General features: G+C 73.0%; 47 protein-coding genes and 4 pseudogenes (2 of these 51 only partly in view). 35 read left to right on the top strand and 16 right to left on the bottom strand.

What is annotated here, in order from left to right; genetic code table 11:
* On the top strand, positions 1-1,034 hold the 3' portion of the coding sequence (locus ACQP0U_RS23905) for a class II 3-deoxy-7-phosphoheptulonate synthase (RefSeq protein WP_433310982.1). It extends 373 nt beyond the left edge of the window; the window shows 1,034 of its 1,407 coding nt (coding positions 374-1,407); the start codon falls outside the window, past its left edge; the stop codon is at positions 1,032-1,034.
* Positions 1,035-1,133: 99 nt separating this feature from the next.
* The gene (locus ACQP0U_RS23900) at positions 1,134-2,111 is read left to right on the top strand and encodes a threonine aldolase family protein (protein WP_433321076.1); all 978 of its coding nucleotides are present in this window, start codon (positions 1,134-1,136) and stop codon (positions 2,109-2,111) included.
* 99 nt (positions 2,112-2,210) lie between these two features.
* Here the strand turns inward: ACQP0U_RS23900 and ACQP0U_RS23895 are convergent, their stop codons facing one another.
* Positions 2,211-3,080: a deoxyribonuclease IV gene (locus tag ACQP0U_RS23895; protein WP_433310979.1), complete on the bottom strand. Its 870-nt coding sequence runs from the start codon at positions 3,078-3,080 to the stop codon at positions 2,211-2,213.
* Positions 3,080-5,068 carry a Stk1 family PASTA domain-containing Ser/Thr kinase gene (pknB, locus tag ACQP0U_RS23890; RefSeq protein ID WP_433310976.1) on the bottom strand — a complete coding sequence of 663 codons (1,989 nt, stop codon included), beginning with the start codon at positions 5,066-5,068 and terminating at the stop codon, positions 3,080-3,082. The genes ACQP0U_RS23895 and pknB overlap by 1 nt, the downstream gene beginning before the upstream one ends.
* Positions 5,069-5,256: 188 nt before the next feature.
* Between pknB and ACQP0U_RS23885 the strand changes: the two genes are divergently transcribed.
* A complete protein-coding gene (locus ACQP0U_RS23885) occupies positions 5,257-5,646 on the top strand; it encodes an Rv2175c family DNA-binding protein (RefSeq protein ID WP_433310972.1) in 390 nt (129 codons plus the stop codon).
* A gap of 172 nt (positions 5,647-5,818) precedes the next feature.
* Here the strand turns inward: ACQP0U_RS23885 and ACQP0U_RS23880 are convergent, their stop codons facing one another.
* Both ACQP0U_RS23880 and ACQP0U_RS23875 read right to left on the bottom strand, forming a co-directional pair.
* Complete coding sequence (locus tag ACQP0U_RS23880) at positions 5,819-6,901, bottom strand: polyprenyl synthetase family protein (protein WP_433310969.1); 1,083 nt, start codon at positions 6,899-6,901, stop codon at positions 5,819-5,821.
* A gap of 9 nt (positions 6,902-6,910) precedes the next feature.
* Positions 6,911-7,300 (bottom strand): helix-turn-helix domain-containing protein, encoded by a 390-nt coding sequence (locus ACQP0U_RS23875; protein ID WP_433310966.1) that lies wholly within the window; start codon positions 7,298-7,300, stop codon positions 6,911-6,913.
* Between the two features lie 376 nt (positions 7,301-7,676).
* Here ACQP0U_RS23875 and metF point away from each other — a divergent pair, with 376 nt between their 5' ends.
* Together metF and ACQP0U_RS23865 are read left to right on the top strand one after the other, a co-directional pair.
* A complete protein-coding gene (metF, locus tag ACQP0U_RS23870; RefSeq protein ID WP_433310963.1) occupies positions 7,677-8,594 on the top strand; it encodes a methylenetetrahydrofolate reductase [NAD(P)H] in 918 nt (305 codons plus the stop codon).
* A 44-nt stretch (positions 8,595-8,638) separates the two neighbouring features.
* Positions 8,639-9,328, top strand: coding sequence for a CDP-alcohol phosphatidyltransferase family protein (locus ACQP0U_RS23865; RefSeq protein ID WP_112582773.1), 690 nt, complete (start codon positions 8,639-8,641; stop codon positions 9,326-9,328).
* Positions 9,329-9,432: 104 nt separating this feature from the next.
* On the opposite strand, the gene ACQP0U_RS23860 is transcribed toward ACQP0U_RS23865, so the two are convergent.
* The 6 genes and pseudogenes from ACQP0U_RS23860 to ACQP0U_RS23835 all read right to left on the bottom strand — a co-directional run bounded on the left by ACQP0U_RS23860 (position 9,433) and on the right by ACQP0U_RS23835 (position 14,802).
* Positions 9,433-10,920: a phytoene desaturase family protein gene (locus ACQP0U_RS23860; RefSeq protein ID WP_433310960.1), complete on the bottom strand. Its 1,488-nt coding sequence runs from the start codon at positions 10,918-10,920 to the stop codon at positions 9,433-9,435.
* Positions 10,921-10,931: 11 nt separating this feature from the next.
* A pseudogene (locus tag ACQP0U_RS23855) lies at positions 10,932-12,058 on the bottom strand (glycosyltransferase).
* A complete protein-coding gene (locus tag ACQP0U_RS23850; protein ID WP_433310957.1) occupies positions 12,055-12,933 on the bottom strand; it encodes a carotenoid biosynthesis protein in 879 nt (292 codons plus the stop codon). Before ACQP0U_RS23850 ends, ACQP0U_RS23855 begins: the two are co-directional and overlap by 4 nt.
* Positions 12,930-13,481: a GNAT family N-acetyltransferase gene (locus ACQP0U_RS23845; RefSeq protein WP_334499290.1), complete on the bottom strand. Its 552-nt coding sequence runs from the start codon at positions 13,479-13,481 to the stop codon at positions 12,930-12,932. The genes ACQP0U_RS23850 and ACQP0U_RS23845 overlap by 4 nt, the downstream gene beginning before the upstream one ends.
* On the bottom strand, positions 13,478-14,248 hold the full coding sequence (locus ACQP0U_RS23840) for a monooxygenase (RefSeq protein ID WP_433310953.1): 771 nt from the start codon (positions 14,246-14,248) through the stop codon (positions 13,478-13,480). The genes ACQP0U_RS23845 and ACQP0U_RS23840 overlap by 4 nt, the downstream gene beginning before the upstream one ends.
* Positions 14,249-14,313: 65 nt before the next feature.
* Positions 14,314-14,802: a YbaK/EbsC family protein gene (locus ACQP0U_RS23835; protein ID WP_433310951.1), complete on the bottom strand. Its 489-nt coding sequence runs from the start codon at positions 14,800-14,802 to the stop codon at positions 14,314-14,316.
* 445 nt (positions 14,803-15,247) lie between these two features.
* Between ACQP0U_RS23835 and ACQP0U_RS23830 the strand changes: the two genes are divergently transcribed.
* The 10 genes and pseudogenes from ACQP0U_RS23830 to ACQP0U_RS23785 form a co-directional block, all read left to right on the top strand.
* On the top strand, positions 15,248-15,697 hold the full coding sequence (locus ACQP0U_RS23830; protein ID WP_007463070.1) for an SAV_6107 family HEPN domain-containing protein: 450 nt from the start codon (positions 15,248-15,250) through the stop codon (positions 15,695-15,697).
* A gap of 100 nt (positions 15,698-15,797) precedes the next feature.
* Complete coding sequence (locus ACQP0U_RS23825; protein ID WP_433310948.1) at positions 15,798-16,523, top strand: hypothetical protein; 726 nt, start codon at positions 15,798-15,800, stop codon at positions 16,521-16,523.
* Positions 16,520-18,165, top strand: a pseudogene (locus tag ACQP0U_RS23820) (DNA polymerase Y family protein). Before ACQP0U_RS23825 ends, ACQP0U_RS23820 begins: the two are co-directional and overlap by 4 nt.
* A gap of 90 nt (positions 18,166-18,255) precedes the next feature.
* Positions 18,256-21,642: an error-prone DNA polymerase gene (locus ACQP0U_RS23815; protein ID WP_433310945.1), complete on the top strand. Its 3,387-nt coding sequence runs from the start codon at positions 18,256-18,258 to the stop codon at positions 21,640-21,642.
* 93 nt (positions 21,643-21,735) lie between these two features.
* On the top strand, positions 21,736-21,912 hold the full coding sequence (locus ACQP0U_RS23810) for a hypothetical protein (RefSeq protein WP_167492956.1): 177 nt from the start codon (positions 21,736-21,738) through the stop codon (positions 21,910-21,912).
* Between the two features lie 75 nt (positions 21,913-21,987).
* Positions 21,988-22,755 carry a methyltransferase domain-containing protein gene (locus ACQP0U_RS23805; RefSeq protein ID WP_433310942.1) on the top strand — a complete coding sequence of 256 codons (768 nt, stop codon included), beginning with the start codon at positions 21,988-21,990 and terminating at the stop codon, positions 22,753-22,755.
* On the top strand, positions 22,752-23,924 hold the full coding sequence (locus ACQP0U_RS23800; protein ID WP_433310940.1) for an alkaline phosphatase family protein: 1,173 nt from the start codon (positions 22,752-22,754) through the stop codon (positions 23,922-23,924). The genes ACQP0U_RS23805 and ACQP0U_RS23800 overlap by 4 nt, the downstream gene beginning before the upstream one ends.
* A gap of 61 nt (positions 23,925-23,985) precedes the next feature.
* Entirely contained in the window at positions 23,986-25,245 is a 1,260-nt protein-coding gene (locus ACQP0U_RS23795) for a DNA polymerase IV (RefSeq protein ID WP_433310937.1), read from the top strand.
* Between the two features lie 116 nt (positions 25,246-25,361).
* Positions 25,362-25,760, top strand: coding sequence for a DUF3040 domain-containing protein (locus ACQP0U_RS23790; protein WP_030334542.1), 399 nt, complete (start codon positions 25,362-25,364; stop codon positions 25,758-25,760).
* An 87-nt stretch (positions 25,761-25,847) separates the two neighbouring features.
* Positions 25,848-25,919: pseudogene (locus ACQP0U_RS23785) on the top strand (hypothetical protein); the annotation flags it as partial.
* A gap of 245 nt (positions 25,920-26,164) precedes the next feature.
* Here ACQP0U_RS23785 and ACQP0U_RS23780 read toward each other — a convergent pair.
* From ACQP0U_RS23780 to ACQP0U_RS23770, 3 genes are read right to left on the bottom strand one after another with little or no spacing between them, the layout of a single operon-like run.
* Positions 26,165-28,636, bottom strand: a complete 2,472-nt coding sequence (locus tag ACQP0U_RS23780) for a transglutaminase TgpA family protein (protein WP_433310934.1) — start codon at positions 28,634-28,636, stop codon at positions 26,165-26,167.
* A 16-nt stretch (positions 28,637-28,652) separates the two neighbouring features.
* Positions 28,653-29,951, bottom strand: coding sequence for a DUF58 domain-containing protein (locus ACQP0U_RS23775; protein ID WP_210785716.1), 1,299 nt, complete (start codon positions 29,949-29,951; stop codon positions 28,653-28,655).
* A 1-nt stretch (position 29,952) separates the two neighbouring features.
* Entirely contained in the window at positions 29,953-31,005 is a 1,053-nt protein-coding gene (locus ACQP0U_RS23770; protein WP_030334536.1) for an AAA family ATPase, read from the bottom strand.
* Between the two features lie 403 nt (positions 31,006-31,408).
* On the opposite strand from ACQP0U_RS23770, the gene leuS reads away from it, so the two are divergent.
* On the top strand, positions 31,409-34,249 hold the full coding sequence (gene leuS / locus ACQP0U_RS23765; protein WP_433310929.1) for a leucine--tRNA ligase: 2,841 nt from the start codon (positions 31,409-31,411) through the stop codon (positions 34,247-34,249).
* Positions 34,250-34,363: 114 nt separating this feature from the next.
* On the opposite strand, the gene ACQP0U_RS23760 is transcribed toward leuS, so the two are convergent.
* Genes ACQP0U_RS23760 through ACQP0U_RS23750 form a run of 3 tightly spaced genes read right to left on the bottom strand, consistent with a single transcriptional unit; the run spans position 34,364 to position 37,003 of the window.
* Positions 34,364-35,050 (bottom strand): TVP38/TMEM64 family protein, encoded by a 687-nt coding sequence (locus tag ACQP0U_RS23760; RefSeq protein WP_433310926.1) that lies wholly within the window; start codon positions 35,048-35,050, stop codon positions 34,364-34,366.
* A complete protein-coding gene (locus ACQP0U_RS23755; protein WP_433310923.1) occupies positions 35,047-35,766 on the bottom strand; it encodes a type 1 glutamine amidotransferase in 720 nt (239 codons plus the stop codon). Before ACQP0U_RS23755 ends, ACQP0U_RS23760 begins: the two co-directional genes overlap by 4 nt.
* Entirely contained in the window at positions 35,756-37,003 is a 1,248-nt protein-coding gene (locus tag ACQP0U_RS23750; protein WP_433321073.1) for a MurT ligase domain-containing protein, read from the bottom strand. The genes ACQP0U_RS23755 and ACQP0U_RS23750 overlap by 11 nt, the downstream gene beginning before the upstream one ends.
* 355 nt (positions 37,004-37,358) lie before the next feature.
* Between ACQP0U_RS23750 and mraZ the strand changes: the two genes are divergently transcribed.
* From mraZ to ACQP0U_RS23655, 19 genes and pseudogenes are all read left to right on the top strand, one after another.
* Positions 37,359-37,790: a division/cell wall cluster transcriptional repressor MraZ gene (gene mraZ, locus ACQP0U_RS23745; RefSeq protein WP_030488958.1), complete on the top strand. Its 432-nt coding sequence runs from the start codon at positions 37,359-37,361 to the stop codon at positions 37,788-37,790.
* A gap of 206 nt (positions 37,791-37,996) precedes the next feature.
* Positions 37,997-39,108, top strand: a pseudogene (gene rsmH, locus ACQP0U_RS23740) (16S rRNA (cytosine(1402)-N(4))-methyltransferase RsmH).
* Entirely contained in the window at positions 39,098-39,703 is a 606-nt protein-coding gene (locus tag ACQP0U_RS23735; protein ID WP_433310920.1) for a hypothetical protein, read from the top strand. Before rsmH ends, ACQP0U_RS23735 begins: the two are co-directional and overlap by 11 nt.
* A gap of 512 nt (positions 39,704-40,215) precedes the next feature.
* Entirely contained in the window at positions 40,216-41,913 is a 1,698-nt protein-coding gene (locus ACQP0U_RS23730; protein WP_433310917.1) for a peptidoglycan D,D-transpeptidase FtsI family protein, read from the top strand.
* Positions 41,914-41,965: 52 nt separating this feature from the next.
* A complete protein-coding gene (locus tag ACQP0U_RS23725; RefSeq protein WP_433310914.1) occupies positions 41,966-43,528 on the top strand; it encodes a UDP-N-acetylmuramoyl-L-alanyl-D-glutamate--2,6-diaminopimelate ligase in 1,563 nt (520 codons plus the stop codon).
* Positions 43,525-44,922 (top strand): UDP-N-acetylmuramoyl-tripeptide--D-alanyl-D-alanine ligase, encoded by a 1,398-nt coding sequence (locus ACQP0U_RS23720; RefSeq protein ID WP_433310911.1) that lies wholly within the window; start codon positions 43,525-43,527, stop codon positions 44,920-44,922. Before ACQP0U_RS23725 ends, ACQP0U_RS23720 begins: the two co-directional genes overlap by 4 nt.
* Complete coding sequence (mraY, locus tag ACQP0U_RS23715) at positions 44,919-46,043, top strand: phospho-N-acetylmuramoyl-pentapeptide-transferase (RefSeq protein ID WP_433310908.1); 1,125 nt, start codon at positions 44,919-44,921, stop codon at positions 46,041-46,043. Before ACQP0U_RS23720 ends, mraY begins: the two co-directional genes overlap by 4 nt.
* A gap of 311 nt (positions 46,044-46,354) precedes the next feature.
* Positions 46,355-47,794 (top strand): FtsW/RodA/SpoVE family cell cycle protein, encoded by a 1,440-nt coding sequence (locus ACQP0U_RS23710; protein WP_433321070.1) that lies wholly within the window; start codon positions 46,355-46,357, stop codon positions 47,792-47,794.
* Entirely contained in the window at positions 47,794-48,900 is a 1,107-nt protein-coding gene (murG, locus tag ACQP0U_RS23705; protein ID WP_433310905.1) for an undecaprenyldiphospho-muramoylpentapeptide beta-N-acetylglucosaminyltransferase, read from the top strand. Before ACQP0U_RS23710 ends, murG begins: the two co-directional genes overlap by 1 nt.
* Entirely contained in the window at positions 48,897-50,462 is a 1,566-nt protein-coding gene (murC, locus tag ACQP0U_RS23700) for a UDP-N-acetylmuramate--L-alanine ligase (RefSeq protein WP_433310902.1), read from the top strand. The genes murG and murC overlap by 4 nt, the downstream gene beginning before the upstream one ends.
* A complete protein-coding gene (locus tag ACQP0U_RS23695) occupies positions 50,459-51,277 on the top strand; it encodes a cell division protein FtsQ/DivIB (RefSeq protein ID WP_433310899.1) in 819 nt (272 codons plus the stop codon). The genes murC and ACQP0U_RS23695 overlap by 4 nt, the downstream gene beginning before the upstream one ends.
* Before the next feature lie 244 nt (positions 51,278-51,521).
* A complete protein-coding gene (gene ftsZ, locus ACQP0U_RS23690) occupies positions 51,522-52,637 on the top strand; it encodes a cell division protein FtsZ (RefSeq protein ID WP_433310896.1) in 1,116 nt (371 codons plus the stop codon).
* A 9-nt stretch (positions 52,638-52,646) separates the two neighbouring features.
* Entirely contained in the window at positions 52,647-53,390 is a 744-nt protein-coding gene (locus ACQP0U_RS23685; RefSeq protein ID WP_433310893.1) for a YggS family pyridoxal phosphate-dependent enzyme, read from the top strand.
* 191 nt (positions 53,391-53,581) lie between these two features.
* The gene (locus tag ACQP0U_RS23680; protein WP_433310890.1) at positions 53,582-54,274 is read left to right on the top strand and encodes a cell division protein SepF; all 693 of its coding nucleotides are present in this window, start codon (positions 53,582-53,584) and stop codon (positions 54,272-54,274) included.
* A 30-nt stretch (positions 54,275-54,304) separates the two neighbouring features.
* Positions 54,305-54,610: a YggT family protein gene (locus tag ACQP0U_RS23675; protein WP_030334503.1), complete on the top strand. Its 306-nt coding sequence runs from the start codon at positions 54,305-54,307 to the stop codon at positions 54,608-54,610.
* A gap of 44 nt (positions 54,611-54,654) precedes the next feature.
* Positions 54,655-55,464 (top strand): DivIVA domain-containing protein, encoded by an 810-nt coding sequence (locus ACQP0U_RS23670; RefSeq protein ID WP_036411965.1) that lies wholly within the window; start codon positions 54,655-54,657, stop codon positions 55,462-55,464.
* Positions 55,465-55,544: 80 nt separating this feature from the next.
* Positions 55,545-56,288, top strand: coding sequence for a hypothetical protein (locus tag ACQP0U_RS23665; RefSeq protein WP_433310887.1), 744 nt, complete (start codon positions 55,545-55,547; stop codon positions 56,286-56,288).
* Positions 56,289-56,299: 11 nt separating this feature from the next.
* Positions 56,300-56,605: a DUF167 domain-containing protein gene (locus tag ACQP0U_RS23660; RefSeq protein ID WP_433310884.1), complete on the top strand. Its 306-nt coding sequence runs from the start codon at positions 56,300-56,302 to the stop codon at positions 56,603-56,605.
* Between the two features lie 22 nt (positions 56,606-56,627).
* On the top strand, positions 56,628-57,671 hold the 5' portion of the coding sequence (locus ACQP0U_RS23655; protein ID WP_433310881.1) for a potassium/proton antiporter. 456 nt of this gene lie beyond the right edge of the window; only the first 1,044 of its 1,500 coding nucleotides appear in the window; the start codon lies at positions 56,628-56,630; its stop codon lies beyond the right edge, outside the window.

The following is a 57,671-nucleotide window of genomic DNA, read 5'->3' as shown; positions in this document are numbered from 1 at the left end:
ACGGCGCGTCGCTGCCGGTGGTCAAGGTCGCCCGTGTCGCCGGGCAGTACACGAAGCCCCGCTCGCTGCCGACCGACGCGCGCGGCCTGCCCGCGTACCGCGGCGACATGATCAACTCGCTGGAGGCCGACCCGGCCGCCCGGGTCGCCGACCCGCAGCGCATGATCCGCGCGTACGCCAACTCGGCGGCGGCGATGAACATGCTCCGGGCGTACCTCGCCGGTGGGCTCGCCGACCTGCACGCGGTGCACGACTGGAACAAGGGCTTCGTGAAGAACTCCCCGGCTGGGGAGCGTTACGAGGCGATCGCCCGGGAGATCGACAGGGCGCTGGCCTTCATCAGGGCCTGCGGCATGACCGACGACGAGGCGTTGCGCACCGTCACGCTCTACTGCTCCCACGAGGCCCTCGCCCTGGAGTACGACCGGGCGCTCACCCGGGTCTCCGACAGTCGGGCGTACGGGCTCTCCGGGCACTTCCTCTGGATCGGCGAGCGCACCCGGCAGATCAGCGGCGCCCACATCGACTTCATCTCCCGGATCGCCAACCCGATCGGGGTCAAGCTCGGCCCGACCACCTCCCCGGACGAGGCGATCGAGCTGTGCGAGAAGCTCAACCCGGACAATGTCCCCGGCCGGCTCACCCTGATCAGCCGGATGGGCAACCACCGGGTCCGCGACGCGCTGCCGCCGATCGTCGCCAAGGTCACCGCCGCCGGGGCCAAGGTGGTCTGGCAGTGCGACCCGATGCACGGCAACACGCACGAGTCGTCAAACGGCTACAAGACCCGGCACTTCGACCGCATCGTCGACGAGGTGCTCGGCTACTTCGAGGTGCACCGGGGGCTGGACACCCACCCCGGTGGCCTGCACGTCGAGTTGACCGGCGAGGACGTCACCGAGTGCCTCGGCGGTGCCCAGGGCATCGAGGATCTCGACCTGCCCGACCGGTACGAGACCGCCTGCGACCCGCGACTGAACACCCAGCAGTCGTTGGAGTTGGCGTTCCTCGTAGCGGAGATGCTCCGTGGCTGAGCCTGCGCGCCCCGCAGCCGGCAGCCGGAAGGATGGATGACAGTGCCTGATCTGTTCGTGGACCTGCGGTCCGACACGGTGACCCGACCCACCGCCGGGATGCGGGAGGCGATGGCCACCGCCGAGGTCGGTGACGACGTCTACGGCGAGGACCCGAGCGTCAACGCGCTGGAGGCCGAGGTCGCCGCGTTGTTCGGGCACGAGGCGGCGCTGTTCGCCCCGAGTGGGTCGATGGCGAACCAGATCGCCCTGCAACTGTTGGTGTCGCCCGGCGACGAGTTGCTCTGCGACGCCGACGCGCACGTGGTCACGTACGAGATCGGTGCCGCCGCCGCGTACGGCGGGATCTCCTCGCGGACCTGGCCTTCGGTCGGTGCCGACATCGACCCGGAGGTGGTGGCCGGGATGATCCGGCCGGACGGTTACTTCGCCGTCCCCACCCGTGCGATCGCCGTCGAGCAGACGCACAATCGCGGCGGTGGCGGGGTGATTCCGCTGGCGACCCTGCGGGACCTGCGCGGGGTCGCCGACCAGGCGGGCGTCGCGCTGCACTGTGACGGCGCCCGGATCTGGCACGCGCACGTCGCCGACCGGGTGCCGCTGATCGAGTACGGCCGGCTCTTCGACACGCTGTCGGTGTGCCTCTCCAAGGGGCTCGGTGCTCCGGTCGGTTCGCTGGTGGTGGGCAGTGCGGAGAAGATCGAGCGTGCCCGGCTGATCCGCAAGCGGATGGGCGGTGGCATGCGCCAGGCCGGCATTCTCGCCGCTGCCGGTCGGTACGCGCTCGCGCAGCACATCGACCGGCTGGCCGACGATCACGCGAAGGCGGCCCGGCTCGCCGAGGCGGTCGCGCCGTTCGGTGTGCTGGCCACCACGGTCCGTACCAACCTGGTCGCGCTGGACCTCACCAAGCACACCCTGGACGCGCGGGCCCTGGCCGCCGCGGCGCGGGCCGAGGGCGTCCTGATCTCGGTGCTCGGCCCGCGTACCGCCCGCCTGGTCACCCACCTGGGCCTCAGCGACGCGGACATCGACCGCGCCGTCGCCGCCCTACCCCGCATCCTCGCCACCCCCTAACCCCACCCACCCCCGGACCACCCTGGTGATCATGAAGTTATTGCCACTCGCGTCGGCGTGTCAGGGCAATAACTTCATGATCACCAGGGTGAGGTGGGGTCAGGGGTGGGACAGGCGGGTGAGGGTGCTGATGTCGGCGGCGTGGCCTACGTGCTTCTCGCTGGGGGTCTCCACGACGATCGGGACGCCAGCGGTTGCCGGGTGGGCCATCAGCTCGGCGAAGGCGGGCTCACCGATGGTGCCCTTGCCGATGTTCTCGTGCCGATCCCGGGTGGAGCCGCACAGATCCTTCGAGTCGTTGGCGTGGACCAGCCGCAGCCGGTCCGCACCCACGGTGGCCACCAGGGTGTCCAGGGTCGCCGTCATGCCGCCCTCGGCCGCCAGGTCGTGGCCGGCCGCCCAGGCGTGGCAGGTGTCGAAGCAGACCCCGAGCATGGGGTGCCCGTCCACCGCGTCCAGGTACGGCCCGAGCTGCTCCACCCGGGAGGCCAGTGACCGGCCTCCACCCGCGCTCGGCTCGACCAGCAACATCGGCCCGCCGGACTCGGCGGCCCAGTCGAGCAGCGGCAGCAACACCTCGCGGACCTGTCGCATCGCCGCCTCGGCGTGCCCCTCGTCCACCGAACTGCCCGCGTGGAACACCACCCCCCGCGCGCCGATCGCCACGCCCCGACGCAACGCGTGCGCCAGCGTCTGGCCCGACTTCTCAACGGTGGCCGGGGTGGGCGAGCCGAGGTTGACCAGCAGCGCGGCGTGGATGAACGCGGGAATGCCCCGCTCGGCGCAACCGTCGCGGAACAGGGCGTCCTGCACGGGGTCGCCGTTGGGCAGGGCCCAGCCTCGCGAGTTGGAGACGTAGACCTGCACCACCTGCGCCTCTGTCGCGTCGGCGTACGGCAGGGCAGCCTTCGCCAGCCCACCCGAGGTCGGAGTGTGCGCGCCCACCGGCCGCGCGGAGATCGCCGGCATCAGAAGCACGTCAGGGTGACCGGGGTGCCCGGCGCCACCTGCGAATTCTCGCCAGGGAGCTGGATCCGGACCACGGCGTTCGGGTTGATCGCCATCGTCACCGGGAAGCCCTGGCCCTCCAACGCCTGCTTGGCCTGCTGGCACGGCAGATCGATCACCCGCGGCATGACGACCAGCGGTGGCCCCTTGCTGACGTCCAGCTTGACCTGGGCGCCCTTCTCCACGCCGGTGCCATCGGCCGGGCTCTGACCAAGGATCTCGTCCTTCGGCTTGTCGGAGTCCTTGTAGGTCTCCACCAGCACCAGGTTGAGCTGGGCCAGGGCCGTCCGGGCGTCGGTCAGGCTCTTGCCGACCAGGTTCGGCACCGTCACCGGCGCCCTGCCCCGGCTCAGAATGAGAGTGACCTTCGCACCTGGTTTCACCTCGGCGCCCACCTTGGGGGAGCTGTCCACCACGACCCCGGCCGGCAGGCTGTCGTCGTAGCGGGCGGTGCCCTTGGCCACCACCAGTTTCGCGTTGACCAGGTCCGCCTCGGCGAGCTCGAACTCCTTGCCGATCACGTCCGGGACGGGGAAACGCTCCGGGCCGAGGGAGAGGGTCAGGGTGATCGTGCCACCCTTGACGATCTTGGCAGCGGACGCCGGGCTCTGCTCCAGCACGCTGTCCTTCGGGGCTTTCTCGTCGAAGCGCGGCTCCGCGTACTTGAGGACGAGCCCGGCGTTGTCGGCCTGCGCCTGCGCCTGCGCCTTGCTCAGGCTCACCAACTGCGGGGCGTCCGTGTAGCGGCCGACGCCGAACCACCAACCCCCGATCGCGGCCACCAGGCCCAGCGTCACCACCACGGCCGCCACGGCCAGCCGGCCACGGGGGTTGCCCAGCACCGTGCTGCGCAGTGCGGCGAGCCGGGCGCCCAGGCCCTCCGCGGGCTCCGGGGCGGCCCGACGTCGTCCCGGCCCCTGGGTGCTGGCACCCTCGGGCAGCCGTGCCCACGACGGGCGGTTGGGCGGCTGGACCGTCGCGACCATCATGGTCGGCTGGGCGAGCGACGGCGCGTCGCTGATCGGGCGGAGTACGGCGGTGTGGCTGTTGGCGTCGCCCAGACGATCCCGGGCAACCTGCACCTCGGCCAACAACGCGCCGGCGTCCGCGGGCCGCGCGCCGGGATCACGCCGGGTGGCCCGCTGCACCAGGTCGTCGAGGATCGACGGCAGGCCCGGCACCAGCGTCGAGGGCGCCGGCACGTCCCGGTCGACGTGCTGCCAGGCGACGTCCACCGGGCGGTCCCCGTCGTACGGCACGCGGCCGGTGAGCATCTCGAACAGCACGATGCCTGCCGAGTAGACGTCGGTGCGCGGATCGGCGCGGCCCTCGGTGACAAGCTCCGGAGCGACGTACGCCACGGTGGCCATCAACTGGTTGCCCTGCTCCTCGTCGGCGCTCGCCTCGACCGCCCGGGCCAGCCCGAAGTCGGCGACCTTCACGACGCTGTCGACCAGGTTGGCGACGCCGCCTGTGGGCGCCTCCGCGACCAGCACGTTCTCCGGTTTGACGTCGCGGTGCACGAGGCCGGCCCGGTGCGCCGCGGCGATCGCGGCGAGCATCTGCTCGGCGATGGCCAGCGTCTCGTCCGGGTTGAGTCGGCGTCGCTCGGCCAGCACGTCACGCAGCGTGCGGCCACGGACATACTCCATCACCAGGTACGGCAGACCGGCGTGCGTGCCCTGGTCGTAGACCGCCACCACGTTCGGGTGGGTGAGCCGGGCGATGGTCTTCGCCTCGTCGGTGAACCGGGCCACGAAGTTGGCGATCCGGGCCCGTGCCTCGCTCGCCTGGGTCGGGTGAATGATCTTGACAGCGACGGTGCGCTCAAGGCGCTCGTCGGTGGCGGTGTACACGGTCGCCATGCCACCACGGGCCACGCGACCGCGAATGCGGTAGCGCCCGTCGATCAGCGAGCCCAGCAACGTGTCGGCGACCTGAGTGTCCATCGGCAGGCAGTCTATGTGTCCAGGGAGGGAAGGATGAACAGGATGCTACAGCCGTCCGCCGAACTGGTCCGTCCCGCCGCGCTCGGCGTCCCTTATTCGCTGGTCAGCGACGATCAAGAGAGTGGGCGTCGACGGGTCGCCCGGGGTGCCGGTGGCTCGTCGCGGCGGTGGCGTGGCAGGGTGGTCGGGTGACCGAACCCGTACCCGACCAGGCCGCGCCCGGCCTGGAACTCGCCGGCCCCACCGACCCGGCCGGCTGGTTGACCCTGCCCGACGTCGCCGAACGCCTCGACGTGTCGATCAGCAAGGTGCACCAGATGATCCGTGACCGGGAGCTGCTGGCGGTCCGCCGCGACGGCGTCCGCCGGATCCCAGCGGACCTGGTTGCCAACCAGACCGTGCTCAAGCACCTGCCCGGCGTGCTCAATCTGCTCTCCGACAACGGCTACGACGACGAGGCCGCCCTGCGCTGGCTCTACGAGCCGGACGACACCCTCCCCGGCGCCACCCCAGCCGCCGCCCTCTCCGGCGACCAGGCCCGCGAGGTGAAACGCCGAGCCCAAGCCCAAGCCTTCTAACCCCCCCGACCCCGCCCCGGGCGTCCCCGCACCCCTTCCCGGACCCCCCGTCCCCGTCGATCATGAAGTTATTGCCAGCCCGCTCGGCGTGTCATGGCAATAACTTCATGATCAACGTTGGAGGGCGGGGTGGGTGGGGGTGGGGGGAGGCCAGGGGGTGGGCGGGGCGCGGTTAGTCGGCTCGGCGGGTTGCGGCTATGGCCAGGTCGACCAGGGCTTGGCGGGCCTCGGTGTCGAGGTCGACGGCGGTCAGCGCGGCCAGAGCGGTGTCGGTGAGTGTGACGATCCGCTGTTCGGTACGGGCCAGCGCCCCGCTCCCCGAGATCACCTCGCGGAGTTGGGCCACCCCCCGCTCTTCCAGCTCCGGGTCGCCGAGCCGGCCGAGCAGCAGCTCGCGGCCCGCGTCGTCGGTGGCCTCCACGGCCGCCGCCACCAGGTAGGTGCGCTTGCCCTCGCGCAGGTCGTCCCCGGCCGGTTTGCCGGTCAGCGCCGGGTCACCGAAGACCCCCAGCACGTCGTCGCGGAGCTGGAACGCCTCGCCCAGCGGCAGCCCGTACGCCGAGTAGGCGATCCGCACGTCCTCCGGCGCGTCGGCCAGCGCCGCGCCGAGCAGCATCGGACGCTCGACGGTGTACTTCGCGGACTTGTACCGGGCGACCTTGCTGGCCCGTTCCACCGAGGTGTCCCCGGTGACCTGCGTCAGCACGTCGAGGTACTGCCCGACGGTGACCTCGGTGCGCATCTCGTCGAAGACCGGCCGGGCCCGCGCCAACGACCACAGGTCCAGGCCGGCGGAGTGCAGCAGCTCGTCGGACCAGACCAGGCAGAGGTCACCGAGCAGGATGGCCGCGGCGTCGCCGAAGCCGTCCGGGTCGCCGCCCCAGCCGGCCTCCCGGTGCCGGGTGGCGAACCGCCGGTGTACCGCGGGCTCGCCCCGACGCGTGTCGGAACGGTCCATCAGGTCGTCGTGGATCAGGGCGCTGGCCTGGACGAACTCCAGCGCGGCCAGGGCGGTGAGCACCTGGTCGCCGTCCACCCCGCCGGCCCCCCGGAACCCCCAGTACGCGAATGCCGGACGCAGCCGCTTGCCGCCACCGAGCACGAACGCCTCGATCGCCTCGGCCACCGGGCCCAGCGCGTCGTCCACCGCTGCGAGTCGGACCCGTTGGCCGGCCAGGAACTCGGTGAGAGCCTTGTCGACCCGCTGACGCAGGCCGGCGCGGTCGACGGGGGACACGGGAGCAGCGTGGGTCACGCCCCGACGCTAGCCGGTCGTGATGGCTCGTGCTCCACCGCCACGCGTAGTCCCGCCGGTGCGGCCGGGGCCCGTTCGCCCACCCGGTCGCGCGCCGGCCACCGTGGCGCGGCCCGGCCCGGTGGCCCGCGTCGAGCCGGCCCGACGGGTGGCCGCGGCGGCCTCGGCGAGCACCACCAGCGGCACGTCCAGGACGACGGCGAGCCAGCCGAGCCAGAACCCGCCCGGCACGCGACGCTGCCGCTCCCACCGGGAAATCTCGTGCCGACTCAGCGTCGGCGCCCCGGCTGCGGCACACAACTCGGCGGCTGCTCGCTGCTGGCTCCAGCCCCGGGCCAGTCGGCGCCGGGCCAGCAGCGGCCCGAGCTGCGCGGGGCGCGGCGATGCGGGCGGGATCATGGGTCCTCCTGGCGGGCGTCGGCGCGGTGGCGACCCACCCGCCCGACCGGACGGGACCGGCGTCACCGCTCGGTTGCTGACCCCCGCACGGAACCTGGGGCCACCCCCGCCGCCCCTCCCGCACCGTCCCTTTCTACCTCGGAGGTACGACGCCTTCCCGCCCGCCGGGTCGGACACCCGGTGCGACACCGCCCCCCGCGCCTCAGGACACCCGGTGCGGCACCGCCCCCCCGCTTCAGGGCACGCGGTGCGGCACCGCCCCCCGCTTCAGGGCACCCGGTGCGGCACCGCACACCGGGTCGGGCCGACCGGTTGGCGTCTGCCGCTGGGTGGGAAGGGCCTGGGTCCTGGTGGCATCGACCGCTAGAGTCGGGTCGTGGCGCTCGGTCTTCCCTCGACACTCCCCAATCCGCAGCCGGCGATCGGGGAGCTCATCCGTGAGCACCAGCCGACCTTCTCGTTCGAGTTCTTCCCGCCCAAGACCGAGGCGGGGGAGCAGCTGCTCTGGCAGGCCATCCGCGAGTTGGAGTCGCTGCGCCCGTCGTTCGTGTCGATCACGTACGGCGCCGGTGGCTCGACCCGGGACACCACAGTGGCGGTGACCGAGCGGATCGCCACCGAGACCACCCTGCTGCCGATGGCCCACCTGACCGCGGTCAACCACTCCGTCGCCGAGCTGCGGCACGTGGTCGGCCGGCTCGCCGGGGTGGGCGTGCGCAACGTGCTGGCCGTCCGTGGCGACCCCCCGGGCAACCCGGGCGGTGAGTGGGTCCGCCACCCCGAGGGCGTGGACTACGCCGAGGACCTGGTGCGTCTGGTGCGCGACGCCGGTGACTTCAGTGTCGGCGTGGCCGCCTTCCCGTACAAGCACCCCCGCTCGCCCGACGTGGCGAGCGACACCGCCCAGTTCGTTCGCAAATGTCGGGCCGGCGCGGCGTTCGCGGTCACGCAGATGTTCTTCGACGCCGACGACTACCTGCGGCTACGTGACCGGGTGGCGGCTGCCGGCTGTGACACCCCGATCCTGGCCGGGGTGATGCCGGTGACCCAGATCGGCACCATCGAGCGGTCCGTGCAGCTGTCCGGTGCGCCGTTCCCACCGGCGTTGGCGGCCCGCTTCGAACGCGTCGCCGACGATCCGGACGCCGTCCGCCGGCTCGGCATCGAGCAGGCCAGTGAGATGTGCCGCCGACTGCTCGACGAGGGCGTGCCGGGAATCCACTTCATCACCCTCAACCGGTCCACGGCGACCCGCGAGGTCTGGCAGAACCTGAAGGCCGGCGCGCGCGTGTGAACGCTGCGCCTGCGACACCTGTTGCCCGGCACGACGGTTGATCCGTGGTGGGCACACAGCTGAACTGGGATCAGTACGCCACGGCGTGGGCGCGGTTGCACGGCGGCTTCGACCCTCGGGTCGCGGCGCCGGTGGTGCGCGCCTGGCTGCGATTCGCGTACCACGTCGGATATGTGCTGGGTCGGCTGCGGGTCAGCCCCACCGCGGTCACCGTGGCCGGGGTGCTGCTCTGCTTCTGCGTACCGTTGCTGGTGGGCCGCCCGGGAGACGGGCCGTTCCTCGGCGCGCTGTTCGTGCTGCTGGCCGCCGTGGCGGACAGCGTGGACGGCGCGGTGGCGGTGGCCACCGGCCGCACCACCCGGCTCGGCTACGTCTACGACTCGGTCGCCGACCGGCTCGGTGAGGTGGCGTGGCTGCTGGCGTTCTGGCTGGTGGGCGCGCCGGGTGGGCTGGTCGTCGCGGGCGGGGCGCTGTCCTGGTTGCACGAGTACGTCCGGGCGCGGGCGGTCGCCGCCGGCATGCGGGAGATCGGCGCGGTGACAGTGGGCGAACGCCCCACCCGGGTCTCGGTGGCGCTGGCCGGCTTGCTGGTCGCCGGGCTGGCCGGGCTGATCGAGCCGGACCTGGCCGCCGGCACCATCACCATGGCGACTGCGGTCTGGGTGCTGCTTGCCGGGTTCGGCCTGGGGCAACTGCTCTCCAGCATCCGCCGCGCCCTGCTCGACGCCGACTGAGCCGCCGGGCCAGGCCTGATCGAGGCCGACTGAGCCGCCGCGCCCTGCTCGACGCCGACTGAGCCGCCGGGCCAGGCCTGATCGGGGCTTGCTGGAGAGGCGCTCTACCAGGCCGGGCCGATCTCGTCGGCGACGATCTGCGCGGAGAGGGTCACCATCGGCAATCCGCCACCCGGGTGGGTGGAGCCACCCACCAGCCACAGCCCGTTCGCCGGGCCCCGGTTGGCCGGGCGGAGCAACCCACCCGCGGTGCCGTAGATCGAGCCACCTGGCGCGCCGGTCGCCACGTCCAGGTCGGCGGGGGTCCGCACCTCGCGGAACAGCAGCCGGTCGCGCACGTCCACGCCACGTCGCGCCAGCACGTCCAGGATCCGGTCGGCGTACGCGTCGGCCAGCCCTGGGCGTCGCCAGTCGACAGCGCCCGCAGCGGTGCCCTGCCGGGGGGCGTTGACCAGCACGAACCACGCCTCGTGTCCGGCCGGGCGGACCATCGGGTCGTCAGCCACGGTCACGAACACCGCCGGGTCGGCCGCCGGCCGGGCCCGTACGCCGCGCCCGGGGTCACCGAAGACCGCGTCGAACTCGGCGTCGTAGTCGTCCGGGAAGAAGACGTTGTGGTGGGCCAGCCCGGTGCTGCCGGAGACGCCGAGCAGCAGCACGAAGCCGGCGAGGCTGCGGTCGGTCAGCCCGGCCAGCCGACGCGGGTGCGGCAGCAGGTCACGGTAGACGGTGAGCGCGTCCACGTTGGCCACCACCACGTCGGCGGGCACCGGGGCGGTGACGCCGGCGAGGCGTACCCCGTGCACCCGGCCGCCGGTGGCGTCGATCCGGGTGACAGTGGCGTCGGTCTGCACGACCACGCCGAGGTCCAGGCAGCGGGTCAGCAGCGCGTCGGCGAGCGTGCCCAGCCCACCGCGCAGGTACCAGCCGCCGAAGGCCAGCTCGGCGTAGGGGACCGCGACCAGCGCCGCCGGTGCCCGACGTGGGTCGGCGCCGGTGTAGGTGGCGTAGCGGTCCAGCAGCATCCGCAGCCGCGGGTCGGACAGGTGGCGGCGGCCCAGGCCGCGCAGACTGCGGCCCGGGGCGATGGCGGCCAGGTCGCCGACGCGCCACGCCAACGACGCGAGGTCGCGGGGAGAGTCGACGGTACGGTGCAGGATGTCCCGCGAGGAGGCCTCCCACACGCGCGCCGCCCGGCGCCACAGCCGCTGCCAGTCGGCAGCCGCCCGGTCACCGAAGGCGGCCCCGATCCGGGCGGTGAACTCCACCGGGTCGGCGCACGAGTCAAGGGTCGGGCCACCGTCGGCAAAGACGTGCCGGACGATCGGGTCCAGTCCGACCAGGTCCAGGTATTCGTCGAGCTTCGCCCCGGTCGCCTCGAACAGGTCGTGGAAGACCTCGGGCAGGGTGAGCAGGCTCGGCCCGGTGTCGAAGTGGAACGACCCGGCCGGGGTGTCGTGCGCGTACCGGCCGAGCTTGCCGCCGACCGTGTCGGCCCGCTCGAAGACGGTCACCTGGTGCCCGGTGGCGGCCAGCCGGGCGGCAGTGGCGAGGCCACCCACCCCGGCGCCGACGACCACGATCCGCGCCATGCCGCGTCCTCCTAGCTGACCGGGCGGCCCCGCCAGGTCAGGCGGCGTCGCTTTCGCAGATGGTACGACCGCAGGGTCAGCCAACCGAGGACCACGACCGACACGGGGTGTGCGAGCGCGTCGGGCCACCACCGGCCGCCTGTCGCGCGGGCGGTGAGCACCCGTCCGGCCACCCCCAGCAGGTAGCCGGCCAGGCCCACGGCGGCCACCCCGGGTGCGCCGGCCGCCGCACCCGTCAGCGCGACCAGCGGTGGGGCGGTGTAGAGCAGCAGCAGCGTCGCCACCACGGCCGCCGCCGCGCCCGGGTGCCCGAACGACGCCCAGAGCGACTTCGAGTACCCGTCGCGCAGTTGCGGCCAGTCGTCGTACATCCGGCAGGTGGCCAGCCGGGAGCCGTCGGCCAGTGCGATCCGCCCGCCGGCCCGCTTGACCGCCCGGGCCAGCTCGACGTCCTCCAGGATCTTGTCGGCGACTGCGGCGTGCCCGCCGGCGGCGGTGTAGCCGGCCCGGTCCACCACCAGGAACTGCCCGCCCGCCGCGGCCAGCGACGGCCGCCGCGAGCGCTCCATCGCGCGCAGCGGCAGGAAGGTCAGCCAGAGCCACTGCAACAGCGGCTGCACCAGCCGGTCGGCCGCCGTCGTCACCACGATCCGGGGGTACGGCGACAGCAGCGTCACCCGGGCGGCGCGCAACTCGGTGACGGCCGCGGCCACGGCGTGCGGGGCGAGCACCACGTCGGCGTCGACGAAGACCAGCGCGGTGGCGCCCGGGTCGGCCCGGGTGGCCAGCTGCCAGCAGGCGTGCGGCTTGCCCAGCCAGCCCGGCGGCGGGGCGACCCCGGTGAGCAGCGTGACCCGGGGTCGTCGCCGGCCACCGCGCGCACCACGTCGGCGGTGCCGTCGGTGGACCCGTCGTCGAGGACCACGACGCGCAGCTCGGGTACGCCACGCTGGGCGAGCAGGGCGCGCAGGCAGGGCGTGACCCGGGCGGCCTCGTCGCGCAGCGGCAGCAGCACGGTGACCGGCTCGTCGACGTCGTCGGGCCGGTCGGTGGGCCGGCGTAGCCACCTGGCGGTGTTCAGCCAGGTGTGGCCGGTCAACGCGGCGACGGCGATCAGCAGGGCGAGCAGGACGGTCATCGGGTCGCGTCGACGCCGGGGCGGTGTGGCTGGTGGTCTTCCGGCCGGAGGCGACGGTCGCGCTGGGCACGGAGCACTGTCACCGCCAGGGGTACGGCGGTCACCGACATGCCGGCGGCGCCCCAGAGCGCCGAGGCGGGCAGGTCGAGGAAGACGGCGTGGGCCAGGATGCTGGAGAAGTACGTCCACAGGTAGAGCGCGACCATCGGGTGGTCCCGCCGGTCGGTGTGCTCGACGGCCGGCCCGGCCAGCGGGCGCAGCGCGCTCATCATCAGCACCGCGAAGAGCAGCCAGCCCAGGTAGTTGCTGACCGGGATGCCGGCCAGGCCGGGCAGGGCCGGGGTGGCGTCGCGCCAGACCCAGTAGCCCTCGGCCACCATCTGCGGGTCGAGGAAGAGGTCCCAGGCGGCCAGCCCCACAGTGGCCAGCGCGATCCGCCCCACCCATCGGCCCACCGTCGACCCGCTGCCGCCGGCTGTCGACCCGCTCCCGCCGGCCGTTGCGGCGCCGCCGCCGGTCAGTCGGACCGCTGCCAGCCAGGCCGGCCAGGCCATCCAGGTCCAGGCCAGCGGAATGATCAGCGGCACACCGGCCAGTTTGGGGCCCAACTCGCCGGAGTAGTCGTAGCTGCCGAACGGCACACCGGTGGCCACCCCGATCGCCTCGATCGCGAACCCGCCGCCGGTGGCCACCGCGACCAGCGCCGCAGCCACCCGCAGGCCCCGGCTGAGCAGCGCGTGGCCGACCGAGAGCAGCCACCCGAGGACGACGGTGGCCACTGTGAGCCCGGCCCGGGTGGCGCCGGTGGTGAGCGGGTAGCAGATCTGGGCGAACACCAGGACGGCGAGCAGCGTCCAGGAGATCCGCCGGGTCATGACGCCGGTGGCTCGAGCGGCAGATCCCGACCGAGTACGCCGAACGGCCGCTCGTCGCCGGGGAAGTGGAAGTCGCGCAGCACGTCGACGAAGCCGAACCGCCGGTACAACCGCCAGGCCCGCGAGGTCTGCTCGTCGGCCTCCGGGGTGGACAGCAGCGTGGTGTCGCCCTCCGCCATGCCGAGCAGCGCGCGCAGCTGACCGGTGCCCAGGCCGTGCCCCTGCGCCGGGGGCCGGACGTGCAGCTCGACCACCTCGAAGCAGTGGGTGAGCCAGCGCGTGCGGGTCGGGGCGTCCAGCGCGCGGTGCACCTGGTCGTGCCACCACTGACCGGAGGCGCCCAGGTAGCCGTAGCCGAAGCCGGCGAGGTGACCCTCGCTGGTCAGGCTGGCGACCGCCCGGAAACCCGGCCGGCGAACGTGGGTGGCGATGTAACCGCGCCGGGCCTCCAGCAGGTCGGTGCGGTATCCCATCGCCTCGCCGTAGACGGCCACCACGTCGTCCAGCCGCCGGACGAGATCGTCCGGCGTCCAGCGCACCAACCTCATGCCCGTCCACCCTTCACCGTTTCCGGACCGCCGTCGGCGACCCACCCGAGCACCGACCGGTCGCCGACCACGTCGCGTACCTCGAACCGGGCGAACAGCTCCTCGGCGTACCAGCCCGCGGTGGGGGTTCGCATGATCGCCGCCCGATGCTCCGGGTGACGGTACGCGAACGCCACCAGGTCCGTCGGGTCGCGCCACACGCTCACCGTGCCCTGCCAGCCCAACGGTGCCTCGCCGACCCCGAACCGGGCCAGCAGCCCGGGCGCGTCGCGCAGGGCGGCGGCCACCGGCGGGATCGCCCGCCAGAAGGTGGCAGCCCGGCGGGCCCGCAGCCGGGCCCGGGTCAGTGCCAGCACCGGGCCGGTGACCCGGCCGCCCGACGGGTCGCCGAACGGCCGCTGGCCGGACCACTCGCCCCGGCTGGTCAGCGGGCGCAGGTCGATCCGGACCTGGGCCTGGGCGATGCGCGCCCAGGCCCGCCCGACCGACGAGTCGTCGAAGCCGGCGGCCGCGGCGGGGGAGTCCCAGACGGTCAGCGCCGCCCACCGGGTCAGGTCGGCGTCCCTCGGCCCGAAGTCGGTGCCGGTCCCGGTGCCCAGCAGCTTGCCGAACCGAACGCCCGGGAGGGCGCGCAACCGGCGTGGATCCAGCGCCATCCGGGTCAGCGCCCGGGGCAGCGCGCCGCGGGAGGTCCGCCACACGTGCAGCGTGACCAGCTCCGGAGTCGCGCTGTTGTGCCTGCTGGTTCGCTCGCTACGCTCGCTCACGCCTCCGCTTCGCGGCGGCGCGAGCGCATCGCTGCTGTGCCTGCTGGTTCGCTCGCTGCGCTCGCTCACGCCACCTCGGCCGCGGTGCCGGCGGTGACCCGCAGCAGCTCGGCGTAGGTGGTCGGGAAGACCGCCTGGGGTACGCCACCCGCGGCCCAGATCTCCGGGTACGCCGCCAGCGCCGTGTCCACCAGGGTGCGCAGCGGGTGCGGGTGCCCGAGTGGGGAGACCCCACCGATCGGCTGTCCGGTGTGGGCTCGGACGAACTCCGGGGTGGCCCGGCGCAGCCGGGTGACGCCGATCGATGCCGCCAGGCCGGCGGTGTCGACCCGGTGCGCGCCGGAGGTGAGGACGAGCCGCGGCGTGTCGTCCGCGTCGAAGATCAGTGAGTTGGCGATCTGACCGACCTCGACGTCGAGCGCCTCGGCGGCCGCTGCGGCGGTGTGCACCGCGTCGGGCAGCAGACGGACCATGCTGGGTTCACCGGCGCCGTCGAGCGTGTCGGCGGCGGTGAGCGCGTCCTGCACCGCCCGTACGTTCGGGTGTGGCTGCATCCCGCCATTCTTCCCGGTCCGCTGATGGCCGGTTCAGCCGGCCGGCACGCTCGGCGCGTCACACGTTGCATTTTCGTCGGAGGGGAGGTGTACTGTCAGCAGCAGTTAGAACGAGTGTTCGATTGCCTCGAACGCCCGTTCCAACCAGCCGGAGCGCGGCGTTTCGCGGCGCCACCTCCGGGCGGTGCGGCTCCGCGGGCCGCACCTGGGTTTCCGGGCAGTCGCGAGCCTGGTCCCAACAGGCAGGAGCGTCGTCCGCCGCCCACGACCCCCGGGCAGCGGGCGACGCACCCGCCGGTCCGCCGGCCGGGTGTGGTGTGGGGAAGCATCCACACCCGGCCGGCCACACCCGGTGCGTCTTCCTCCGCACCACCCCGACCTCGGCGTCCCGTCGGCGGCATCAGCCGCCGGAGTGACGTCTCGGCCACGTGGAGGAGAGACATCCATGCCGACCAACCCGGCTCAGGCACCGACGGTGCCGGCGCACGTGCTGCCGCATCGCACCCCCGCCCAACTCCTCACGTTGGCCCGCCGTGGGCTGGTCGAGGCCGGCCAGACCCGACCTGACGGCCTGCGCTACGCGGCTGCCCACCTGGCGGCCCTGCGCGCGGCGGCGGCGCTGCTCGCCGCCCGGGCCCGACCCGCACCGAGTCGGCGCAACCGGATCACCAGCGTCTGGGTCCTCCTCTGCGCTGTCGCTCCGGAGCTCGACGAGTGGTCCCGGTTCTTCGCCGCGGGGGCCAGCAAGCGCGCCGCCGCCGAGGCCGGCATCCCCCGGGTGGTCAGCGCCCGGGAGGCCGACGATCTGCTCCGCGCTGCCGAACAGTTCGTCACGGTGGTGGAAACCGCGCTCGGCGTGGCCCACCAACCGGCCCTGGACGGCCTCGCCGCCTGATCCCGCCGTGCCACCGGCCGCCCCGCGGGGGAGCCGGGCGGCCGGTGGCACGGCGTGCCGGTCCTGATCTGATCCGCAGCAACGACGGGGAGTTGGTCCAATGGCGGGCCGCATGGTGGTCGGTTCCGCCGCGCTGGCCGATCTGGTGCGCCCGGCGAGCGCACCCGACCCGGTCGGGGGCCACCGGGTGCTGCCGGTGGCGCCCGAGCTGACCGGTCTGCTGCCCAACCGGGGCCTGCGCCGGGGCAGCACCATCGCGGTCGCCGCCGGTCAGCCCCGCCGCAGTGGCGGCACCTCACTGATGCTGGCCCTGCTCGCCGAGGCGTCCCGGGCCGGTTCGTGGTGCGCCGTGGTCGGGGTGCCGACGTTCGGCGCGGGCGCGGCCGCTGAGCTGGGCATCGCCCTGGACCGGCTGGCCCTGGTGCCGAACCCTGGCCCCGAGTGGGCCACCGTGGTCGCCGCGCTGATCGACGGGGTGGACGTCGTGGTCACCACCGTGCCGGCCTCGGTCTCCGCCTCGGTCGCCACCCGGTTGGCCGCCCGGGCCCGGCAGCGCGGCAGCGTGCTGGTCCCGTACGGCCGGTGGGACGGCGCGGACGTGACGTTGCAGGTGGTCCGTGGTGTCTGGGAGGGGCTCGGGCTGGGCCGGGGGCGGTTGCGCCGCCGGGAGATCACCATCTCGGCGCGCGGGCGTGGGGCGGCCGCCCGACCCAAGGAGATCAAGGTCTGGCTCCCGGGTGACGAGCTGACCCGGGTGATCCCTCGTACGCCGCCGTCGCCGGCGGGCCGATCGGCCGCGCCACTCGCCCTGGTCGGTCGGGGGTGACCGGCGCGCCGGCACGCACTCTGCTGCTGTGGTGCCCGGACTGGCCGGTGCTCGCCGCCGAGATCGTCGACGGGGTGCCGGCGACCGGCCCGGTCGCCGTGCTGCACGCCAACCGGGTGGTCGCCTGCTCCGAGCAGGCCCGCGCCGAGGGGGTGCGTCGAGGGCTGCGCAAGCGGGAGGCGCAGGGTCGCTGCCCGCAGCTCACCGTCGTGGAGTACGACCCGGGCCGGGACGCCCGGGCGTTCGAGCCGGTGGTCGCCGCGGTGGAGGAGTTGGTCGCCGGCGTCGAGGTGGTCCGTCCGGGCGCCTGTGCGGTGGCCGCCCGGGGGCCGGCCCGTTACCTCGGCGGTGAGGAGGCGGCAGCCGAGCGGATCATCGAGCACGTGGCCCAGTCGTGCCTGGTGGAGAGCCAGGTCGGCATCGCCGACGGGGTGTTCGCGGCCGGGTTGGCCGCTCGCGCCGGCCGGGTGGTGGCACCGGGCGGGACACCGGAGTTCCTGGCCGGGTTGCCGGTCGAGGCGCTCGGCCGCTCGGCGCTGGCCGACCTGCTGCGCCGGCTGGGGTACGCACCCTCGGCGACTTCGCCGCTCTGCCGGCCGGCGACGTGCTGGCCCGGTTCGGGTTCGACGGTGCGCTGGCCCATCGACTGGCCGCCGGGCGGGACCACCGCCCGCTCGCCGTCCGGCAGCCGCCGGCCGACCTGACGGTGACCGCCGAGCACGACGAGCCGATCGACCGGGTCGACGCGGCGGCGTTCGTGGCCCGGGCGCTGGCCGAGCAGCTGCACGAGCGGCTGGCCGGGCACGGGCTGGCCTGCACCCGGCTCGGCATCGAGGCGGTCACCGAGCACGGGCAGGAGCTGCACCGGGTGTGGCGGCACGACGGCCTGCTCACCGCCTCGGCCATCGCCGACCGGGTGCGTTGGCAGCTCGACGGGTGGCTCTCCGGCAGCAACGGCCGCGCCGGTGCCCGGCCGGCCCGACCGACGGCCGGCATCATCCGGCTGCGACTGATCCCGGACGGGGTGATCGCCCAGGCCGGTCTGCAGGCCGGCCTCTGGGGAGAGACCGGCGAGGAGCGGGAACGCGCGCACCGGGCGTTGAGCCGGGTGCAGGGCATCCTCGGCCCGGAGGCGGTGGTCACCGCGGTGCTCGGTGGTGGCCGCTCCCCGGCCGACCAGGTGCGACTGGTGCCGTGGGGCGACGAACGCGTCCCCGCCCGTCCCGGCCCGGCACCACTGCCCGGCGAGCCGATGACCAGCGGCGGCGACCGGGCCGACAGTGCCGGTCGGCCTGCGGAGCGCAGTGGGGGCGTTCCGCCGTGGCCGGGCCGGCTGCCGGCGCCCGCGCCGGCGGTGGTGCTGCCCAGCCCGCTCGCGGCGACCGTGCACGACGCCGCCGGCGAGCCGGTGGTGATCAGCGCGCGGTTGGTGGTGAGCGCCCCACCGGCCCGGCTGGTGGTCGGCACCGGCCAGCCGGCCGAGATCGTGGGCTGGGCCGGCCCGTGGCCGGTGGACGAGCGCTGGTGGGCGCCGGTCGAGGCCCGCCGCCGGGCCCGGTTCCAGGTCAGCCTGGCCGACGGTGCCGCCCTGCTGCTGGCCGTCGAGGCCGGGCAGTGGCTGGTGGAGGCGATCTATGACTGAGCCGGTGCTCCCGCGGCCGGAGGCGGGCTCACCGACCCTCCCGCCGGCGGATCCGGCCGTCGGGGTCCGGCCACCCGTGAGGGCGGCTCGATGAGTTTCCACAACCCGAAGATGCCCTGGTCGGAGCTGGAGCGGGTGCTCTCCGGGCGGGCCGGCGGCGGCTCCGGCCGGTCGGGCGGCGGGCGGTCGCGCGAGGAGCGGCACCTGCACGTGGTGGACCCGCTCGCCGTGGACGCCGACGGCGGCGACTCCCCGGCCTGGAGCCGCCGACGCGAGCAGTACCAGCCGCCGGAGCTGACCCGTCCCGACGGCGTGGTGCCCTACGCGGAGCTGCACGCGCACACCAACTTCAGCTTCCTCGACGGCGCCAGTCACCCGGAGGAGATGGCCGAGGAGGCGGCCCGGCTGGGGCTCACCGCGCTCGCCGTCACCGACCACGACGGCTTCTACGGGGTGGTCCGCTTCGCCGAGGCGGCTCGTACGCTGGGCCTGCCGACCATCTTCGGCGCGGAGCTGTCCCTCGGCCTGCCCGGCCCGCAGAACGGCGAGCCCGACCCGCACGGCGCGCACCTGCTGGTGCTCGCGCACGGCCACGAGGGGTACGCCCGGCTGGCCACCACCATCGCCCGCGCCCAGCTGCGCGGCGGGGAGAAGGGCCGCCCGGTCTACGGCGACCTGGAGGAGGTCGCCGCCGAGCTGCGTGACCACGTGCTGGTGCTGACCGGCTGCCGCAAGGGGCACGTGCCGGGGGCGCTGCTCACCGAGGGGGTGGACGCGGCGGCCCGCGAGCTGGACCGGCTGACCGCGCTGTTCGGCGCGGAGACGGTGGCCGTGGAGCTGACCGACCACGGCCATCCCGTCGACGCCGACCGCAACGACGCGCTCGCCGATCTGGCCGCCGCGGCCGGGCTGCCGACGGTGGCCAGCAACAACGTGCACTACGCCAGCCCCGGCCGGCGTCGGCTGGCCACCACCGTCGCCGCGGTCCGGGCCCGACGCAGCCTGGACGAGATCGACGGCTGGTTGCCCGCGGCGGCCACCGCCCACCTGCGCAGCGGCGCGGAGATGGCGGCCCGGTTCGCGGCGTACCCGGGTACGGTGGCGCGGGCCGCCGAGTTCGGCGCCGAGTTGGCCTTCGACCTCCAACTCGTCGCGCCGCAGTTACCGGCGTACCCGGTGCCGCCGGGGCACACCGAGATGAGCTGGCTGCGGAAGCTGACCGCCGACGGGGCGCACGAGCGCTACGGGCCGCCGCAGGCGCACCCGACGGCGTACGCGCAACTCGACCACGAGTTGAACATGATCGAGGAGCTGGGTTTCCCCGGCTACTTCCTGGTGGTCTACGACATCGTCACGTTCTGCCGGGACCAGGACATCTACTGCCAGGGTCGGGGTTCGGCGGCCAACTCGGCGGTCTGCTACGCGTTGCGGATCACCAACGTGGACGCGGTCCGGCACCAACTGCTCTTCGAGCGGTTCCTCGCCCCGGAACGCGACGGCCCACCGGACATCGACGTGGACATCGAGTCCGACCGCCGGGAGGAGGTGATCCAGCACGTCTACACCCGCTACGGCCGGGAGCACGCCGCCCAGGTCGCCAACGTCATCTCCTACCGGCCCCGGTCGGCCGTGCGGGACGTGGCCAAGGCCTTCGGCTACTCGCCGGGGCAGCAGGACGCCTGGAGCAAGCAGATCGACAGGTGGGGCTCGGTCGCCACTGTCGATGTCGAGAACATCCCCGAGCAGGTGGTGGAGTACGCCAACGAGTTGCAGACGTTCCCTCGGCACCTGGGCATCCACTCCGGTGGCATGGTGATCTGCGACCGGCCGGTGATCGAGGTCTGCCCGGTGGAGTGGGGGCGGATGCCCGGGCGCAGCGTCCTGCAGTGGGACAAGGACGACTGCGCCGCAGTGGGCCTGGTCAAGTTCGACCTGCTCGGCCTGGGCATGCTCTCCGCCCTGCACTACGGCTACGACATGATCGGGTCCCGGCTCGACCTGGGTGACATGACCCTGGACGACCCGGAGGTCTACGACATGCTCTGCCGGGCCGACTCGGTCGGGGTGTTCCAGGTGGAGAGCCGCGCGCAGATGGCCACCCTGCCCCGGCTCAAGCCCCGCGAGTTCTACGACCTGGTGGTCGAGGTGGCGTTGATCCGTCCCGGCCCGATCCAGGGCGGTTCGGTGCACCCGTTCATCAGGCGCAAGAACGGCCAGGAGCCGGTGACCTTTGCGCACCCGCTGATGCGCAACGCCCTGGAGAAGACCCTGGGTGTGCCGTTGTTCCAGGAGCAGTTGATGCAGCTCGCCATCGACCTGGCCGGCTTCGACGCGGCCGAGGCCGACCAGTTGCGCCGGGCGATGGGCGCCAAACGGTCGGTCGAGCGGATGACCCGGATCGCCGACCGGCTCTACGCCGGGATGGCCGAGCGGGGCATCACCGGTGAGCTGGCCGACGACGTCTACCGCAAACTCACCGCGTTCGCCAGCTACGGCTTCCCGGAGAGCCACGCGATGAGCTTCGCCTACCTGGTCTACGCCAGCTCCTGGCTCAAGCGCTACCACCCGGCGCCGTTCCTGGCCGCGCTGCTCAACGCCCAGCCGATGGGTTTCTACTCGCCGCAGACCCTTGTCGACGACGCCCGTCGGCACGGGGTGGAGGTCCGTCGTCCGGATATCAACGCCAGTGGGGCGCTGGCGGTGCTGGAGTCCACCCCGGAGACCCGGTGGGGCAGCGGGCCGGGGGAGCCGCCGCACGCCTGGGGGCTGGGCGGCCCGGCCGTCCGGCTCGGCCTGTCCAGCGTGCGGACCCTCGGTGCCGACGTGGCCGAACGGATCGAGGCCGAACGGGTCGCCGGTGGGCCGTACCGGGACATGCCTGACCTGGCCCGGCGGCTCGGTCTCACCGCCGCGCAGTTGGAGGCGTTGGCCACCGCGGACGCCTTCGCCTGTTTCGGGCTGACCCGGCGGCAGGCGCTGTGGGCCGCCGGTGCGGCGGCCCAGGACCGGCCGGATCGGCTGCCCGGCACGGTGACCGGCGCGGCGGCGCCCACGCTGCCCGGAATGGAGGCGGTGGATCGGCTGGTCGCCGACGTGTGGGCCACCGGGTTGTCGCCGGAGAGTCATCCCGCCCGGTTCATCCGGGGTCAGCTCGACGTGCTCGGCGCGGTGCCGATCGCCCGGCTCGGCCGGGTGGAGCCGGGGCAACGGATCCGGGTCGGTGGCATCGTCACCCACCGGCAACGCCCGGCGACCGCTGGTGGGGTCACCTTCCTCAATCTGGAGGACGAGACGGGGATGCTCAACGTCACCTGTTCGCCGGGGCTGTGGCAGCGCTACCGGCGGGTGGCACGGACCAGTGCCGCGCTTGTGGTCCGGGGGCGGTTGCAGCGGCACGAGGGGGTGACCAACCTGGTCGCCGACCGGCTGGACGCCATCGAGCCACCGGTGAGCCCGGCCTCCCGTGACTTCCGCTGATTCAGTGATCCACATTACGGTTTCCCGAGCCGCCGAACGGGAGACTCGTCCCGAGCGGGCAGAGCGGCCCGTGATCCGTGAGGGGGAACGACAGTGACGGGTAATCACGCGTACACCGGTGGAATCGCCAACGCCCGGCGGACCCGACTGGGCACCGGCTGGGTGCCCTCGCACCTGGCCGACCCCCGCGAGTACGAGGTGACCAACGGTCCGGTGGCCAACGAGCGCCGGTCCCGGGCGGAGGACGAGGCCGAGGGCACCGAGGCCTGACCGACCGCCGCACCACGCACCGATCGGGCGTGTGGTGGGCGCGCCCGCCACACGCCCGCACCACCACCGGGCCGGGTGACTAGGCTCGGCCGGGTGGAGCAGACCCGAGGCCGGTTCGCCGAGCCGCCGCTGACACCCCGTACCGCAGTGATCTGGTCGGTGCTCCGCGCCGAACTGGACCGGCGCGGCGACGCCGAGCTCACAGTGCTGGACGTGGGTGGCGGCACCGGCGGTTTCGCCGTTCCGCTGGCCCGCGCCGGGCATCGGGTCACCGTCGTCGACGCCAGCCCCGACGCGCTCGCCGCGCTCACCCGCCGCGCCGCCGAGGCCGGGGTGGCCGACCGGATCGCCGCCGTGCAGGGCGACGGTGACGCCCTCGCCGGGCTGGTCGAGCCGGCCGGCGTCGACCTGGTGCTCTGCCACGCCGTGCTGGAGGTGGTCGACGACCCGACGCCGGTGGTGGCGGCGCTGGCCACCGCGCTGCGCCCGGGCGGCGCGGCCAGTGTGCTGGTGGCCGGCCGGGCCGCCGCCGTGCTGGGCCGCGCGATGAACGGGCACCTGGACGTCGCGACCACCCTGGCCGCCGATCCGGCCGGCACCGCGGGGCCGCGCGACACGCTGCGCCGACGTTACGACGCCGCCGGCGCCGCCGCGCTGCTCGGTGCCGCCGGGCTGGTGGTCGAGGAGATCCACGGGGTACGCGTGCTGGCCGACCTGCTGCCGGCAGCGGTCGCCGACGGGCAGTCCGCCGGCCTGATCGAGCTGGAACGTGCGCTGGCCGCCCAACCGCCGTACCGGGACCTGGCCGCCCAACTGCACCTGTTCGCCCGCCGACCCGCATGATCGCCGAGGCCGGTGGCGTGCCGGCGCCGCTGGAGATCCTCGGGCCGGACCACGGCGGCGGCCGCCTCGCCGATGTGCTGCCCAGCGCGCTGGCCGTGCTGGGCGTGCCCGGCTCGACCGACCCGCTCGGGCTCGTGCCCGCGCTGGCCGGGGTACGCCGGATCGCCGTGCTGCTGGTCGACGGGCTCGGGTGGTACCAGCTGCCGACCGCGGCACCGTACGCGCCGACCCTCGCCGGGCTCGCCGCGACTGTGGCCCGGCCGCTCATCGCCGGTTTCCCGTCCACCACCCCGACCAGCCTCGTGTCGCTGGGCACCGGTGTCGCGCCGGGCGCGCACGGGGTGCTCGGTTTCACCGTGCGGGTACCCGGCACCGATCGGGTGCTCACCCACACCGACTGGGCCGCCGATCCGCCGCCGCTGCGCTGGCAGCCGGTGCCCACCCAGTTGGAGCGGGCCCGCGCCGCCGGCGTGACGACGACAGTGGTGAGTCGTCCGGAGTTCGGCGGCAGCGGGTTGACAGTGGCCGCCAACCGGGGTGGCGACTTCCGGGGCGCCGCCGACGGGGACGCGGTGGCCACCGCCATGCTGGCCGCGCTGGCCGCCGGCGCCGGGCCCACACTGGTCTCCGGCTACCACCCCGACCTGGACCGGCACGGCCACGTCAGCGGCGTCGACTCGGCGCCCTGGCGGGTCGCCGCAACCGAGGTGGACGCCCTGGTCGCCCGGCTGGTCGACGGGCTGCCCCCGGACGCGGCGCTGCTGGTGACCGCCGACCACGGGCAGCTCGACATCCCCGCCGCACACCGTTTCGACCTGGACACCGACCCGCGACTGCGGGCCGGTGTGCGGCTGGTGGCCGGTGAGGCCCGGGTGCGTTACCTGCACGTCGAGCCGGGCGCGGTCGACGACGTGCTGGCCGCCTGGTCCGAGGTGCTCGGCGGCACGGCCCGGGTACGCACCCGCGACGAGGTGGTGGCCACCGGCTGGTTCGGGCCGGTGCCCGAGCAACACCTGGGCCGGATCGGCGACGTGGTGGTGACCTGCAACGACACGTACGCGGTCATGGCCAGTCGCACCGAGCGGCCGATGGCGTCGAAGTTGGTGGCCTACCACGGGTCGGACACCGCCGCCGAGCTGACCGTGCCGCTGCTGGTCGTCCGGGGCTGACCGGGGGCGGTTCGGCCCGCTGGCCGATGGTGGTGTCGTACCCCCGGGTTAACCTGCCGGGATGGGCCGCAGTCAGTCGTTGCCCCGGGGCGGCGATCCGCGCTTCGGGCCGGACGCCGACGACTCCGCCAGCCCGATCCTGCACGTCGACATGGACGCCTTCTTCGCCGCCGTCGAGGTGCGTCGTCGCCCCGAGCTGCGCGGCCGACCGGTCGTCGTCGGTGGCGTCGGCCCGCGCGGGGTGGTCAGCTCGGCCAGCTACGAGGCCCGCCGGTACGGCGTCCGCAGCGCGATGCCGACAAGTCAGGCCCGGGCCCGCTGCCCCCACGCGGTCTACCTGCCACCGGATTTCCCCGCCTACACGGCCGCCTCCCGGGCCGTCATGCAGATCTTCCGGGACGTCACGCCGCTGGTCGAGCCGCTCTCCCTCGACGAGGCGTTCCTCGACGTGACAGGCGCCCGTCGGCTCTTCGGCTCCCCGGCCACCATCGCCCGGCTGATCCGTCGCCGGGTCGCCGACGAGCAGGCGCTGACCTGCTCGGTCGGGGTGGCGCCGACCAAGTTCGTGGCCAAGCTGGGCTCCACCCGGGCCAAGCCGGACGGCCTGCTGGTCGTGCCCCCGGGGCAGGTGCTCGACTTCCTGCACCCGCTGCCGGTGGACGCCCTGTGGGGGGTGGGGGAGCGCGCCGCCGAGGCGCTGCGCCGCCTCGGCCTGACCACCGTCGGCGATCTCGCCGAGGCGCCCGTGGGCATGCTCCGCCGAGCCGTCGGCGCCGCCTCGGCGTCGCACCTGCACGAGTTGGCCTGGGGGCGCGACCCGCGCGGGGTCAGCCCCGAGCACGTCGACAAGTCGATCGGCGCCGAGGTGACCTTCGACGTCGACGTGGCCGACCCGCTGGAGATCCGTCGTGCGTTGCTCGCGCTCAGCGCGAAGGTCGGCGTCCGGCTGCGCGGCTCCGAGCAGGTCGGGCGCACCGTCTCACTCAAGGTCCGGCTGGCCGACTTCCGCACCGTCAGCCGATCTCGCACCCTCGACGTCCCCACCGACACGGCACGCGAGATGTTCGACACGGTCTGGGCGCTCTACACCGCGTTGGACCCGGGCGAGCGGATCCGACTCGTCGGTGTCCGGGTGGAAGGGCTCGCCTCGGCGCAGGGCGCCGCCCGGCAACTGACCCTCGGCGCGCCCGAGCGCGGCTGGCGTGAGGCGGAAGCTGCCGCGGACGCCGCCGCTGCCCGTTTCGGGCGGTCCGTCATAGGTCCGGCCAGTCTGATGGGCGACCGTGACGCCCGTCGAAACGAAAATCCACCCCGCCCATAGGTCGTCCCGCTTTCCGACGCGCGACCCCCCTCGTAGACTTGCGGGTAAGCAGCCGGTTGGCTGCCACGGTCTGTCGGCCCGAGTGGGCCCGACCAACGTGACCGGGGAGGAGTGCCGTGCCGCTCTCGGAGCACGAGCAGCGGCTGTTCGAGCAGATCGAGCGGTCGCTTGCCGAGGACCCCAAATTCGCCTCGGCCGTGCGCGCCAGCGATCCGCGCTTCCATGCGCGGCGTCGCCTGCTCGTCGCCGCCGGCGTCATCATCGCTGGCTTGGCTCTACTGGTCTATGGCGCGGTGATCAAGACTCCACCACTGGCGGTGGCGGGCTTCGTCGTCATGCTGGCGTCGGCCGCGTTCGCGGTGCAGTCGCACCGACGGGCGCAGTCACCCGACCTGCACGTGGTGGGCGGCACGACGAGTCGTCGTCGTCCCCGCGGTGGCCGATCCGGTCGCCGGTCGTCAATCCTGGACCGCATGGAGGACAGGTGGCGGCAGCGCCCGGAGGGGCACCGCTGAGCCGGTCCCGCCGCTGAGGCGGGCCGTACGCCGCGACGAGCGGTCGCCGGGCACAGCCCCCGGCGACCTCCGTCGTATCCGCGCGCCCTGGCCGCTGCGCGTTGTCCCCGCAGGACCATCCTCCGCGGGGCCACTCTCCGCAGGACCACTCTCCGCAAGACCACTCTCCGCGGGGCCACCCTCCGGAGGACCACCCTCCGCATGATCGTGCTCGATCCTGGATGCAGTGGCATCGTGCGTCCGGGAAGGGCCTCTTTCCTGGATCGAGCACGATCTTGGGCGGTGGCGGCGGTGGCGGCGGTGGCGGCGGCGGGGGCGGCGGGGGCGGCCGTAGCAGCGGCGGTGGCTTGGGCGGGTGGGGCGGCGGCCGTGGTGGCCGCCGCCCCGAACCTGGAACTGCTCCGTCAGCGAGCTGCCCGGCCGGCCAGCAGCCGTCGGGGGTTCCACCGCAGCAGTCGGTACCGGGCCTGCCCGGTGAGCGCCGCCATGCGGCCGGAGCTGTCCGCCAGGGCGGTGCGCCACCGCAGCAGCACCGAGGGTGGCAGCACGGCGGCGAGCAGGCGGGTCCGCCGGTCCGCCCGTGCGGCGAGCGCCCCACGGACCGCGCGCAGCGCCGGCAGCAACGGCTCACCGGTCAGCGGATCCCGCGCGTAGCGGGCCCGCTCCTCCGCCCGGCCGAGCAGCCGCGCCGACCCGATCGCGTCGCCGTCGTCGAGGGCGTCCCGGACAAGCCGGTCCGCGGTCGCCCTGGGCGTCTCGGTCGGATCGACCGGGACCCGGAAGTCCACGAGCGTGTCGAGCAACTCCGCCCAGGCGGCGTGCGCGTCCGCGCGGGCCCGGTTGGCGTCCACGCTCACCACCACCTGGCGCATCCCCGGCTCGCTGTCGCCGTCGACCCGGGCGGAGGCCATCGCCCCGCTCACCGCGCGGCCACCCCGTCGACGCCGCAGCGCCAGCCGGCGCAGAGCGGGCACCGCGAGCAGTGCCAGCAGCGCCACCAGGCCCGCTGCCCACCAGGGCCAGACCGGTGGTTGCTCGTCCGGCGTCGTCCCGCCGAGGGCGAGCCCCTCGTCGATCTCCCGGTCGGCGTTGTCCGGGCCGGCCGGCCCGGCCGAGGCTTCCGGGTCCGTCGGGGTGTCCGTGGCGCCGGTGTCCGGGCTTGTCGGCTCCGGCGCGTCAGTGTCCGGTGCCCAGGCCGACCGGGTGGAGCCGGGCACCCCGTACGCCGGGGTGGCGTCGAACGGCACCCAACCGGCCCCGTCGAAGTAGACCTCGGTCCAGGCGTGCAGGTTGAGGTTGGTGAGCGTGAAGGTGTCACCGTCGCGCTTGCTGCCGTTGGTGAACCCGAACGCCACCCGGGCCGGGATGCCGGCCGAGCGGACCAGCCAGGCCATCGCGGCGGCGTACTGCTGGCAGTAGCCGACCTTGTTGGTCAGAAAGTTGACGATGTCCTGACCACTGCTGCCGCTCTCGGTGCTCAACCGGTAGCTGAACCCGTTGTCCGCCGAGAAGTGCTGGTAGATCGACAAGACGCGGTCGTAGTCCGTGCGCTTGCCCTGGATCAGCCCCTTGACCAGCTCTTCCACCTCGGGCACCGGCGCGGGGGTGGCGGTCATCTGTCGGCGTACGGGGTGGTCGGTCGGCAGTGGTTGTGCGGCCCGCAACGCCGCGGGCGTGAAGGTCGAGCGGACGTAGTCGAAGGAGTACTTCCGACCCCGGGAGTTCTCCCGGTTGGAGAAGACGACCTGCTGGTTGGTGTCGTAGAGCCAGTTGTCGCTGAGGTCGTCGGCGCGGGTCGGCTCGGCGTACACCGGCATCAGCGACATGCTCAGGCTCTTGGTGACCTCGACTGTCGCCTGGTAGGTGGTCTGCTGCACGCCTCGGCCGGCGCGGTCGGCCGGGTTCGGCAGGTCCCGGTTGACCGACCGGCCGCTGGGGCTGCGCGCCTGGAAACCATTCGGACGCAGCTCGTCGGCGACCGCGTAGCGCAGGTAGAACGGGTTGGGCTCGGACGTCTTCACCTTGACCAGGTCGGCTACCTGGGATTGGTTGAGCTGGCCGGCGAGCGAGGCGAACAGGTCGATTCGACCGGACGTGCCGCCCGAGCCGGACCCGTTGCCGGTGCCGTTGCCCGGCCCTCGGCTGAGCGAGTCGAGTAGCCCGCCGGTCATGCCGGGCACCGCCAGCGGCAGCACCACCGCCAGGGCCACCCCGACCGCCGCGAGCCGGCGGCCGGCGGACGCGAGCGGAGACGCCTCCCAGACGTCGACGTCGCGGCCGTCACCGGTGAACCGGCGTCCGAAGCGGCGTACCCGGTCGACGTTGTCGGTGACCAGCAGCCAGAGGTAGCCGGCGGCGCCGACCACGAACGGCACCGCGGGGACGCTGTCCACGTAGACGGCGACCGGCACCGAGTAGATGGCGAGCATCGGCAGCCCCGCCAGCGCGGGCCGGCGCAGCCCCACGGCCAGGACGTCCACCAGCACGGCGACCCCGCCGACGCCGAGTACGGCGATGAACAGCAGCGGGTCGGTGTCCGGGACCTCGACCCCGTACGAGCGCATGTCCTGCATGGAGCCGGCGAGCAGATCGCCGAAGTACGCGAACGTGCCAGGGGTGGGCAGGATCGCGAGCAGTTCCTCGCCGCTGGGGAACAGCCAGGTCAGGGCGAGCATCAGGCCGGCCAGCATGCCCAGCACCTGACCCCAGAGCGGTGCCCGCGCGAGTCGGGTCAACGCGGCCACCCCGGCCACCACGGCGACCGCGATGATGGACTCGATCAACCACGTCCAGCCCTGGAAGATGGCCGACAGCGGCGCGGCGGCCAGCAGCGTGGCCGTGGCCGCCACCACGCCGATGTTCCGACTGCTGATCATGAGGGGAGCCTTCCGTTCATCGCACACCGCCGGCGACCGTCTCGGCCAGCGCGGCCCGCAGGGCGAACCCCTGGGCGCCCCGGCCGACCTGCGGCCACAGCGCCGGTAGTCGGCCGCCGTGGTCGACGCCGACCACCCGCCAGCCACTCTGCAGCATGGCGAGGACGGCGGCGGCGTGGGCGTGCTCCGCCTCGGCCCGGGCCTTCTCCGGCAGGCTGAGCCAGGTGGAGCTGTTCAGCAGGAAGCCGACGCAGGTGGCGCCGTTGCCCCGCAGCCCGGCCAGCAGCTCCGCCTCGGCCACGCTGACCGTGCCGAACAGGCCGATGATCAGACCGCCGTCGGCGCGTTGGCGGACCCGCTGCACGAGGCCGGTGACCTCGGCCCGCTGATCCAGCCGGACTTCCGCGAGGTGGTCGAGCAGCGCCCCGTCCCCGCCGGCCTCCGAGGCGTCCACATCTGCCCCCGAACCGGTGACCAGGCGCAACTTGTAACCGGCCTGCCGCAGGTGGACGGCGATGCTCGCGGCGGCCGAGACCGACCACTCGAAACTGGCAGTCGGCCCCTCGCCGCGGTGGCCGTACGCCCGGGTGTCCAGGACGACCGTGGCCCGGCTCTCCCACGGTTGCTCCTCGCGGCGCACCATCAACTCGCCGGTGCGGGCGGTGGACTTCCAGTGCACCCGGCGCAGGTCGTCGCCGCGCCGGTACTCCCGGGTCGCCGCGTCGTCCTCGCCGTGCACCGCCACCGAGCGGGCCCGGCTGTCGCCGCTGCCCGCGTACTCCCCGGGGAGCCGGACCGACGGCAGCGGGGTGACCTGCGGGATGACCGTCAGGTGGTCGGTGCTCGGGAAGGAGCGGGTGAGCTCGCACAGGCCGAACGGGTCGGTCATCCGGACGACCAGCGGGCCCACGTCGTAGCGGCCCCGCACGTCGGCCCGCACGGTGTACGCCACCGAGCTGGCCTGGTGCGCGCCGAGCCGCTCCAACACCACCCGGGGCCGGCTGCCCAGCGCGTAGGGCAGCCGGTCCTCCAGGAGCAGGGTGCCGGTCGGCAGCCGGGAGAGGTTCTGCAGGCGCAGGACCACCCGGGAGTTGGCCCCCACCGGAACCCGGTGCGGGTCCAGCGAACGGTTGCAGGCCAGCTTGTAGCGGCTCCGCCCGACGTAGGCGGCGGCCAGCAACGGCAGGATGGCCAACAGCACGGCCACCCGGAGCAGGTCCTTCTCGCCGAGGATGCCTGCCGAGATCGCCGCCGCGACCGCAGCGGCGAGGAAGGAGCGCCCGCGGGTGGTCAGCCCGCGTAGCCCGGCACGCACGTCATGGCCTCCGCGGCTCGTAGGGCGCGCGGCCGTTGCCGGTGGCGGGCCGGGTGTCGTACGGGTTGCGCTGCCGGTCGTGGGGCAGCGGCAGGCGGTGCACCAGCTCGGAGACGATCGCGTCGGTGGTGCGTCGGGCGAGCTGCGCGTCGGCGGTCGGGATGATCCGGTGGGCGAGCACCGGCACCGCCAGGGCCTGCAGGTCGTCGGGGAGGACGTAGTCGCGGCCCTCCAGGGCGGCGACCGCCCGGGCGGTGCGCAGCAGTTGCAGGGTCGCCCGTGGGGACGCGCCGAGCCGCAGGTCGGGGGCCTCGCGGGTGGCGGTGACCAGGTCGATCGCGTACTGCTTGACCGCGTCCGCGACGTGCACCTGCCGGACGGTGGCGATGAGCTGCCGGACGATGGCCGCGTCGGAGACCGCGCGCAGCTCGTGCAGCGGGTCGGTGGCGCCGTGCCCGTCGAGCATCGCCAGCTCGGCGTTGGAGTCCGGGTAACCCATCGCGATGCGGGCGGTGAACCGGTCGCGCTGCGCCTCCGGCAGCGGATAGGTCCCCTCCATCTCGATCGGGTTCTGGGTCGCGATCACCATGAACGGGGTCTGGAGCTGGTACGTCACCCCGTCGACGGTGACCTGCCGTTCCTCCATGCACTCCAGCAACGCCGACTGGGTCTTCGGCGAGGCTCGGTTGATCTCGTCGCCGACCACCAGGTTGGCGAACACGGCACCGGGACGGAACTCGAAGTCGTGCGTCTCCTGGTTGTAGACGCTGACCCCGGTGACGTCGCTGGGCAGCAGGTCGGGGGTGAACTGGATGCGCCGCACGGTGCAGTCGATGGACCGCGCGAGGGCCTTGGCCAGCTTGGTCTTGCCGACACCCGGGACGTCTTCGATCAGGAGGTGACCCTCGGCGAGCAGAACGGCCAGGGCGAGCCGCACGGTGGCGGTCTTACCCTCGATGACCTGCTCGATGTTGGCCACGATGGCCTCGCTGGCGGCGCGGAACTCGTCGTGCGGCAACAGGCCGCCCACCTCGTCCCAGGTCTGTTGTGTCACGGGCCTCCTCCTCGTCGCCGTCACGGCAGCTCTGTATAGAGCACCTGGACCCGCCGTTGGGTTCGCGACGTCGAGCCTCGTTTGCCGCAGGAATCTCACTGGTCTCTCAGGCTAACCATGTTTGTCGTTATCGCCGACCCCCGCAGGTAGTCCGTCGGTTACGCACCGATATTCGCCAGCTCGGGGGACCGCTGTCCGGCAGGCGCGGGGGCCGGCAGGACGAACCGTGGGCAAGGTACACTGCGGGGCATGGCCGGAGTCTTCCTGCTTCTTACCGGGCCGTGCTGATGCGCTGAACGCAGCGACAGCACGGCGGCCCCTCCTGCGCGAGGGGCTTTTTTGTGCCCGCCGCCGGCCCGGCCCGGTGGTGCCGAGACGAAGCGAAGCGAAGCGAGGAGAGACGATGAGTGAGGCAGCCGCACCGGCGGGCGACATTCCCCCGTTCCGGTACACCGCGGCCCTGGCCGACGAGATCGAGATTCGTTGGCAGGACATCTGGGCGCGCGAGGGCACCTTCCACGCACCGAACCCGACCGGCCCGCTGGCCGACCCGACCCACCCGCGCGCCGGCGCGGAGAAGCTGTACGTGCTGGACATGTTCCCGTACCCCTCCGGAGCGGGCCTGCACGTCGGCCACCCGCTGGGCTACATCGGCACCGACTGCTACGCCCGCTACCAGCGGATGGCCGGCCGCAACGTGCTGCACGCGATGGGCTTCGACGCGTTCGGCCTGCCCGCCGAGCAGTACGCGGTGCAGACCGGCACCCACCCCCGGACCACCACCGTCGCGAACATCGAGCGGTACAAGGCGCAGCTGCGCCGGCTGGGGCTGGCGCACGACGAGCGCCGCTCGGTGGCCACCATCGACACCGACTTCTACCGCTGGACCCAGTGGATCTTCCTGCAGATCTTCAACTCCTGGTACGACCGCGACGCCGGCCGGGCCCGCCCGATCGCCGAGCTGATCGCCGAGTTCGAGGGCGGCAACCGGCAGACCCCGGACGGCCGGGCCTGGGCCGAGCTGAGCGTCGCCGAGCGCCGCCAGGTCGTCGACGACCACCGCCTGGCGTACGTCTCGCAGGCGCCGGTGAACTGGTGCCCGGGGCTGGGCACCGTGCTGGCCAACGAGGAGGTCACCGCCGACGGCCGTTCCGAGCGGGGCAACTTCCCGGTCTTCAAGCGCAACCTGAAGCAGTGGATGATGCGGATCACCGCGTACGGTGACCGGCTGCTGGACGACCTGGACAGCCTGGACTGGCCCGAGGCGATCAAGCTGATGCAGCGCAACTGGATCGGCCGCTCCACCGGCGCCCACATCGACTTCCCGACCAGCGCGGCGCCGGTGCGGGTGTTCACGACCCGGCCGGACACCGTCTTCGGCGCCACCTACATGGTGCTGGCGCCCGAGCACGAGCTGGTCGACACGCTGGCACCGGCCAACTGGCCGGACGGCACGAGGGACGCCTGGACCGGCGGGCACGCCGGCCCCCGCGAGGCCGTCGAGGCGTACCGCAAGGCGGCGGCCGCCAAGACCGACGTCGAGCGGCAGTCCGACACCAAGGAGAAGACCGGCGTCTTCATCGGCGCGTACGCCACCAACCCGGTCACCGGTGGGCAGATCCCGATCTTCATCGCCGACTACGTGCTGGCCGGCTACGGCACCGGCGCGATCATGGCGGTGCCGGCGCAGGACGAACGGGACTGGGCGTTCGCCGAGGTCTTCGAGCTGCCCATCGTGCGTACCGTGCAGCCGGCGGAGGGCTTCGACGGCAAGGCGTACACCGGGGACGGCCCGGCGATCAACAGCGCCGCGCCCGAGCGCGGCCTGGACCTGAACGGCCTGCGGGTCGCCGACGCCAAGGCGGCGACCATCGCCTGGCTGGAGGCGAACGGGCACGGCACCGGCGCGGTGACCTACCGGCTGCGCGACTGGCTGTTCTCCCGGCAGCGCTACTGGGGCGAGCCGTTCCCGATCGTCTACGACGAGACCGGCGCGGCCATCGCCCTGCCGGAGGAGATGCTGCCGGTCGAGCTGCCGGAGGTGGACGACTTCTCCCCGAAGACGTTCGACGCCGACGACGCCAACAGCAACCCGGAGACCCCGCTGTCGCGGCGGCGCGACTGGGTCGAGGTCGAACTGGACCTGGGCGACGGGCCGAAGCGCTACACCCGGGAAACCAACGTGATGCCGCAGTGGGCCGGCTCCTGCTGGTACGAGCTGCGCTACCTGGACCCGACGAACAGTGGGCGGTTCGTCGACGCGGAGAACGAGCGGTACTGGATGGGCCCGCGCGCCGACGGTGACTGCGGGGGCACCGACCTGTACGTCGGTGGCGCCGAGCACGCCGTGCTGCACCTGCTGTACGCGCGGTTCTGGCACAAGGTGCTGTTCGACCTGGGGCACGTGTCGTCGTTCGAGCCGTTCCGCAAGCTGTTCAACCAGGGCATGATCCAGGCGTACGCGTACACCGACTCGCGTGGCAGCTACGTGCAGGCCGAGGAGGTCTTCGAGCGCGACGGCGCCTACTACCTGGGCGATCTGGCGGTCAACCGCGAGTACGGCAAGATGGGCAAGTCGCTGAAGAACGTGGTGACCCCCGACGACATGTGCGCCGCCTACGGCGCGGACACCTTCCGGGTGTACGAGATGTCGATGGGCCCGCTGGAGGTGTCCCGCCCCTGGGAGACCCGGGCGGTGGTCGGCTCGTACCGGTTCCTGCAGCGGGTGTGGCGGGCCGTCGTCGACGAGCAGACCGGCGCCCTGCGCGTCACCGAGGACCCGGCCGACGAGGCGACCCGCCGGCTGCTGCACAAGGTGATCGACGGGGTCCGTGGCGACATGGACGGCATCCGGTTCAACACCGCGATCGCCAAGCTGATCGAGCTGACCAACGGGCTGACCCAACTGTCGGCCACGCCCCGCGAGGTGGCCGAGCCGCTGGTGCTGATGGTGGCGCCGTTCGCCCCGCACATGGCCGAGGAGCTGTGGCGCAAGCTGGGCCACGACACCTCGCTGACGTACGCGGACTTCCCGACCGCCGACCCGGCGCTGCTGGTGGCCGACACGGTGACCTACCCGGTGCAGGTCAACGGCAAGGTCCGTGGCCGCATCGAGGTCTCCGCCGACGCCCCGGAGGAGACCGTCCGCGCGGCGGCCCTGGACGCGGTCGCCGCGACCCTGAATGGCAAGGAGCCCCGCAAGGTCATCGTGGTCAAGGGCCGAATGGTCTCAGTGGTCGTCTAACCCCGACCCTTGCGCCCCCGCCCTCGCGATCTTGCAGTTCCGGTTTGGTTTTTGCCCTTTCTGCGCCGTAATGCCGGGACAGAAAGTGCAAGATCGCGGGGGCGCGGGCGTGGGTTAGACGGGCATGGTTTGGCGGCGGCGGCGTTCGGCACGCCACCACTTGTGGATGAGCACCAGGCTGGCGATCAGGCCCAGGCTGGCCGGGGCGGCGGCGTACCAGTTGACGTGGCCGGGGGAGCTGACCGCCGCGCCGATCGCCGCGTAGCCGAAGGCGGTCGGCGCGGACGCGATCACGCTGCCGGCCAGGAACGGCAACACTCGTGCGCCGGTCGTGCCGTAGCCGTAGCTGACCAGCCCGAAGCCGGCGATCGGCAGCAGTCGGACGGTGACCACACCGAGCACGCTCTGCCGGGCGAACCAGCCGTCGAGGCGGGCCAGGCGACCGCGGACCCGTTCGGCGACGAACTCCCGACCGAGCACCCTGCCGACGGTGAACCCGATCGCCGCGGCCACCAGCGCGGCGCCCAGGGCGTACGAGGCGCCCTCCAGGGGGCCGAAGATCGCGCCCGCTGCGAGGGTGATGAACGTCCGGGGCACCAGCGCGACGAGCAGCAGCGCGCCCCCGAGGATCGCCGCCACCGGGGCGAGGTCGCCCAGCCGGTCGGCGAGGAGCGGCAGCTGCGCCGGATCCGGCCGGGGCACCAGGAGCAGCAGTAGCCCACAGCCGCCGATCAGCAGCACGAGCAGTGCGAACCGGGCGGCCGACGGCTGCCGGAGCAGCCGCCGGACGGCACGGATCATGCCCGGGCGGCGACCACCGCGGAGCGGCGCTCGTTGCGGAGCCGGTCCGACCAGGTGTCGTCCAACGGCGGGAGTTGGTGGGCCCCGGTGGCCCAGCGCAGCAGCAGGTCGGCCAGGGCCGGGTTGCGGGCCAGCGCCGGGCCGTGCGAGTAGGTGCCGAGCAGCTTGCCGCGCCACGCGCCCTCGGTGGCGCCGTCGTTGCCCACCCCGGCGGTGACCCGGGCCAGCGGGGAGACCTCCGGACCGAGGTGGGTGCGGCCACCGTGGTTCTCGAAGCCGGTCAACGGGGGCAGGCCCAGCCGGGGGTCGATGTCACCGGCCAGCTCGCCCACTGCCCGGCTCTCGCCCCGGTCGGACTGCAGGTCGAGAAGCTCCAGCCCGCGGCACTGCACGCCCTTGGCGAAGAACGAGGTGCCGAGCAGCTGGTAGCCGGCGCAGACGCCGAACACGACAGAGCCCTGCGCGACCGCGCGGTGCAGGCCGCCGTCGGCGAGCAGCCGCTGGGCGCCGAGCGCCTGCGGGCCGTCCTCGCCGCCGCCGACCAGGTAGATGTCGGCGGTCGCGGGCAGCCGCTGATCGGAGCGGACCTCCAGCACCTCGACAGGCATCCCGCGCTGACGGGCCCGACGGGCGAGGATCAGGGCGTTGCCCCGGTCTCCGTAGGTGGAGAGCAGGTCGGGGTAGATCCAGACGATGCGCAGACTCTCAGATGACACGGTCCAACTCCGCTCGGATGTCCTGGAACGCGGTGTAGTTCGCGATGACCTCCAGCCGGCCGGGCGGGACCGACCGGAGCGCGTCGTCGAACGTGCGGACGTGCTGGAACGGCACGTCGTTGACGTCCAGCCGAACCGCCAGGTCGTATGCCCGGTCGCCGGTGATCAACACCTGCCGGCCACGGAGCGGGGCGAAGTCGACGTCGTAGAGCCAGGAGGTGTCCAGACCGTCGGGGTCGCGCGCGTTGATGGAGAGCAGGGTCGGCGCGTCGTCGGCCATGTCGAACGCCTCCAGCCAGCTGGCCGGGTTCTTGGCCAGCAGCAGCCGGATGTTGCGCCCGTCCTTGTCGACCTGCGCGTAGCGGCCGGCCACCGAGGTGACGATGCCGAGGCGGGACACCGCGTCGACCGGGCGGACGCCGAACTCCGCGGCCACCGCCAGCGCGGTCGCCGCGTTGCCGAGGTTGACCTTGCCGGGTAGCTGGAGGGAGACCTTGTGCCAGGCGCCGGTGGGGTCGAGCACGCCCTCGTCCTCGACGACCCAGTGCGGCTCCGGTCGGCGCAGCGGGCAGCCGGTGCACCACCACTGCGCGCCGGAGCGCTGGATCGTGGAGCCGCACTCCGGGCAGACCCAGGAGTCGTCGTGCCAGCGCTGGCCGGCGCTGAACCACGTCACGTGCGGCGGGTTGATGCCCCGGGCCGGGTCGCCGGGTGGGGTGGCTGCCCACACCACCAGCGGGTCGTCGGCGTTGGCCACCACCCGTACGTCGGTGTGCCGGACCAGCGCCGCACGCCAGAGCTGCGCCATCATGGCGACCTCCTTGGCGCGGTCGAGCTGGTCGCGGGAGAGGTTCAGCAGCGCGACCACGTGCGGCTCGGTCGACTCCAGCACCTGGGCCAGGTAGTGCTCGTCGACCTCCAGCACCGCGTACGGCGTGCTGCCGGCCTTGGCCAGCGCCGAGGTGTGCCCGCTGGGCATGTTGGCGCCGAACGAGTTGGTGGCGACCCGGCCGAGCACGCCGACCGCGGCGGAGGTCAACCGGGTGGTGGTGGTCTTGCCGTTGGTGCCGGATACGAGCGCGATCGCGCGCCCGGCCGACAGGTGGGCCAGCAGGTCCGGGTCGATCTTCAGGCCGATCCATCCGCCGATCACCGAACCGTCGCCACGGCCGGCGGCCCGGGAGAGCGCCGCGGCGGTCCGTGACACGGAGCTGGCCACCTTGGCCCGTAGGGGCATTTTCGCGTCCGTCACGCGAGCGAGGTTACCGGACCGCCGGCCTCACCAGATCGCCGCCGACGGTGAACCGTTCGGCCGTGGTGGTTGCGCGGGCGGCCGGGTCGACGTCCCCCGGACGGAGTCGATCTATGTCGGAAAGCGGACCACGCCGAGGGGCGGTGCGAGCCCTCCACTCCGCTCCACCCCTTGTGACGTGCGGTTTTGCTCCCAGGGCAGGCGCGCCACGCGGGCGAATTTGGTTGCGGGTGGAGGGAAGTGGAGTAGAGTGGGGACCAATGGTGAGGCCGGGAGGGCTCACCGGCCCGGGGGGTCAGCGGCGCCGCGAACGCCGCTAAGGGCGAGGGGGGTTGGGCCGATGTTTCTCGGCACCCACACTCCGCGCCTGGACGAAAAGGGCCGGTTGATCCTTCCGGCCAAGTTTCGGGATGAGCTGGCGGGGGGTGTCGTGGTCACCAAAGGGCAGGAGCGCTGCCTCTACGTCTTCCCGACCCCTGAGTTCCAGCGGATCGCGGAGCAGTTGCGCGCACAGCCGATGACGCACAAGGCGGCCCGGGCCTACAGCCGGGTCTTCTTCGCCAGCGCGCACGACGAGGTTCCGGACAAGCAGGGTCGGGTGACCATTCCGGCCCACCTGCGGGCCTACGCCGCGCTGGACCGCGAGTTGGTCGTGATCGGCGCGAGCACGCGGGTGGAGATCTGGGACAAGGTCGCCTGGGAGACCTACCTCGCCGAGAGCGAAGACGACTTCGCCGACATCGAGGAGGGGGTGCTGCCCGGCGGTCTGTAGGGCGGTAACGGCGCCCGACGTACTGCGAGATCTCCAGCCGCTTTCGAGTTCCTGGCATCACTTCCCCGGTGCCAGGCGCACGATCCAGTCATTGGGCGACGGTCCGGTGTCAGGCGGGAGCGGATGGGGATCTGGCGGTACGACGGCAGCGCCGTCCGACGACAGGCGCACGAGAAGAACGGACGTTTCAACCAGTGGGGGTCATCATGGGGGAGTTGCGCGGCACGCACGTGCCGGTGCTGCTCGAGCGGTGTCTCGAGCTGCTGGCCCCCGCGCTGGGTCGAGGCGGCCGGACGATCTATGTCGACGCGACGCTCGGCCTCGCCGGGCACGCGGAGGCGATGCTCGAGGCGTATCCGGAGACGGTCCTGATCGGGCTCGACCGGGACACCGAGGCACTCGCCCACGCGCGGGTCCGACTGGCCCGGTTCGCCGATCGGGTGCACCTGGAGCACGCCGTCTACGACGAGTTGCCGGACGTCCTGGACCGGCTGGGCTATCCGGCCATCGACGGCATCCTGTTCGACCTGGGTGTCTCGTCGTTGCAGTTGGACGCGCCCGACCGCGGGTTCGCGTACGCCCAGGACGCGCCGCTGGACATGCGGATGGACCAGACCCGGGGGGTGACCGCCGAAGAGGTGGTCAACACGTACGCGCATCCGGACCTGGCCCGGGTGCTGCGGGTCTACGGCGAGGAGAAGTTCGCCGGCCGGATCGCCTCGGCGATCATCCGGCAGCGGGAGCGGGAGCGGATCACCTCGTCCGCGCTCTTGGCGGAGCTGGTTCGGGACTCCATTCCCGCACCAGCCCGACGAACGGGCGGGCACCCGGCAAAGAGAACGTTTCAGGCTTTACGGATCGAGGTAAACAGAGAGCTGGCAGCGCTGGAGACAGCGTTGCCATCCGCACTCGACGCACTGACCGTGGGCGGTCGCATGGTGGTCCTGTCCTACCACTCGCTGGAGGACAGGCTCACCAAGGCGGCCCTCACGGATCGGGTCCGCAGTAAGGGCCCGATCGACCTCCCGGTCGAGCTTCCCGGGTCCGGTCCGACGTTCCGGCTGCTCAGCCGGGGCGCCGAACTGCCCGGGGAGGCGGAGGTCGCCGCGAACCCGCGCGCCGCCTCGGTGCGGCTGCGGGCCGCGGAGCGACTCGACCCGAACGCGACAGAACAGGGGCGGACCGACCGCGAACGGTCTCGCCGACGGGTGAAGGGAATGCACCAACCGGGCACGGGGTCCGCCTGATCCGTGGGGGGTCAGGGAGCACCGGGACGGCTAGAGGGACGGATGTTGAGGGGGAGGGACATGAGCATTGACAAGCGCGACCGCCGGGACGTCACCGGCGGCGGGCAGCGCGCACCGCGGTCGGGGGGCCGGATCGCGGCGGAGCGGGCTCCGCGCCTCGGAAACGGTACGCCACGCATCGATCGAGTGAATCGGCAGGGGGAGGCTCGCGCCCGGGGGGCGCGCGAGTTCCCGACTCAGGGCACCGCTGCGCTGCGGCCGGTCGAGAAGGCCGGCAGCGTGGCAGGCACCCGCCCGCCCCGGCTGCGGGTGGCACCGCCGGCGCCGGTGTCGGTGCCGCGTGCGCCGTTCGCGGCGCTGATCGTGGTGCTGGTGGTCGGCGGGGTGCTGGGCATCCTGGCGGTCAACACCAAGATCAATGAGAACGCGTTCCGGTTGGAGCGGTTGCAGCAGCAGCAGGCTCGACTGGACCTGGAGAAGCAGCAACTGGACAAGCAGATCGCCGACGCCGAGGCGCCGGGCAACCTGACCGCCGAGGCGAAGCGGCTGGGCCTGGTCGACGCCGGCGAGCCGGGCTACATCCGGCTGCCGGACGGCAAGACTCTTGAGGTGCCGCAGCCGGCGAGCGGCCAGCCGTCGGTGACAAGCCAGGGTGCGGGAGGCTGACCGGTGCCACCAAGGTCGGACGAGCCGCGCCGGGACCCTACGGGGTCCCGGCGCGGTTCTGCACGTGACGGCGGGCCCGTCGACGGCGAGCCGCGCACCGGCGAGCCGGGTATCGGGGGCATCTCCGGCGCTCGGGCGTACACCCCGAGGGGTCGGACGGTCCGCGAGGAGCGTGGCACGCCGGCGCGCGGTCAGGGCGCCGAGCAGCGGCGTACACCGCGCAGCACCAGGTCCGGTGACCCGTTCCGGCCGGCGTTGCAGGTGCTCGACGGCGGCCGGGCCGCCGCCCGGGCCGGCCGGCGCGACGCTCCGGCCGCCGGACGCGGTGGGGTGGTGCGCACCGTCGCGCCGCGTACCCCCGTGGCCCGGGTGAGGATGAGCCGCCGCCGCGTCGCCGGACCACGCCACGCGCGCCGCGGCGCACCGACCGACCGGCGGCCCGGCGGCCGTCCCGCAAGCCACGACGCCCGCCGAAGCTGGCCGACTCGCGGCTGCGGCTGCGGCTGGGCACCGTGCTCGCCCTGACCCTCTTCGCCACCATCGGAATCCGGCTGATCTTTCTGCAGACGGTCGACGCTCCGGCGTACGCCGGGGGTGGCATCAGCGACCGCCTCCGCACTGTCGAGCTGCCGGCGCCGCGGGGCGCGATCTACGACAGCACCGGCGCGCCGCTGGCCCGCAGTGTCGAGGCGCGGTACGTGTACGCCGACCCGACCGAGGTGAAGGACCCGGCCGACGTCGCCAAGGCGCTCTCGCCGCTGCTCGGCATCGCGGTGTCGAAGCTGATGGAGTTGATGAAGCCCCGCAAGCTGGAGGACGGCAAGGAGTCCCGATTCGTGTACCTGGCGCGGGGGGTGGAGATCTCGGCCGCCAAGCGGGTGCAGGCGCTGGACCTGTCCGGCATCGGGGTGCACCGCGACGAGCGCCGCGAGGTGCCCGGCGGTGACCTGGCGGCCAACCTGATCGGCTTCACCAGCCAGGACATGGTCGGCCTGGAAGGGCTGGAGGCCCGCTACGACGACGTGCTCGCCGGCCAGGACGGCAAGCGGGTGTACGAGGCCGGCCTCGGCGATCTCGGCGCACCGATTCCCGGCGGCTACAGCCGGACCACGCTCGCCAAGCCGGGCAGCTCGCTCGCCCTCACCCTCAACCGTGACCTCCAGTTCCGGACGCAGCAGATCCTCAGCGCGGGCATGGCCCAGGCGCCGGGCGGCACCGGCGCCGCCGTGATCATCGAGATTCCCTCCGGCGCGGTGCTGGCGCAGGCCAGCAATCCCACCTACAACGCGGCGAAGCCGACGCCCAGCGACCCGGTCGCCCGGGAGGACGCGGCGACCAGCTTCGTTGTCGACCCCGGCTCGGTGCACAAGGCGATCACCTACGGCGCGGCGCTGCAGGAGGGGGTGATCGCGCCGGACACCACGCTGCCCATCGCCAACAGCATCAAGAAGGGCGACACCTGGTTCTCCGACACGCACCCCGCCAACGGCAAGCGGATGAGCATCCCCGGGATGCTCGCCTACTCGTCAAACGTCGGCACCATCACGATCGCCGACCAGCTCGGCAAGGACCGGCTGATCGACTACCAGAAGCGGTTCGGGCTGGGCAAGCCCACCGGCGAGGGCGTGTACGGGGAGGCCAGCGGGCGACTGCTGCCGGCCGACGAGTGGAGCGGGTCGTCGTACGGGTCGGTGCCGATCGGGCACAGCGTCGACGCCACGCCGCTGCAGATGGCCGCCGCGTACGCCGCCATCGCCAACAACGGCACGTACGTGCAGCCGCACCTGGTCAAGGAGGTGATCGGCCCGGACGGCAAGCACACCCCCGCGCCGGCACCTGTCACCCGCTCGGTGCTCAGCCCGCAGAACGCGGCGGCGCTGCGCACCATGCTGGAGGCGGTCACCACCGTCGACCGCGCCACAGGTGTGACCGCCGCGGTCCCCGGTTACCGGGTCGCCGGCAAGACCGGCACCGGCTGGCGGCTGGTGAACGGCAAGAAGCAGCCGGGTGAGGTGTCCTCGTTCATCGGGATGGCCCCCGCCGAGAACCCCCGGTACGTGATCGCGGTCTTCGTGTACGCGCCCGACGGTGGGGGCGCGGCGATCGCCGGGCCGGCGTTCCGGGACATGATGCAGTTCACTCTGCGTCACTACCGGGTGCCGCCGTCCACCGGCGGATCCGCGCCCAAGTTCGTGGTCTATCCGCGCTGAGCAGCGACGGCGGGACATCATCGGTGAGTGCCGACGAACCACCGGGGCGGCTGTGCGGCCGGAACCGGACGACCGGGTAGGGTCTGACGCCGTGCCCGGCAATCCACGTCCACGTACCGTGACCGGAGTCCGGCTCGGTGATCTCGCCGTCCGGCTCGCCGTCGACCTCCCGGCGGACGCCGCCACGGTGGTCGTCACCGGGGTCACCCACGCCAGCCAGGAGGTTCGCTCCGGCGACCTGTACGCGGCCCTGCCCGGTGCCCGTCGGCACGGCGCGGAGTTCGCCGCCGCCGCCGCCGAGGCGGGTGCCGTGGCCCTGCTGACCGACCCGGCCGGTGCGGAGCTGGCGGCGGAGACCGGTCTGCCCGCCCTGGTGGTGCCGGACCCGCGCGCCGTGCTCGGCGAGCTGGCCTCGGCCGTGTACGGCGACCCGACCGCCGACCTCATCGTGGTCGGGGTGACCGGCACCGCGGGCAAGACGTCCACCGCGTACCTGATCGAGTCGGGGTTGAGGGCCGCCGGGCACACCACCGGGCTGGTCGGGACGGTGGAGACCCGGCTCGGTGACCTGGTCATCGACAGTGTGCGCACCACCCCCGAGGCGACCGACCTGCACGCCATGCTGGCCACCGCCCGCGAGCGTGGGGTCACCGCCGTGGTCATGGAGGTCTCCAGCCACGCGCTGGCCATGGGCCGGGTGGGCGGTGTGCGGTTCGCCGTCGGGGGTTACACCAACTTCGGCTCCGACCACCTGGACTTCCACGCCGACAGCGACGACTACTTCGCCGCGAAGGCCCAGCTCTTCGACGGGCGCTGCGCGGTCGAGGTGCTCAACCACGACGACCCGGCGTTGAAGCCGCTGCTCAAGCCGACGACTGTCACCTACTCGGCGGCCGGTGACCAGGGCGCGACGTGGTGGGCCGACGGGGTGGGCGGCGAGGGGTACGCGCAGCGGTTCACCGCGCACGGCCCGAACGACGTGGCCCTGTCCGCCGGTGTCGCGCTGCCCGGGCGGCACAACGTGGCAAACGCGCTGCTGGCCATCGCCGCGCTTGTCGGCGCCGGGGTGGACCCGGTGACCGCAGCCGCCGGTGTGGCCGCCTGCGGTGGCGTCCCGGGCCGGCTGGAGCTGGTCGACGTGGTCGCGCCGGTGCGCGGGGTGGTCGACTACGCGCACAAGTCGGACGCGATCGTGGCCGCGCTGGCCGCGCTGCGCGAGCTGAGCGCCGGCCGACTGATCTGTGTGATCGGCGCCGGCGGAGACCGGGACCGGGGCAAGCGGCCGGTGATGGGCGCCGCCGCGGCGGAGGGAGCCGACGTGGTGCTGGTGACCGACGACAACCCGCGTACCGAGGACCCGGGGGAGATTCGCGCCGAGGTGCTCGCCGGGGCGTACCGGGCCGGCACTGCCGCTCGGATCATCGAGGTGGCGGGCCGCCGCGCCGCGATCGACGAGGCGGTCCGGCTGGCCGAGCCGGGCGACGTGATCGCGTTGCTCGGCAAGGGTCACGAGCGCGGCCAGGAGGTGGCGGGCGAGGTGTTCCCGTTCGACGACAGCATCGAGTTGGCCGAGGCGTTGCGGGCCCGCTTCGGGGACCTGGCGGGCCAGCGGTGATCACGCTGAGCCTGGCCGAGGTGGCCGCGGCGGTCGACGGACGGCTGGTGGCCGCCGACCCGGCCGCCACCGTCACCGGTTCGGTGGAGTTCGACTCGCGCAAGGTGGGGCCCGGTTCGCTCTTCGTGGCCTTCCCGGGGGAGAAGGTCGACGGGCACGACTACGCGGCGACGGCGATCCAGGCCGGCGCGGTGGCGGTGCTCGGCAGCCGCGAGGTTCCCGGGGTGCCGATGGTGCTCGTCGACGACGCCCTGACCGCGATGGGCCGACTGGCCCGCGCCGCTGTGGACCGGCTGCCCGGGCTGACGGTGATCGGCGTGACCGGCTCGTCCGGCAAGACCACCACGAAGGACCTGATCGGTCAGCTCACCGCCCGGCTCGGGGCCACGGTGGCGCCACCCGGCTCGTTCAACAACGAGCTGGGGCACCCGTACACCGCCCTGCGGGCTGACCCGGACACCCGCTACCTGGTGATGGAGAAGGGCGCGCGCGGGGTCGGCCACGTGCGTTACCTGTGTGAGCTGGTGCCGCCCCGGATCTCCGTGGTGCTCAACGTCGGCACCTCGCACATCGGCGAGTTCGGCTCGCAGGACGCCATCGCCCTGGCCAAGGGGGAGCTGGTCGAGGCGCTGCCGCCGGACGGGCTGGCCGTGCTGAACGCCGACGACCCCCGGGTGGACGCGATGGCGAGCCGTACGCAGGCCCGGGTGGTCCGCTACGGCGAGGCGTCCGACGCCGACGTGCGCGCCGAGGACGTGACGCTCGACGAGCGGGGGTACGCGTCGTACACCCTTGTCACCCCGGAGGGGCGCGCGCCGGTCCGGCTCCGGTTGGCCGGCCGCCACCAGGTCTGGAACACGCTCGCGGCGGCGGCGGTCGCCCGGGAGCTGGGTATGCCGCTGGCGGAGCTGGCCACGGCCCTCGGCGAGCTGGGGCTGGTCTCGACCCGGCGGATGGACGTCTTCGACCGTCCCGACGGGGTGACCGTGATCGACGACTCGTACAACGCCAATCCGGCCTCGATGGCGGTCGCGGTGCGGGCGCTGGCGAGCATGGGTCAGGGGCGGCGTACCGTCGCGGTGCTTGGTTACATGGCCGAGCTGGGCCCGTTCGAGTACGACGGCCACGCCGAGGTCGGCCGACTCGCGGCCGAGCTGGGTGTCGACCGGCTGCTCGTGGTGGGTGAGCCGGCCGCGCCGATCCACGAAGGCGCGACAGCGGTAGCGAACTGGGGAGGAGAGTCGGTGCTGCTCACCGATCAGGCGGCGGCCGTCGAGGTGCTGCGGAGCGAGCTACGACCGGGTGATGTCGTCCTGGTCAAGGGTTCCCGGTACCGGACCTGGGAGGTGGCCGACGCCCTGCGCGCCGACACCGACGGGGAGCCGACCCGATGAGGGCGGTCATCGTCGCCATCGGGGTGGCCTTCCTCGTCTCGCTCTTCTGCACCCCGATCGCGATCAAGGTGTTCACCCGGCTCAAGGCCGGTCAGCCGATCCGGTCCGACGGCCCCGCCATGCACCAGGGCAAGAAGGGCACGCCCACCATGGGTGGCGTGGTCTTCATCCTGGCCACGGTTATCGCGTACGTGGCCGGGCACCTGGCCCTGACCACCCTGCCGGACCAGCAGATCGCCCAGGTGGAGCCGACCATCACCGCGTTGGTGCTGCTGGGGCTGATGGTCTTCTCCGGCGCGGTGGGTTTCCTCGACGACTTCCTCAAGGTGCGCAAGCGCAACAGCGCCGGGCTGAACAAGCGCGGCAAGTTGCTCGGCCAGATCCTGGTCGGCGCGGTCTTCGGGGTGATCGCGCTGTGGTTCCCGAGCACGATGACCGACGCGACGGGTAAGGCGACCAACACCGAGACGGTGGGCAGCACCACGCTGAGCTTCATCCGGGACATCGACTTCCTGGAGGTCAGCAAGGTCGGCGCGGTGATCATCTTCATCTTCGTGGTGATGGCTGCGACGAACGGCGTGAACCTCACCGACGGCCTGGACGGTCTGGCCACCGGCGCGTCGGTGATGGTGCTCGCCGCGTACGCGCTCATCGCGTTCTGGCAGTACCGGCACTGGTGCGCCGACCCGAGCTACACCCAGCCGTACTGCTACGAGGTCCGCGACCCGTTGGAGATCGCGCTGATAGCCGGGGCGGCGGCCGGGGCCTGTGTGGGCTTCCTCTGGTGGAACACGTCCCCGGCACGGATCTTCATGGGCGACACCGGTGCGCTGGGGCTGGGCGGCCTGATCGCCGGCATGGCGATGTCCACCCGCACCATCCTGCTGCTGCCGATCATCGGCGGGCTCTTCGTGATCATCACGATGTCCGTGGTGATCCAGATCATCTCCTTCAAGACCACTGGTAAACGGGTGTTCCGGATGTCTCCGCTCCAGCACCACTTCGAGCTGGCCGGCTGGAGCGAGGTCAACATCGTGGTGCGCTTCTGGATCATCGCCGGCATCGGCGTGGCCATCGCCCTGGGCCTGTTCTACAGCGAGTTCCTCGCCAACATGACCTGATCCCCTTCCGCGATCTTGCACTTTCGCACCGTGGAATGTCGCGTTCTGCGGCTTATGCCGGCGCAGCAAGTGCAAGATCGCGGGAGGGGGAGGGCCGACACGCCCGAGGGGGCGTTCTGGGGGTGTCGGGCGTGTTCAACGGTGATGATGTCGGGGTGGGGGAGGACATCGGCACTGAGGGCAGGGCTGGCGGGCGCACCGCGCCCGGCGACCGTCGCGTAGGGCGTACCGCGGAGGCGGTTGCGCCGGCGGACGACGCGCGGGGGCCGGAACCGGGCGCGGCGGCGCGGGAGGCGGAACCGGCGGCGCCGGTGCCGCTGCGCGGTGTCGACGCGGCCGGCGGCCTCGCCGCGCTGCGCGGCCTGCTGGACCGGCCGCTGGCCTCCTACTACCTGCTCCTGTCCTGCGCCGGCCTGCTGCTGCTGATCGGGCTGACCATGGTCTTCTCGGCGACCAGCGTGAAGGACTACGCCGAGGACGGCAACGCCTCGGCGTCGGTGACCAAGCAGGCCATCTTCGCGGTGATCGGCATCGGCGCGTTCTGGGCCTGCCAGCGCCTGCCGGCCAGCACCTACCGCTCGCTGGGCCGGCCGCTGCTGTTCACCTCGATCGGGTTGTTGCTGCTGCTCAACCTGCTGCTCGCCTACGCCCGGCTGACCGACCAGGATTCCGCCCGGATCGGCCCGATCGAGGCGCGGCTGCTCTGGCTGTTCATCGGCGGGATCCAGGTGCAGCCCTCCGAGCTGGCCAAGTTCGCGCTGGTGTTGTGGGGCGCGCACCTGATCGCCCGCAAGGGCGCCGCGCTGGGTTGGTGGCGGGAGCTGGCCACCCCGCTCTTCCCGGTGATGGGCCTGCTCTTCGTGCTTGTCGGCTACAACGACGTGGGCACGATGCTCTGCCTGCTGGCCCTGGTGGTCGGCCTGCTCTGGGCCGCCGGGGTCCGGATGCGGGTCTTCGGCGCGCTGACGGTGGTCGGTCTGCTCGGCGTCGGTCTGCTCATCGCGGTGGCGTCGCTGGGCGCCGGCTCCGGCGAGCGGGGCGCCGACAACTACCGCCTGGCCCGCCTGACGCTCTTTCTCAACCCACCGCCGCCGGACAAGTGCGGCGACCCCTGCTACCAGTTCTACCAGGGTCGGCTGGCCATCGAGCACGGTGGCTGGTTCGGTGTCGGGCTGGGCAAGGGCAGCCTGAAGTGGGACTGGCTGCCCGAGGCGCACAACGACTTCATCTTCGCGGTCATCGCCGAGGAGTTGGGCGTGATCGGGTGCGTCGTGGTGCTCAGCCTGTTCGCGGTCCTCGCGTACACCGGGTTCCGGATCGCCCGGCGGGTCGACGACCCGTTCCGCCGGCTCGCCGCCACCGCCGTGACCACCTGGCTGGTCAGCCAGGCCGTTATCAACATCGGTGGGGTGGTCGGGCTGCTGCCGATCACCGGCCTGCCGCTGCCGTTCATCTCCGACGGCGGAAGTGCCCTGGTGGTGACGTTGGCCGGCGTCGGCATGCTGGCGTCCTTCGCCCGCGCCGAACCCGATGCGGCCAGAGCACTGCATGCCCGTCCGCCGGCCCGGTGGGTCCGACTACTCTGGGCCCCGTTGCCGCCGCTTCCCGGCCGGCGTCGCCGACCGGCGACGCCGCCCGCTGGCCGAGGGTCCGTGCCCCGGTCCCGCGAGCGGCGCCATGACGATCAGGCCGCGCCGCGCGGGGTCCGACAGGACCGGAGCCGGGGTACGGCGAGCGAGAGGAGACGCTGATGGGTCCGCTGCGTTCGGTGGTACTCGCTGGAGGTGGCACCGGGGGGCACGTCTACCCGTTGCTCGCCTTCGCCGACTGCCTGCGCCGACACGACCCGGGCGTCCGGATCACCTGCCTCGGCACACCCAGGGGCATGGAGAACGACCTGATTCCGCCGCAGGGCTACGACCTGCGGCAGATTCCGGCGTACCAGCTGCCCCGGTCGGTCAACATGAACCTGGTCCGCACCCCGGGCCGGATGTGGACAGCGGCGCGCGCCGCGGGCAAGGTGATCGACGAGGTGCGCGCCGACGTGGTCGTCGGCTTCGGCGGGTACGTCGCGGTGCCGGCCTACCTGGCCGCGTGGCGTCGTGAGCTGCCCATGGTGATCCACGAGGTGAACGTGCCACCGGGCGTGGCCAACCGGCTGGGCATGAAGTTCACCAAGAACGTCGCCGTCGGCTTCCCCAATCAGCCGAGTCAGGCCGAGTCGCTGCGGGACGCCACAGTGGTCGGGGTGCCGCTGCGCCGCTCCATCACCGGTCTGGACCGGTACGCGCTGCGCAACGCCGCCCGCGCCCACTTCGGGCTTCGCCCGGACCTGCCGGTGCTCTTCGTGTCCGGCGGGTCGTCCGGTGCCCGTTCGATCAACCTGGCGGTCTCCGGGGCGGCCAAGGAGTTGGCCCGCAACGGCGTGCAGGTGCTGCACGTGATGGGCGCCCGCAACGAGCCGGTGCCGATCCCCACCGACCTGCCGGTGCCGTACGTGACGCTGCCGTACCTGTCCGAGATGGAGCTGGGCTACGCCGCCGCCGACCTGATGCTGGCCCGGGGCGGGGCGATGACCGTCGCCGAGGTCTCCGCGATCGGGCTGCCCACGATCTACGTGCCGTACCCGCACAGCAACCAGGAGCAGCGGCGCAACGCGCTGCCGGTGGTGGAGGCCGGCGGCGGGTTGCTCGTCGACGACGGGGAACTCACCCCGGACTGGCTGGAGCGCACCGTCATCCCGCTCATCCGTGATCCGCAGCGGCTCTACACGATGGGCGCCGCAGCCGGGTCGTACGGCCGGCGCGACGGCGACGAGGCACTGCGCTCGTTCGTGCTGGCGGCGGTGAACCGATGACCGCGCAGTTCACCCCGGCCGGCACGCTCACCGCCGAGGACCTGGGCGCCGTCCACCTGATCGGGGTGGGCGGGGTGGGCATGCTCGGCGTGGCCCGACTGCTGCTCACCCGCGGCATCCGGGTGTCCGGCAGCGATCTGCGTGAGTGGCCTTCGCTGGCCGGCCTGCGGGCCCTCGGCGGCACCATCCATCTCAGCCACGAGGTGACGAACCTCGACGGCGTGGACACCGTCGTCTACTCGTCGGCCATTCCACAGGACCACCTGGAGCTGGTCGAGGCGCGTCGGCGTGGCCTGCGGGTGCTGCACCGCTCGGAGGCGCTCGCCGCGGCGATGACCGGTCGCCGGGCGGTGGCCGTCGCCGGGACGCACGGCAAGACCACCACCACCTCGATGGTGACGATGGTGCTCCAGCAGGCCGGTGTGGACCCGTCCTTCGTGATCGGTGGGGAGATCTCCGAGGTCGGCTCGGGCGCCCACCACGGCACCGGCGAGCACTTCGTGGTCGAGGCGGACGAGAGCGACCGCTCGTTCCTCATCTACCGCCCGTACGTCTCGATCATCACGAACGTCGAGGCGGACCACCTGAACACCTACGGCGACTACGCGACGCTGGAGGCGGCGTTCGTGGAGTTCGCCCGACTCACCGACCCGGACGGGTTCATCATCACCTGCGCGGACGACCCGGGCGGTCGGCGGCTGGCCGAGAGCCTGCGGTCCGAGGGACGACGGGTGTTCACCTACGGCGAGGCGGACGACGCCGACCTGCGGTTGACCGAGATGGTCTCCTCCGCGCGTGGGGTGCGCTACCTGGCCGCGATCGACGGCCGGTCGCTCGGTGAGTTCCGGCTGCCGGTGCCGGGGCGGCACATGGGGCTGAACAGTGCCGCCGCGGTGCTGACCACGTACCTGCTGGAGCTGCCGCTGGAGGCGGCGGAGGCCGCGCTCGCGGTCTTCCCCGGCGTGCGCCGGCGCTTCGAGCGCAAGGGTGTCGCGGACGGCGTGCTGGTCTACGACGAGTACGCCTACCACCCGACGTCGATGACGTTGGCGATGCAGACGTTGCGCGAGGTCGCCGGGGATGGCCGCCTGATCGTCGTCTTCCAGCCGTACCGGCTGTACCGCACCCGCGACAACCAGGCCGAGATCGCCGAGGCGCTGGCCATCGCGGACGAGGTGGTGCTGTTGGAGGTCTTCGGGCCGGGTGAGTTGCGTCAGCCCGGTGAGGGCTCGGCGGCGCTGATCGCGGCAGTGGAGCTGCCCGCCGACCGCAAGGTCTTCGTGGAGTCGTGGGAGCAGGCCCCGGTCGAGGTGGCGCGTCGCGCCCGCTCGGGGGACGTGGTGGTCACCATGGGCGCCCCGCCGATCTCGCTGATGGGTGACGAGCTGCTGGCCGCCCTGGGTGAGCGTACGGCCGGCTCGGCGCCGACCGCGACCGTCGACCCGGTGGCCACCACCCCGGCGATCGGTGATCCGGTGGCGGGTGGGGCCACGTCCGGTGGCGACGGCGCGGCTCTCGGTGGCACCGCCGTGCCCGGCGGCTCGGCGCCCACGGCCGGATGAGTCCCGGCCCGGCCCGAGGGCGGACCAGCGCCGCCGAGGGTGGCGCCCCGCGCCGGGGTCCGGCCCGGCGGTGGCAGCTGGTCCGGGCGGGCCGCGACGCGGTACCGCCCTCGACCCGCCGGTTCATGGCCCGTGCCCGGCAGCGCCGCATGCGTGCGGCGCTGCCGTGGGCGGTGGCCGCCGGTGTGCTCGCCCTGGCCGGGCTGGTTGCCTGGACGGTGCTCGGCACCGGGCTGTTCGGCGTGCGTGAGGTACGCGTGGAGGGTGCCGACCTGGTCACTCCGGTGCAGGTGCACGACGCGGTGGGCGTTCCGGACGGGGTGCCGCTGGCCCGGGTGGACCTGGCCGCCGCCGCCCGGCGGGTCGGCGCGCTGCCGGCGGTGGAGCGGGCCACTGTCTCCCGGGACTGGCCCGGCGCGCTGGTGGTGCGGGTGACCGAGCGGACCGCGGTGGCGGTGGTGCCGCAGGGGGAGGCGTTCGCCCTCATCGACCGGAGCGGGGTGGCGTTCCGGACGGTGGAGCGACGCCCGGCCGGCCTGCCGCAGGTGACGGTGGCCAGCCCGGCCGCCGACGACCCGGGCACCCGGGCCGCGCTGGAGGTGCTCGTCGCGCTGACGCCGCAGCTTCGCGCCGAGCTGGTGGACGTGAACGTGGAGGGGTTGGCCCGGATCAGCCTGCGGTTGCGGGGGGACCGGACGGTGGTCTGGGGCGACGCGACCCGGGGTACGGACAAGGCCCGGGTGGCCACCGCGCTGCTCGACGAGGACACCGATCGGATCGATGTGAGCGCGCCAGACGTGGTGACCTTTCGTTGACAGGTGAGCGCACGGGGACGTGACCCGTCGCGCTCCGCTCGGCGACACGCCGCCCGGGTCCTTGGCTCATCGCGCGGTGGCGCTTACGTTGCCCCGAAGAGCTTCAGTGGTTGACATAACTGTAAGCCTCTAGTAGAGGGTGAGGGTTCACCCCTGATCCTCGCTGGTGACAGCTGTCGTCGGCCGCTGGTCTGGCCACGCCGTACCCGGTCGGCCGAAGCCAATCTCGAAGAAAGGACCGGAGATGACACCTCCGCACAACTACCTGGCGGTCATCAAGGTCGTCGGCATCGGGGGTGGCGGCGTCAACGCCGTCAACCGGATGATCGAGGTTGGGCTCAAGGGCGTCGAGTTCATCGCGATCAACACCGACGCGCAGGCGCTGCTGATGAGCGACGCCGACGTCAAGCTCGACGTCGGCCGGGAGCTGACCCGTGGCCTGGGGGCCGGGGCCAACCCGGACGTCGGGAAGAACGCCGCCGAGGACCACCGCGACGAGATCGAGGAGGTGCTCAAGGGCGCCGACATGGTCTTCGTGACCTGCGGCGAGGGCGGCGGCACCGGCACCGGCGGCGCGCCCGTGGTGGCCAACATCGCCCGCAAGCTCGGCGCACTGACCATCGGTGTGGTGACCCGGCCGTTCTCGTTCGAGGGCAAGCGCCGCCAGGTGCAGGCCGAGACGGGAATAGACGAACTCCGCAACCAGTGCGACACGCTGATCGTGATCCCGAACGACCGGCTGCTGGCCCTCGGTGACCGCAACATCAGCATGATGGACGCGTTCCGCACCGCCGACCAGGTGCTGCTCTCGGGTGTGCAGGGCATCACCGACCTGATCACCACCCCGGGTCTGATCAACCTGGACTTCGCCGACGTCAAGAGCGTGATGAGCGGCGCCGGCAGCGCGTTGATGGGCATCGGCAGTGCCCGCGGCGAGAACCGCGCGGTCGAGGCGGCCGAGGCGGCCATCTCCAGCCCGCTGCTGGAGCAGAGCATGGACGGCGCGCGGGGCGTGCTGCTCTCCATCGCCGGCGGTTCCGACCTGGGCCTCTTCGAGATCAACGACGCCGCCCAGCTGGTCACCGACGCGGCCCACCCGGACGCCAACATCATCTTCGGCGCGGTCATCGACGACGCGCTCGGTGACGAGGTGCGGGTGACTGTCATCGCGGCGGGCTTCGACGGCGGCACGCCCGCGTACAAGGCGGCCGAGCCGGCTCGCAAGACCAACACCAACCAGCCGGCGCCGCAGAGCACTCCGGTGCCGACGCCGGCCACCAACCCGGCTCCGGCCCAGTCGCCACGTCGCGTGCTCTTCGACGACGTGGACGTCCCCGACTTCCTCAAGAACGGGTCCTGAGCACCGCCGATGACCGACAGCTCAGCCACGGTACGACCGGATCGGCGCGCCGAACTCGCGGCCGGTCTGGCCCAGGTACGGTCCCGGATCGATGACGCCTGCGCGCAGGCCGGCCGGGACCGCGCCGAGGTCACGATGATCGCGGTGACGAAGACGTACCCGGCCAGCGACGTGTTGGCGCTGGCCGGGCTCGGGGTCACCGACATGGGGGAGAACCGCGACCAGGAGGCAGCAGGCAAAGCCGCCGAGGTGGCTGCCGCCGGGGTGCGTCCCCGCTGGCACTTCATCGGGCAGTTGCAGCGCAACAAGGCCCGCTCGGTGGTCCGCTACGCCGACGTGGTGCATTCCGTCGACAGTGTCCGGCTGGCCCGGGCGTTGGCCACCGCGACCGCCGACCGGCAGGAGCCGCTCGACGCCCTGATTCAGGTGAGCATCGACGGCGACGCGGTCCGGGGCGGAGCGCTGCCCGATTCGGCGGATCCGGGCGCCGGGTTGGAGTCGGTGGCCGAGGCGGTGGCCGACGCGCCGGGGCTGCGTCTGGTCGGCCTCATGGCGGTCGCACCGCTGGGATGGGAGCCGGAGCGGGCGTTCGCCCGGCTCGCGGAGGTTGCCGGCGTGTTTCGGGCTGTCCATCCGGGAGCGACAGCGTTGTCCGCCGGAATGAGCGGAGATTTCGAAATCGCGATCCGTTACGGCGCGACACATGTCCGCGTCGGTAGCGCGTTGCTCGGAATGCGTCCCACGCTGCGGTAGCCTGACCGCGAGACAAGCAAATTACATCAGTGTTGTTTCAGGGGCGGGCGTCTCCTAGTCGGGGGTCGTGGCGCGCGACGCGAATCGCGCGCCGGGGGATTGCTGTTCCGGTCCGATGGGCATGGTTGTCCACTCGCGACGGGCGACATGGCACGGGGGCGCGTGCCGCACGGCGGACGGAAGGGCGCGGGATGGGTGCACTGCGCAAGGCGGGGGTCTGGCTCGGTCTGGTCGAAGAAGACGACGAGCGGGCCTACGACGACGGTGGCTACGACAAGGGTGGCTACCGCGACTCGCGTTACCGGCAGAGCCGGTACGCCGAGGAGTTCGCCGACGACGACGAGGACGACACCGAGGAGCCGCCGGCTCCCCGGCCGCGCGAGAGCGGGCGTGGTCGACTCTCCGAGCGGCCGAGCGGGCGGTTGAGCGAGTCCGAGCGCGGTGACGGTGAGCGCCCGGAGCGGGTCGAGCGGTCCAGCGTACGGTCGATCACCCGGTCGTCGGCGGGCGAGACCTCCGGCGCGCTGACCTACCACACGCGGGACAACCTGGCCCTCGCGCCGCAGGTCACGTCGCGTGAGCGGGCTCTGCCCGAGGAGGAGCAGCGTTACCAGATCACCACGCTGCACCCCACCACCTACCGGGAGGCGCGCACCATCGGCGAGCACTTCCGCGACGGGGTCCCGGTGATCATCAATCTCACCGAGATGGATGAGGCCGATGCCCGCCGTCTGGTGGACTTCGCCGCCGGGCTGGCGTTCGGTCTGCGCGGTACGATCGAGCGCGTGACCAATCGGGTGTTCCTGCTCTCACCGGCTAACGTCCAGGTCACCGCTGAGGACAAAGCCAAGATCGCTGAGGGCGGCTTTTTCAGTCTGAGTTGACCCCGCCCGACCCGAGGGACGTCGCTGACCGTGTTGTCGATCTTACTGCAAGTGCTGTACCTGATCCTTTATGTCTTCCTGCTCCTTCTTCTGTCCCGGTTCGTGTTGAGCGCCGTCCTGCAGTACGGCCGTCGCTGGCAACCGGGGCGTGGAGCATCAGCAGGATTGGAATCCGTGTGGAGCGTCACTGATCCCCCTCTCAACGCGTTGAGGCGTGTGATCCCTCCGCTGCGAATTGGTACCGTGAGCATCGACCTGGCCTCCCTTGTGCTCCTGGTTATCCTGTTCGTGCTGATGGAGTTCGTGTTAGGGCCGTCGATCAGGGCATCTGCCTGATGACCGACGCGCTTTCGCGGCCGCAACTGACCCGAGGAGTTTCGATGCCGCTGACCCCGGCCGACGTCCACAACGTCGCCTTCAAAAAGCCGCCGATCGGCAAGCGGGGGTATGACGAGGAGGAGGTCGACGCCTTCCTTGACGAGGTCGAGCGCGAGCTCGCCCGTCTCATCGAGGAGAACAACGAGCTGCGCGCCCAGGTGGAGCGCGGCGGCCGTGGCGGCGCCCCCGCAGGCCCCGGCGGCGACGCCCGACTGGCGGCGGAGCTCAACGACGTCAAGGCCCAACTGGACCGGGTGCAGCGCGACAAGTCGGCGGCCGAGCAGGCTGCCCGCGCGATGCAGGCCGAGCTGGAGCAGGTCCGCGCGACCGGCGGCCCGGCCGGCGGCGTCACCGGTGACGGTGAGCAGCAGGCCCTGCGCGTGCTGATGATGGCCCAGCGCACCGCCGACGACCACGTGTCCGACGCTCGCCGCGAGGCCGACCAGCTGCTGTCCGAGGCTCGCAGCAAGGCCGAGGAGGTGACCCGGGAGGCGCGCGCGAAGGCTGACGCCCTTGAGCGGGACGCCCGCCAGCGGCACCAGGAGGCCATGGGCGGCCTGGACGCCAAGCGCACGGCCCTGCAGAAGCACATCGAGGAGCTCAAGCAGTTCGAGCGCGAGTACCGCACCCGGCTCAAGGCGTACCTGGAGAGCCAGCTGCGTGACCTCGACGGTCGCGGCCAGGGCCTCGAGGCCGAGATGACCCGCTCCGAAGCCGGCCGGGTCGCTGGCGGCAACGGGCTGGCCGCAGCGGGCCTCGCCGGTTCGTACGGCGGCGGCGGGCGCTCCGGCGCCCTCGAAGCCGGACGCTGAGCACCGGCCGGCGATCGCTGTCCGCCAATGGTGACGGTCGCCGGCCCTGCCTGGACGGTTCGACGCGGCGGGGGTGAGCCGTGATAGTCGCAAGTCTTCTGCTCATCCTCGTCGCGGTGGTGCTACTGGTGCTCGGCCTGGCCGGTGGCTCCAGCTTCTTGTTGGTCATCTCCATCGCGGCCAGTCTGCTGGCCGCCGTGGCGTTGGTGGTGGGCGCCCGCCAGGCAGCCGCCAACCGTGCCATGGCGGATCCCGGCCGGCCCGACCCGCGGCACCCCGACGCACCCCGCATGGCCAGCCAGGCCACACCGGGTGTCGCGTACGGACCGCCGCTGGTCGAGCCGGAGGTGCCGGTCCAGCACGTGCCCACGACGTTTGGTACCGGCGGCGCCGGGTGGCGGCAACCACCCACGCCGCCGGTCGACCACGCGCCGATCGATGACGCGTCGCCGTTCGACTCGCGCGTCGACGACGCGTCGCCGTTCGTGACTCCGGCGGACGAGGCGTCCTCGCGTTCCCGGCCCGTCAGCCCGGCGTCGCCGATCGCGGCGTCGGCCGATGACGTGTTCGACCCCGCGGTTTCGGCGGTCGACGAGCCGGCCGCCCAGCAGATCACGGCCGCCGAGGCGGCCCGGGTGGCCCGACTGCTCGACGACGTCGAGGTCGTCGACGGCCGCCCCCGATACCACCTCGACGGCTGCCCCCACCTGGTTGGCTGGCAGCCCGAGACGCTACCGGTCGCCGAGGCCGTGGAGCTCGGCTTCACTCCGTGCGCGCACTGCGCGCCGGCGACCGCTCTCCTCGCCGACGCCCGGCCGATCTGAAGCGGGCGCCGGTGCCCGCGCAGGACACGCTCACCGTGGCGGTACGGGTGAAGCCCGGGGCCTCCCGGGACCGGATGGGTGGCCGCTTCGACGGCCCGCACGGGCCCGCTCTCGTGATCGCGGTCCACGACCCGGCCGTCGACGGTCGGGCCACCGAGGCGGCCCGCCGGGCGCTGGCCGGCGCGTTGGGCGTCCGGCCGGCAGCGGTGTCACTGCGCACCGGCGCCGCCAGCCGGGACAAGCTCTTCCTCGTCGATCGGCCCGGCCCGGAGATGCCAGAGGTGCTGCGCCGCCTGCGCGACGGATCCGCCGAGTGAGGACAGCCCAGGCAAGGCAGCCGTGACGCCCGGGTTGGATATCGCGCTGCTGCTCGGTGCGGCAGTGCTGCTGGTCGCGGTCGGCGCGGTGCGACTCTCCACCCGGCTCGGTGTGCCCAGCCTCCTGGTCTACCTGGCGTTGGGCGTGGCGATCGGCGAGAGCGGGTTGGGCATCCGTTTCGACGACGTCGAGCTGACCCGGACCCTCGGCTTCTGCGCGCTGATCGTGATCATCGCGGAGGGTGGCCTCACCGCCCGGTGGACCACGCTGCGCCCGGTGCTCGGGCTGGCCTCGGCGCTCTCCACGGTCGGCGTGATCGTCAGCATCGTGGTGGTCGGCGTCGCCGTGCACCTGCTGCTGGGGCTGGACTGGCGGTTGGCGCTGCTCTACGGCGCGGTGCTCTCGTCCACCGATGCGGCGGCCGTCTTCGCCACCCTGCGCCGGCTGCGGTTGCCGCCTCGGCTGGTGGCGACACTCGAGGCCGAGTCGGGGATGAACGACGCCCCGGTGGTGCTGCTGGTGGTGCTGCTGTCCCACCGGGGGTTTTCTCATCCGTGGTGGTACGAGGCCGCGCTGGTCTGCTACGAGCTGGGCGTCGGTGCGGCGGTGGGCCTGGCCGCGGGCGTCGCCGGCACCTGGGCGCTGCGCCGGGCCGCGCTGCCCTCGGCCGGGCTCTACCCGATCGCCGCGGTGGGCATCACCGTGCTGGCGTACGCCGCGGGGGCGGTCCTGCACGCCTCGGGCTTCCTCGCCGTCTACGTGGCCGGGGTGCTGCTGGGCAATGCCCGTCTGTCGCACCGGCAGGCGATTCTCGGCTTCGCGGACGGGCTGGCCTGGCTCGCCCAGATCGGGTTGTTCGTGCTGCTCGGGTTGCTGGCCTCGCCGGGCCGGCTGGACGCGGCGGTGCTGCCCGCGGTGGTCGCCGGGCTGGCCCTGGTGCTCCTGGCCCGTCCGCTGTCGGTGGCCGTCTCGGCGTTCCCGTTCCGGGTCGGCCTTCGCGAACAGGCGTTCCTGTCCTGGGCCGGGCTGCGCGGGGCGGTGCCGATCGTGCTGGCCACCATTCCG

The sequence above is a fragment of the Micromonospora sp. CA-269861 genome, assembly GCF_050948505.1.
In the GTDB taxonomy this organism is placed as follows: domain Bacteria; phylum Actinomycetota; class Actinomycetes; order Mycobacteriales; family Micromonosporaceae; genus Micromonospora.
This window is presented reverse-complemented; position numbering and strand designations above follow the sequence as displayed.

Excerpts from the sequence above, each read along its gene's own strand:
- ACQP0U_RS23835 (WP_433310951.1), bottom strand. The coding sequence starts at position 14,802 with ATGCAGCCACACCCGAACGTACGGGCGGTGCAGGACGCGCTCACCGCC.
- ACQP0U_RS23875 (WP_433310966.1), bottom strand. The coding sequence starts at position 7,300 with ATGATCCCGCCCGCATCGCCGCGCCCCGCGCAGCTCGGGCCGCTGCTG.
- ACQP0U_RS23670 (WP_036411965.1), top strand. The coding sequence starts at position 54,655 with ATGCCGCTGACCCCGGCCGACGTCCACAACGTCGCCTTCAAAAAGCCG.
- leuS (WP_433310929.1), top strand. The coding sequence starts at position 31,409 with ATGAGTGAGGCAGCCGCACCGGCGGGCGACATTCCCCCGTTCCGGTAC.
- ACQP0U_RS23815 (WP_433310945.1), top strand. The coding sequence starts at position 18,256 with ATGAGTTTCCACAACCCGAAGATGCCCTGGTCGGAGCTGGAGCGGGTG.
- ACQP0U_RS23800 (WP_433310940.1), top strand. The coding sequence starts at position 22,752 with ATGATCGCCGAGGCCGGTGGCGTGCCGGCGCCGCTGGAGATCCTCGGG.
- ACQP0U_RS23680 (WP_433310890.1), top strand. The coding sequence starts at position 53,582 with ATGGGTGCACTGCGCAAGGCGGGGGTCTGGCTCGGTCTGGTCGAAGAA.
- ACQP0U_RS23825 (WP_433310948.1), top strand. The coding sequence starts at position 15,798 with ATGGCGGGCCGCATGGTGGTCGGTTCCGCCGCGCTGGCCGATCTGGTG.
- ACQP0U_RS23845 (WP_334499290.1), bottom strand. The coding sequence starts at position 13,481 with ATGAGGTTGGTGCGCTGGACGCCGGACGATCTCGTCCGGCGGCTGGAC.
- mraY (WP_433310908.1), top strand. The coding sequence starts at position 44,919 with ATGAGGGCGGTCATCGTCGCCATCGGGGTGGCCTTCCTCGTCTCGCTC.
- ACQP0U_RS23860 (WP_433310960.1), bottom strand. The coding sequence starts at position 10,920 with ATGGCGCGGATCGTGGTCGTCGGCGCCGGGGTGGGTGGCCTCGCCACT.
- murG (WP_433310905.1), top strand. The coding sequence starts at position 47,794 with ATGGGTCCGCTGCGTTCGGTGGTACTCGCTGGAGGTGGCACCGGGGGG.
- pknB (WP_433310976.1), bottom strand. The coding sequence starts at position 5,068 with ATGGACACTCAGGTCGCCGACACGTTGCTGGGCTCGCTGATCGACGGG.
- ACQP0U_RS23780 (WP_433310934.1), bottom strand. The coding sequence starts at position 28,636 with ATGATCAGCAGTCGGAACATCGGCGTGGTGGCGGCCACGGCCACGCTG.
- ftsZ (WP_433310896.1), top strand. The coding sequence starts at position 51,522 with ATGACACCTCCGCACAACTACCTGGCGGTCATCAAGGTCGTCGGCATC.
- ACQP0U_RS23900 (WP_433321076.1), top strand. The coding sequence starts at position 1,134 with ATGCGGGAGGCGATGGCCACCGCCGAGGTCGGTGACGACGTCTACGGC.
- ACQP0U_RS23750 (WP_433321073.1), bottom strand. The coding sequence starts at position 37,003 with ATGCCCCTACGGGCCAAGGTGGCCAGCTCCGTGTCACGGACCGCCGCG.
- ACQP0U_RS23735 (WP_433310920.1), top strand. The coding sequence starts at position 39,098 with ATGAGCATTGACAAGCGCGACCGCCGGGACGTCACCGGCGGCGGGCAG.
- ACQP0U_RS23695 (WP_433310899.1), top strand. The coding sequence starts at position 50,459 with ATGAGTCCCGGCCCGGCCCGAGGGCGGACCAGCGCCGCCGAGGGTGGC.
- mraZ (WP_030488958.1), top strand. The coding sequence starts at position 37,359 with ATGTTTCTCGGCACCCACACTCCGCGCCTGGACGAAAAGGGCCGGTTG.
- ACQP0U_RS23760 (WP_433310926.1), bottom strand. The coding sequence starts at position 35,050 with ATGATCCGTGCCGTCCGGCGGCTGCTCCGGCAGCCGTCGGCCGCCCGG.
- murC (WP_433310902.1), top strand. The coding sequence starts at position 48,897 with ATGACCGCGCAGTTCACCCCGGCCGGCACGCTCACCGCCGAGGACCTG.
- ACQP0U_RS23895 (WP_433310979.1), bottom strand. The coding sequence starts at position 3,080 with ATGCCGGCGATCTCCGCGCGGCCGGTGGGCGCGCACACTCCGACCTCG.
- ACQP0U_RS23850 (WP_433310957.1), bottom strand. The coding sequence starts at position 12,933 with ATGACCCGGCGGATCTCCTGGACGCTGCTCGCCGTCCTGGTGTTCGCC.
- ACQP0U_RS23830 (WP_007463070.1), top strand. The coding sequence starts at position 15,248 with ATGCCGACCAACCCGGCTCAGGCACCGACGGTGCCGGCGCACGTGCTG.
- ACQP0U_RS23685 (WP_433310893.1), top strand. The coding sequence starts at position 52,647 with ATGACCGACAGCTCAGCCACGGTACGACCGGATCGGCGCGCCGAACTC.
- ACQP0U_RS23795 (WP_433310937.1), top strand. The coding sequence starts at position 23,986 with ATGGGCCGCAGTCAGTCGTTGCCCCGGGGCGGCGATCCGCGCTTCGGG.